This is a genomic window from Streptomyces coacervatus (assembly GCF_029223485.1).
Lineage (GTDB): Bacteria > Actinomycetota > Actinomycetes > Streptomycetales > Streptomycetaceae > Streptomyces > Streptomyces coacervatus.
Window position 1 is genome coordinate 225402 of record NZ_JARHTP010000013.1, and the last position, 55089, is coordinate 280490.

Below are 55089 nucleotides of genomic sequence, written 5' to 3' on the forward strand. Positions count from 1 at the left end.
GGTGCGATCGACTTTGCCGTTCGGGGTCAGGGGGAGGTCGTCGATGACCCGGACGAGGCCGGGTACGGCATAGTCGGGCAGAGTCCTGGCGAGCTGGGTGCGCATGTCCAGCGCGGAGGGCCGGGATGTGCCGTCAGCGGGGACGACGTACGCGATCAGCCGACGGGTGCCGGAGTTGTCGCGCGGGGCCACGACCTCGGCGCGGGCGACCGCGGGCAGGGTCGTCAGCGCGGCCACGACCTCGCCGGTCTCGATGCGGAATCCGCGCACTTTGACCTGGCCGTCGGCGCGACCGAGGAACTCCAGCGTGCCGTCGGCGGTCCGGCGTGCCAAGTCGCCGGTCCGGTACATGCGCTCCCCCGGTGTACCGGAGGGAGCCGCAACGAACCGAGCGGCGGTGAGGCCTGCGTTGTTCAGGTAGCCGTGGGCCAGACCGGTGCCGAGGGCGTAGAGTTCACCGATCTCGCCGTCGGCGACGGGGCGCAGACGCGCGTCCAGGAGCAGGACGCTCGTACCGGAAACAGGTCGTCCGACGGGGACGGTGGCCGCCCGGCCCGGCTCGATCATGGTGTGCACCGTGGTGAACGTGGTGTTCTCCGTGGGTCCGTATCCGTTGGACACGACCACGTGCGGGAGCATTTCGAGGGCCCGGTCGACATGTGCCGCTGAGAGAGTGTCGCCACCGGCGAGCAGATGGCGCAGCGCGGGCAGGTCCTGAAGCCCTCGGTCCACCGCCTGATGGAACAGGCCTGCGGTCAGCCACATGACACTGACCTGCGTCTCCCGTGCGAAGGACAGCAGCCCGTCCAGGGAGAGGTCACCGTCGGGTGCGATGGCCAGCCGGGCGCCGCCCAGCAGGGCGCCCCAGATCTCCAGCGTCGAGGCGTCGAAGGCGAGCGGCGCGAAGTGCAGGAACACGTCGTCCGGCGTGGCGGTGAGAAAGTCCGCGCCCCGCACGAGGCGCAGTACGGCGCGGTGCGGGACACACACGCCCTTGGGGGATCCGGTAGAGCCGGAGGTGTACGCGACGTAGGCGACTCGATCACCACCCGGGACGGGTTGCAGCGGTGTGGGTGCGGTCCCGTCGGCCGCCGTCGGCTCATCCTCGGGCACGATCACCGTGAAGCTGTCGCCGAACTCCTCGGCCACGTCCTTGTCCGCAAGGATCACGCGGACCGCGGAGTCGCGCAGGATCAGGTCCCGGCGAGTGGCGGGCTGGCGACGGTCGAGGCCGAGGTAGGCCGCACCCGCCTTGAGGACGGCGAGCAGGTGGACCGCGGTTGCGGCACCGCGACCGGCAGCAAGGGCGACGACTTCACCGGAGTGGACGCCCTCATCCCGCAGCCTGTGGGCCAACTGGTCGGCACGAGCGTTGAGTTCGGCATAGGTCAGCGTCGCGTCGTCACCGGTGACTGCGGTGCGATTCGGATGCTCGGCTGCCAAGCGGGCGAACAGAGAGTCGATGGTGTCGGTCATCGGCGGTGTCCTTGGGCGGGCGAGGATTCGGTTTCGGTGCGCAGCGGCGCGCCGGGCAGGGCCAACGAGTGCAACAGCCGTGTCAGTTCGGGCGGGGCATTGAGGAACGCGTAGTGGGCGCCCGGCAGTTCGGCGAAGGTGACGTGCTCCGACCACTCCCGCCAACCGGTGAGTTCGCCGGGCTCGATCTCCCGATCCTCACGCCAGGTGAGAGCGGTGATGGCGGAGGACAGTCGAGTCGGTTCGGGCCGGTGATAGAGCCGGTTGGCATCGAGGTCCTGGTGCAGCACGTGCAGGGTCAGCTCGATGAGCATCGGGTGGGCGTCACCGCCACGAGCGACCACGAGCTGCGACAGCTCGGCGCCCAGTGCCTCGTCGGTCATGTCAAGGAACCGGTCCTTGGGGCAGTGCTGCGGCGCGACCTGAGCGGAGACGACGACCTCCCGCGGGACGGGGCCGCCGATCTCGGCGAGGCGCAGCGCGGTCTCGAAGGCGGGTAGAGAGCCCGCGCAGTGCCCGAAGAACACGGCGGGCCGGTCGAGGTAGGGCAGCAGTTCGTCCGCGAGGTTCTGCGCGAGGCCCTGGTAAGTGCCGTAGTGCGCCTCGCGGAAGCGATTCTCGCGGGCCGGCAACTGCACGGGGCAGATCTCGACTTCCCCGATCATCCGCGGCCACTGGTTGAACATCGACGCGCCGACCCCGGAATAGGGGAAGCAGAAGACGCGGGCCGCCGCATCTTCCGACGGCTTGCGCAGCAGGGAGCGGGGAAACTTCACGGGCACGGATGCGGAGACGGTCATGGCTTGCTCTTCTCTGCGGCCTCGGCCCCAGGCACGGCAGCGGGCGCTTCCTCGGTTTCGGTTACGTCGGTCACGGTGCGCACCGAGCGCAGAAGCAGGACGGCCGGTCCCGCGAGCATGATCAGTGCGGCAGCCCCGTACAGTGCGTTCTGCACACCCACGGCGTCGGCCACCGGCCCGGCGCCCGCCATGCCCAGCGGTACCAGGGCGAACGAGCCGAGGGATTCGTAGGACATCACGCGCGACAGAGCGTGCGGCGGCACGTTCTTCTGCAGCGAGGTGTCGAGAACGACCTCGTACACGTCGATGACGACGCCTGCCAGGAAGGTGGCGACGGCGATCGCGGCCAGCGGCGCCTCGGCGGCCATGAGCAGTACCGACAGCGGAAAGCCCATGGTGAGCAGGGCGGCCGCGCGTACCGGACGGCGCGGACGGAACTTGATGGCCAGCGCACTGCCCACGATGAAGCCGAGTGCCTGCGCGATGAGCACCACGCTCCAGGATCCGGCCCCTCCCAGGGACCGGTCGGCCATGACGGGTCCCAGGACGTAGAAGCTGCCGGCCAGCAGCACGTTGACGTAGGCAAGTTGGGAGACCATCACCCACACCCACTGCTTGGCCGTGAACTCCTGCCAGCCCTCACGGATCTGACGGAGCAGCGCGGGGGCGTCGGACGGCGGCGGCTGATGTGCGGCCCTGACGCCGAGGAGCAGCATCGCGGACAGCACGAAGGTCACCGCAGGTACGACCATGGCGGGGCCGGCGCCGATGGTGGAGACCAGCACACCGCCCAGGGCCGCACCGATGATGCCGCCGCCCCGCATCGACAACTTGAGCAGAGAATTGGCGGACTGAAGGTTGTCGCCGGACACGAGCATCGGCATCGCGGAGCGCGAGGCGGGCTCGAAGATCGCGGTGGCCGCTCCGGCCACCGCTGCGAACCCGGCCAGCATCCACGGTGTCGCATGCCCGGTGATGACGAGGGCGGCGGCGAGCCCCTGGGTGAGCCCCGCGGCCAGATCGGCCCCGACCATTACGCGCAGCTTCGGCAGCCGGTCGGCGATCGCCCCGCCGAGCAGGACGAACGTGACCTGGCTGAGCAGACGGGCAGCCAGCACGAGGCCGAGCATCGAGGGTGAGCCGCCGGGCAGGTGCAAGACGGTGAACGCGAGCGCGATGGGGGCGATCGCGTTGCCCAGCAGGGAGGTGGACCTGGCCGCGAACAGGGCGAGGACGGAACGGTCCTTGAGGACCGCGAAGTCGCCGGTCATGCGGATGCGCCTCCCGCGGCAGCGGTGGGCCGCAGGTCGGTCCAGTTCCTCTCCACGTAGGCCAGGCACGCCTCGCGGCTGTCGGTCGGCAGCGCCACCGACCAGCCGGCCGGTACCTCGGCGAACTCGGGCCACAGCGAGTGCTGCCCTTGGTCGTTGATGAGCACCTGGAAGCGGCTGGCCTCGTCGTCGAACGGATTGGTCATCGGGCATTCCCCTGCATCGGGCTGCGCTGGGCAGCGGTGATCTCGGCCAGTGCCTCGGCGAGAACCGGCCCCATCTGGGCCAGAGATTCCGGCTGGTTCATGGCTGTGTGGGTGGTCTTGACGGAGTGCCAGGCGACGCGACCACCGACGTACTGCTCCCAGACGTCCGGCATTGGTGCACCGTCGTTACGGCCCTCGGTGGCCAGGAAGAAGAGCACGTCCCCGAGGAACTTCTCCGGCTCGTGGTCCTTGACGATGTGGCGGTTGTGGGACATCGCTGTCAGCAGCGCGACGAGTTGGTCCTCGGTCAGGCTCGCCAGCGCGCCGGTGTCCTGCTTGAGCACCTCGAGGACGTCGGTGATCTCCTTGGACCCCGCCTGCGGCACCACGCCGGGCCGCTCCGGGTCGAGGAGGGCGGCGACCATGTTCTGCTCGTCGACGCGGTAGTGGTCGGGGACGCCCGGGTAGCAGTCCAGCATCGTGAGCAACGCCGTCGTTTCCCCCTCGGCCTGCAGCTGAGTGGCCATCTCGAAGGCGGCGACGCCACCGAACGACCAGCCGAGGAAGTGGTACGGACCCTCGGGCTGGATGCGCCGCACCTCCTCGATGTACGCGGCTGCCATCTCCCGGACCGTGGCAGGCATGTCGTCGGGGTGCAGCAGGCCGCGGGCCTGGATGCCGTAGACGGGCATGCGCTCCGGTACGTACTTCAAGAAGCTGGAGTAGCTCCAGGCGAGTCCTCCACCGGGGTGGATGCAGAACAGCGGCTTGAGGTCGCCGCCGGTGCGCAGCGGCAGGACCGTCTCCAGAGCGGCCGCGCCGTTGTCGATGCCGGCCCGCTCGGCGAGCCCTGCGACAGTGGGGGCCTCGAAGAAGGACACCATCGACAGTTCGAGTCCCAGCGTTGTGCGCACCCGGGAGATCAATCGCGCGGCCAGCAGCGAATGGCCACCGAGCTGGAAGAAGTCGTCGTCGATGCTGACGTGCGATACGCCCAGGACGTCGGCGAACAGTTCACACATGACCTCTTCGCGAGGGCTGCGCGGTGCGCGGCCGCCGGTGTCGGCACTCGTCTCGGGGCGCGGCAGCAAGTCGCGGTTGAGTTTGCCGTTACCGCGCAGCGGGAGCGTGTCGAGGACGACGTAGGCGGCCGGAACCATGTAGTCGGGCAGCCGGACGGCGACCTGGGCGCGCAACTCGTCGCCCGCCGGCGCCGGGGAGCCGTCCACCGGTACGACGTAGGCGGTCAGGCGCGGGTCGCCCGGCTGGTCCTCGCGCACGATCACCGCCGCGCGCGCCACCGCCGGGTGCTCGGCCAGTACCTCCTCGATCTCGCCGAGTTCGATGCGGAAGCCGCGCAGCTTGACCTGGCCGTCCACCCGGCTGACGAAGTCCAGCGTGCCGTCCCCTCGCCAGCGGGCGAGGTCGCCGCTGCGGTACATGCGCTCGCCCGGATCGCCGAACGGGTCGGCGACGAAGCGGGCGGCGGTCAGACCGGCACGGCCCAGGTAGCCGCGGCCGATGCCGATGCCGGCCAGGTACACCTCTCCGGTGACGCCGACGGGCACTGGGTTGAGATGCGCGTCGAGCACGTGGACGCGAGTGTGGCTCAGCGGGGCGCCGACGGGGATGCGCCCGTCGAGATCCGTCGCGGTGACCGGGTGTACGCACGACATCATCGTGTTCTCGGTGGGACCGTACTGGTTGATCACCTCACAACCCCAGTCGTTCAGGAGCGTGCCCGCCTGCGGTGCGCGCAGTACTTCTCCCCCGGTGCCGACCACCCGCAGCGCTGCAACATCGGCGGGCTCGATGTCGTACGAGAGCACGGCTTCGAGCAGGGAGGGGACGATGAAGAGGACCGCCGTGGGGCGTACGGCGCGCAGTTCGTCGACCACGACACGCGGGTCGCGGGCCCCGTCGGCGGGCAGCAGCGCCACCGAGGCGCCCACCGTGAGGGGCGCGAACAGCTCGCGCACCGATGGGTCGAAGCCGAGCGCGGTGATTTGCAGGGTGGTGTCCTCGGAGGTGAGCCGGAAGCGCTCGATCACGTCCGTGAGTCGGGTGGCGACACCGCGGTGCTCGATCAGCACACTCTTGGGCCGGCCGGTGGAGCCGGAGGTGTAGATGATGTACGCCAGGTCGCCTGCGTCCGCAGTGGGGACGGGACGTTGCACCGGGGCAGCGTCGAGGTCGGCGTCTTGGTCTGCCCGTAGCAGCCGTGTCGACTCCGGCACTGTGAGATCGTCGCTCAGGCCGGTCTCGGTCAGCAGGACGGTGGCACCGGAGTCGGCGAGCATGAAGTCACGCCGCTCCGCCGGGTGTTCGGGGTCCAGCGGCACGTAGCCGCCGCCGGCCTTCCATATGCCGAGGATCGCTGCGACGGCCTCAGGGCCGCGCCGCAGGCACAGGGCCACCCTGCTGTCCGGGACGACGCCGAGGGCACGCAGCCGGTGCGCGTACTGGTTGGCTCGCTCGTCGAGTGCGCGGTAGGTCCATGCGGTGCCGGACTGGATCAGGGCGACGGCGTCAGGGGTGCGGGCCGCCTGCCGCTCGACACGCTCGGCGGTCAGTTCGGTGGTGGCGGGCCGTGTGGCGGTGTCGTTCCACCGCACAAGGGCCTCCCGCTCGGCCGGCATCAGTATGTCGAACTCGCTGAGCCGCGTGGCCGGGGCCGCAGCTACGGTGCGCAGCAGCAGGGCCAGCCGGCCTGCGATGGCCTCCGCGGTGTCGCGGTCGAACAGCGCGGTGCTGTACTCCAGGGCGGACCTGATGCCGAGGGCCTGCCCATCGGCGCCGCGGCGCTCCTCGAACTTGAAGGACAGATCGAACTTGGCGGTTCCGCTGAGCACCGGGTGGGCGGTGCCGGTCACGCCGGGCAGCCCGAAGTCGTCGGGCATGCTGTTCTGTGCGGCGACCATCACCTGGAACAGCGGGTGGCGGGCGGCTGAGCGCGCCGGGTTGAGCGCTTCGACCAGCCGCTCGAATGGCAGGTCCTCGTGGTCGAAAGCGGACAGGTTGACGGCGCGCAGGCGGCCGAGGAGTTCGACGAAGCTGGGGTCGCCGGACGTGTCGGCGCGCAGGACCAGGCTGTTGACGAAGAAGCCCACGAGCGGGGTGAGCGCATCGTCGGTGCGGCCCGCCACGGCGTTGCCGAGGGGGATGTCCGTGCCCGCGCCGAGTCGGGTGAGCAGGGCGGCGACCGCGGCTTGCAGGACCATGTTCACGGTGGTGCCGGTCGTGCGGGCCAGCCCCGCCAAGGCTGTGTGCAGTTCCTCGTCCAGGGCACCGACGACCATGTCGCCGACGAAGTCGGCGCCCGTCGGGCGGGGCCGGTCGGTGGGCAGATCGAGCTCCTCGGGGAGCTCCGCGAGCGTCTGTGTCCAATAGTCCAGCTGGCGTGCCACGAGGCTGTCGGGGTCGCCCGCGTCCGTGAGCAGTTCCTGCTGCCAGGCGGCGTAGTCGGCGTATTGGACCGCCAGCGGTTCCCAGTCGGGGGCTCTTCCCGCCAGCCGCGCGGCATAGGCCCTGGCCAGGTCGCGGATGAGGGGTTCCAACGACCAGCCGTCGCCCGCGATGTGGTGGAGGACGAGGAGCAGCACCCACTGGTCGTCCGCGGTGCGGAACAACTCGGTGCGCAGCGGCAGGTCGCACGTCAGGTCGAAGGAGGCTCGGGCGGCGGCCGTCACCTGGGCGTCCACCTTCTCGGGCGTCGTCGCGGTCAGCCTCAGCTCCGGCCGGGCTTCGGCGGTGGACAGGATGCGCTGGCGCGCGACGCCATCCCTCTGCGGGTAGACGGTGCGCAGCACTTGGTGGCGGGCGACCACGTCGCGCACGGCGGCTTCGAGCGCGGGCACGTCGAGCGTGCCGGTCAGGTTCAGAGCGTGCGGTATGTGGTAGGCGGCGGTGCCCTCGTGGACCTGTTGGAGGAACCAGAGCCGCTGCTGGGCGTAGGAGAGCGATACCTCGTCGCCGTGGGTGCGGGCCGCGATGGCCGGGCGGGTGCGTCCGGTACGAGCCCGTGCGACGAGCTGCGCGGGGGTGCGTGCGTCAAAGAGGTCCTTTACGGCCACCTCCAGGCTCAGGACCGCACGGATGCGGTTGACGAGGCGGATCGCCATAAGGGAGTGGCCGCCCAGGGCGAAGAAGTCGTCGTCGGGCGCGACCGCGGGACGGCCGAGGACTTGGGCGAACAGCTCGCACAGCAGTTCCTCGCGCAGCGAGCGGGCCGATGCGGACGCGTGGGTTGTGGCGACGGTCACCGGCGCCGGAAGCGCGTCGCGGTCCAGCTTGCCGTTGACCGTCAAGGGGAATCCGCCCAGCACCTGAAAGGTGACGGGCACCATGTACGAGGGCAGCAGCACGGACAGATGAGCGCGCAGTTCTGCCGTGTCCAGGGCCGCGCCATCGGCGGTGACGACGTAGCCGGCGAGCTCGCGCTCCCCGTCGAACTCCTTGACAGCGACGGCCGCCTGGCGCACGCGGGGGTGCGTGGCGAGGGCCGACTCGATGTCGCCGAGTTCGATGCGGAAACCGCGGAGCTTTACCTGGGCGTCTCGGCGGCCGCGGTATTCCAGGTCACCGCCGGGCAGTCTGCGGGCGAGGTCGCCGGAGCGGTAGCCGCGCACCGGTGAGCCATCCGCGCCGGTGAAGGTGATGAACCGCTCGGCGGTCAGGTCGGGGCGGCCCAGGTAGCCGTGGGCGACACCAGGGCCGGTAACGACTATCTCGCCGGTCTCCCCGTCGGGCACCGGGGTGAGGTCCTCGGTCAGGAGATCGATCCCGAGGTCCGGCAGCGGGCGGCCGATGAGGCTGCGGTCCTGCTCCAGATCGGCGGCGGTCACCCGGCGGTGGGTGGCGTGCACCGTGATCTCGGTGATGCCGTACATGTTGACGAGCTCGGGCTCGGTATCGCCGTACTTGTCGATCCACGGGGCCAGGTCGGAAAACTTCAAGGCCTCGCCGCCGAACACCACGCAGCGCACGGACAGCCGGTCCTCGTGCTCACGCTCCTCGGCGATCAACTGACCGAAGGCGGTGGGGGTCTGGCTGAGCATGGTGACCCGTTCGTCGCGCAGCAAGGCGCGGAAACGGGCAGGGTCTTTGGCAACGTCACCAGGGACGATGACCACGGTGCCGCCGTACAGGACGGCACCCCAGATCTCCCACACCGAGAAGTCGAAGGCGAAGGAGTGGAACATCGACCAGACGTCGTCGGGGCCGAAGCCGAAGAGCTGTTCCGTCTCGCCGAACAGTCTCACCACATTGCTGTGGGTGACCTCGACACCCTTGGGCCGACCGGTGGTTCCCGAGGTGAAGATGATGTACGCCCGCGTGTCCGGAGCGGGCGTCACGGGACGCGGTGGGGCCTCTGTCGCAGTCAGGGCCGACGACCGCGGGGCTTGTTCGTCGAGCGGGGCTTGTTCGTCGAGGAGAAGGACGCTCTGGCCGGCCGGCAGGGCGGACGCCAGCGTGGCGGTGGTCAGGACGAGTGCTGGGGCCGCGTCGTTGACAATGATGGCCAGGCGGGCGGCCGGGGCTCCCGGGTCGAGCGGCACGTAGGACGAGCCGGTCTTCAGGACGGCGAGGGCGGCCACGACCATTTCGCAGGAACGCTCGAGCAGGATGGCGATCGGCCGCTCGGGCTGATCCGTCCGTTCCTGGATCTGTGCCGCCAAAGCGCTGGAGGCGGCATCGAGTTGCGCGTAAGTCAGCATGTCCGCACCACATTTGACGGCCGGGCGATCCGGATACCGTCTGGCGGACTCCGCGAAAACGCTTACCAGAGTCGCATCGGCCGGATGGTTGGCAGCGCTGTTCGGCATGCCCTGATCCCCCACTCTCATTGGTGCGACGTACGTCCATACTCGACCGGCAGGCAGCCGAGGAGACCGTACTGACCAGCAAAAGCTAAGATCAATTGCCAGCTATTGTCAATCACTTGCCAACGTCGCAGTGCCTCGCTAGCTTCAGACGTCGCCCCCGGTCACATGGGGGGACGGACCATCGATCGACCCCCGCCGCAGTCAGACTCCAAGCACCGCCGCGGCTCAGCAAAGAGAAAGAGAAATCCCTAATGAAGCTCGCCAGTCGCATACTCCTGACCGGCCTCGCCGCCTGCACCGCCCTCATGTTGGGAGTCGGCACCGCAACCGCTGCGCAAGGTGGTCCGGACGACCGTGCCACGATGCAGCCAGGGTCCATCGAGTGGCCGTGAGACCACCTGGGCAACCATGAGTTTCCCCGCTGTTTGACCTTTCGCGGGGTTAGTTGACAATATGCCGACCGGACGGGGACACGGAACGAGCCTGGGATGGAACCATGCTGACGCAGCCCTCATTCGGTCGGCGACTGAAGCAGCTTCGACAGCAGCAGGACAAGACACAGTCGGACCTCACCAGCCCCGGCATGTCCTCCACCTACCTGTCGCGGCTCGAATCGGGTGCACGGCCGCCGACCGAGCGTGCCGTAGCCATCCTCGCGGAGCGACTCGGCGTCCCGGTCAGCGCATTCGACACGACGGACCCCTCAGACCTCGTCGACGTGCTCGCGGCGGTACAGGCGACGGGCGACGAATCGGATCATGCTCGCCGGATGCTCGAATCGGCGTTGTCCCGTTCAGAGCACGCGGACACCGGTCTCCGGTGGCAGGCATACGCCCATCTCGCCCAGATCCTCACGGCCTCAGGCGAACGGACCGAGGCTCGCGGCACCCTCACCACGCTGGTGACGCTCTCGGACGAGCTGGGCCACGCCGTCTTGCAGGTCCATTCCCGTCTGCAACTCGCACGCTGCCAGCGCGACCTCGGCGAGGCCGACCCCGCCAGACTCACGGCGCTTGCGGCGTTGCGGATCGGCCATGAAGCGGCCCTCGACAGTCAGGACATGTTGCGATGTCGTCTTCTGCTCGCATCCGTCACGGCCGAACTCGGAGACCTGGCCGAGGCTTTCCGGCTCAGCGAGGAGGCCTGCGCCAAACTCGGCTCCGAGACCGGGGTGCTGGCCGCCCAGGCCCTGTGGACCGCGGCAACCGTCTCGACCCGGCAGGGGAACCACGACCTCTCCACCTCATTCCTGGATCGCGCGATGGCCGCGCTCTCCAGCCATGATGACCCGGTCCTGTGGATGCGGCTGCGCCATGCCGCAGCCGCACTCGCCCTCCAGGCTCTGCCGCCGGACCTGGACAAGACACAGCGCTATCTCGACGAGGCGCGGCCTGCCCTGAATCTCGTCGGCACTGCACAGCACCATCAGGAGCACGCCTTCCTTCAGGCTCAACTCGCCTATGCCCAGGGCGAGTACACAGAGGCATCGAGCCTGTGCGAGCAAGCCGCCGCAAGCAGGGACCTACTGAACTTCCGCGATCAGATTCGCCTGCAGATGCTTCAGGAACAGGTTCGTGCCAAGCAGTCTGACCCCGCAGCGCTCGACCGCCTGCGCGCGCTCGCCGCTCAGGCCCAGGCACACGGCATGCTCGACCTCACCGCAGAGTTGTGGCGCGCCGTGGCAGAGACACAGACTTGACCGACCTGCACTGAATCCAGAGGACTGCGACGACGCGTGCCCTAGCGGCTCAGCGGCGTCGTCCCGAGCCTTGGCCGCTTCGATCAGAGCCCCGATCGTGACCCGCACCGCTGGGCGCACGGCGCAGCCACCATGCCTGATCGCATAGAGGCGGTGGGTCACGCAATGCTTGATCACCACCGTGCCCACACCGGACGAAAGCCGACCAAGACGAGCTCCTGTCCGGCGCTGACGTCACGGTCGGTGAATCTGTACGCCCGGGAAGCGCCACCCGTGCCACGTCCGTCATCAGAAGGTGCCCGTGCATCCCCGAGCTCCACCTGACACATCGCCGACTCGAGATCCGTCTCCCCATCCGTCAGCGTCGGCTGCTGGCTCTCTCCCCGCCGAGCCGCTCCCGCCCGACCCGCACCGCCGACCTGGCGAGGACACCGGGATCGACGCCTCCGACTGGCTGTCGAAGGACCCGCGGCCGGCACAGCTCCACAGCATCCGCAGCAGCAGGTCAAGGCCCAGCCGCCGCTCCGCCGTGGGGCAGATCCATCAAGCATCCCTGGCAGGAGCCGTCGTCACCAGCGACGCGATGCACACCTTGCGCGAGCACGCCGACTACCTCCTCGGCCGGGGCGCCCCGTGCCGTCGGTGTCTACCGCCTGTGGCTCGACGGAGGCTTCGTCGTCTGCGCCCTCCTGGCCGGGGGCCTCGACGCCCCCTACGGCCTCAGCACCGCGGTCTGGGTCGTCGCCGCGCTCACGACTGTCTTCGGCATGATCGTCGCGGTTCGCATGCACGGGACACTCGCCCGCTCCTGACGGGCTGCGCCCCGAGGCCCTCCCAGTCCGCCGCCCGCGCCAGCGGACAGCGGTCGGGTGCCGCCACTGTCCATGGGCCGAGCCTCGCACTGAACGTGGTCCCCGCCGAGGTCAGGGCGGTCACCAGTCGGTTTCGGTGAGCCACCTCGGGTCAGGGGCTTTACGTCTCGAAGGCCCGGCGCCGCGCGCGTACGGTGGACGTATGGCCGGATGGGTACGCCGGTGCAGGCGCTGCCGGCAGGTAGCCGCGGGGGGTGATCGCCCGCCCTGATGCGGTGTTCTGCTCCCACACAGGAGGGAAAGGCAATGCCCGAGCACAAGGTCGCTACGCAGGAGGAATTCCAGGCAGCCCGAGAGGAGTTGCTCGCGGAGGAGAAGGCACTCACCCGACGCGGCGACGAGCTCGCGCGGAAGCGGCGGGAGCTTCCCTGGGTGCCGGTCGAGAAAGACTACGGTTTCGAGACCGAGGCCGGGACCAAGTCGCTCGCGGACCTCTTCGACGGGCGTTCACAGCTGCTCATCTACCACTTCATGTTCGGCCCGCCGTACGAGGCCGGATGCCCGGTCTGCTCCTCGATCGCGGACACCCTCGACCCCCAAGTGGTCCACCTCAAGGCCCGCGACGTGACACTGATCTGCTCCTCGCGGGCGCCGATCGACAAGCTGCTTGCCTACCGGGAGCGGATGGGCTGGAGCTTCGGCTGGGTCTCCACCGTGGGCAGCGACTTCCACCGCGACCTCGGCTTTCTGTACAGCGAGGAAGAGCTGAGGCCGTTCCTCGATGGCGAGATCCCGCCGACGGTGAGCCAGATGGCGGAGGCATCCGGCACGAATGTGCTCGGGTACGTCACCGAGGGGCCGGGGCTGAGTGCCTACGCCCTCTCGGACGGCACCGTCTATCGGACATACGTCACCACCGCGCGCGGCCTTGAGCCTGCCATGGCCTACTACGGCCTCCTCGACCGGACACCGCTGGGCCGCCACGAGGAGGGCGAGCAGACCCACTGGCTGCGTCGTCACGACGAGTACGGGAAGACCTGAGTGGGGGTTCTGTGAGTCGTCGATGTCGTTGTCCGGATTGAGGACTTGCGGACGGCCGGGCGTGCATGGCCGTTGGCTGCGTGCCTGTCCGGGCATTCCGGGCGGGTGTCAGTGGGGCCTGGGATCGTGTGCGTCGTGGATGAACTCGTGGAACGTGTTGACGCTCAGGACCGTGTGCTGGGGGTAGTCAGTCGGCGGGACGCCGTTCGGGAGGGCTGGCTGCACCGGGTTGGCGTGGTGGTGTGCCGCGATAGGCAAAGCCGTTTTCTCGTCCATCGGCGGGCCGAGCACCTGTCCCGTTTCCCAGGGCACTACGAACTCGGGGTCGGGGGTGCTGCGGGAGTCGGCGAGTCCTATCAGCAGGCAGCCGCCCGCGAACTCAGCGAGGAGCTGGGAGTGCGGGCGACAGCGCGCCTTCGGTTCAAGTTCCTCAACCGGGGCGGGCTCAGCCCTCACTGGCTTGCGGTTTGTGACGCCGTGCTTCCGGAGATCGTCGCCCCCGATCCGGAAGAGGTGAGCTGGCACGGGTGGCTGACTGAGTCCGAGCTGCGGCGGGCTCTGCGGCAGTGGACCTTCACCCCTGATAGTCAGGCGGTTTTCGATCGATATCTCGCTTGTCGTGCTGCCCCGGCTTCTGCGCAGGAACGGTGCTCATGAGCTGGTGCAGTGGGACGAAGGATCCGGTCGTTCCGAGGTCTCTGGGAGTGGGGCCGGCGGGAGTGTGGGTGTCCGCGAGACGTTCGGCAAGGGCGGTGACGGCTTCGCGGTCGCCTTCGAGGGCTTCGCGTTCGTCGTCAGTGCAGCCAGAGACGTCCCAGCCGATGACCCCCGGGCTGAAGCAGACGCTCTTGATGGTCTCGGTCCCGATGGCGGCCAGCCACTCGTCCATCACGTCGGAACGTAAGAACGGCCTCCCGTCCCAGTAACGCAAGACCCGCGTGGTCCAGCGCTCCCAGCGGGACGTAAAAGTCCAGCCAGTCACTGCTTTCGTCACCGCCGCGGATCGCCACGCAACCGCACACGACCCGCCTGCCCGTCGGCCCGTCGGCCCGTCGGCCCGTCGGCAGAGAAGCCTGGCCGTGAAGGTGGCCGAACTCGGTCAGGGAGTCAACCGTGCACGGCACGGGATCCTGGACCTCAGGTTCACGGTTGCTGTGCGGCCTGAAGCTGGTCGTCATCACTCGATCCAACCTCAATGGCCAACTCGTAGTAGCCACCGCACCAGTTGGCCTGGTCCCGGAAGGCAGCAGGACTCGTCATGACGTAATCATGCGGCGGACCGGCGGTGTAAGCCGGTCTGCATCCTGGGAAAACTGATCTCGGTCGCGGAGCGTGGATGGGTACGGATCGCTCGTCTTCGCCGACCAGTTGGGGAACGCGTTCGGTGAACGGGGGGACTGTGGACGGGCGAATACGGAGACCGGGCCGTCAGGCGGGTCTGGCCGCATTGCTTCTGCTGGGCTCCGGGGCGGTGTGCCTGGGCATCGAGGTCGGTGCCGGCATTCTGCTGCACGTGACGCAGAGCATCTGGGTGGCGCTCGTGGTGTACCCAGTGCTCTATTTCCTGGCGTTCTATCTCCTGGGCGTGATGGTGCCCAGCATGGAGGAGCCCGAGGGATGGGCCATCCTGGCGCTGCTCGTGCTGCCCATCAGCGCACTGGTCGTGATGCACCTGACCTATTCGGGCCTGGACCAGCGGGCGATGCACGCCCGTGGCCAGGAGGTGCGGGCGACCGTGACCGACACCTACTGGGTCGACCAGGGGGCGGATCCCCCACTGTTCGTCGCGGAACTGAAGGACCCGTCGGGGCGGCCGGTACCCGGCAGGGTCTACGGAGAGAAGGTGAAGGTCGGCCAGACGATCACCGTCACCGTGGACCCCGAGGGGAAGGTCCCGCTGTCGACGGGCGGGCGGCCGGCGGGTTCCGGGAAATTCCTGGGGGCAGGCATCGCGGCGGGCGTCGAGATCCTGTTGCTGGCGTGGGCGGCCGTCCGCGGCACCGCGGATCGACTGGCCGAGAAGGCGACGGCCGAGGCCGAGCGAGCGCAGGAGCCGGAGGACTCTCCGGCCTGACGTGTCTGCTGCGCGACCGACCGCGAGTCATGCGATTGCCATGGGTCATGGCAGCGACGGTTGGCAGTGCTGTCGGACGAGTTGCCAGACGTCTTCGGGAGTCTGCAGGGCGAGGGCGGCAGCTGCCGTGGAAGCGCAGGTGTCGTGGCGGAGCCGGCGGACACGGGCACGGACTTCGTCCAGCGCGGCGGGTGCTACGGAGAGGCTGTCGCAGCCGAGGCCGATGAGGAGGGGAGTGACGAGAGGGTGAGCGGCGGCGTCACCGCAGACGGAGACCTGGCGGTGGTGGCGGTGTGCGGCGGTGACCACCTGGGAGATGGCGTCGAGCACGGCGGGGTGTGCGGCCATGGCAGGGGTGGCGGCGGGGTCGCGCCGGTCCAGGCCCAGGATCTGGCAGGTCAGGTCGTTGCTGCCGATGGAGAGGAAGGAAGCTTCGCGGGCAAGGTCATCTGCCACTGCCACGGCTTCGGGGAGCTCGACCATGATGCCGAGCGGGGGTGCGGGGACCGCGAGTTCCGCGGCTGCGGACTGCAGAAGCTCGCGGCAGGCATGGAGTTCGTCGACGCTCGCCACCATGGGGATCATGATGCGCAGGTCGGTTTCCGCTCCGGCGGTGAGCAGGCTGCGGAACTGTTCTGCGAAGGCATCCGGTTGGGCCAGCATGAGAGGCAGTCCGCGGCCAATCCGCCCGTCTTCACGGCCTGTTGAGAGGAACGGCGGCAGTTTGTCGTCGGCGAAGTCCAGAGTGCGTACCGTGACGACCTGCCCGGTCAGGGCGCGCAGGACGGGAACGAGAGCAGCCGCGTGCTGGTCGCGGGTGGGCCAGGCGCGATGGTTGAGGAAGGGCAGCTCGGTGCGGAGCAGGCCGACGCCGTCGGCGCCCGCGGTCAGCGTTGCGCGGGCGTCGGCCGGGGTGGCGACATTGGCCCGCAGAACGACTGGGCGGTGGTCGAGCGTCTCGGCGGGCAGATGGCGTTCCTCGGCGAGCGCGAGGCGGCGGGTGCGGGCGGCTTCCATGGCGTGGAGCGCGGTGCTGCGTTCGTCGTCGTCGGGATGGAGGACCGCGGATGCCCGATCGGCGTCGAGGAGGATCTCCTGCCCGTCCGGTTCGTCGAGCAGGGTGGAGTCGACGGCGAGCAGGAGAGGTATGCCCTGGGAGCGGGCGACGATGGCGGCATGGGAGTTGGGTCCGCCGGTGACGGAGAGGGCGGCGGTCACTGTGCGGCCGGGTTCGAGCAGGTCTGCCGCGCCGATTTCATGGGCGACCAGGACCAGGGGGCGGTCTGGTGCGGGGCCCGTGTCGCCGTGTATCCAGGCCAGGACTCTGCGGCCGACCTGCCGGACGTCGGCGGCGCGTTCGGCCAGGGTCGGGTCGTCCAGGGCGGCGATGACTCCGGCATACGTGTCGACGGCCTGCCGGACGGCGACGGGCACCGGCTGCCCTTGGCGCGTGCGCTTGATCGCCTGTTCGCGCAGATCGTGGTCCTGCGCGATGTAGCCGTTGACCTCCATGATGTCGGCCTGTTCGTCCTTGCCCTGCTCACGCAGCGAGGCGGACAGGTCGAGCAGGCTGGTGGCGACGGCATCGAAGGCGTCGGTGATCTGCCGGGCGGGATCGCCGCCGACGCGATGGGGAAGCAGGGTGGGGGTCGGTGTGCGGTCGGTGCGATGGAGGAAGCCCAGTGCCGTACCGAATGCGGCCGTACGACCGGTGTAGGCCCGGCGGCTCATCGGGCCTCCAGCGTCTGCGCTAGGGCACGGAAGATCAGGGCGGTGGAGGTGGCGCCGGGGTCCTGATGGCCGATGCTGCGGGCACCGAGGTAGGAGGCCCGGCCCTTGCGTGCCTGCATGGGGGTGGTCGCGCGCATGCCCTCCTCGGCAGCGTCCGCCGCGGCCCCGGCCGCGGCGGCGAAGTCCCCGCCGGAGTCGACCCGCAGCTGGAAGGCGGCCACCGCGGGGGCATAGGCATCGACCATGGTCTTGTCACCGGGCTCTGCCGCGCCGAGCTTCTGGACGCTCTCAAGGCCGGCGGCAAGGGCGGCGGCGAACTGCTGTGAGTCGGCGGTCGGCACCTCCAGCGCCTTGCCGATGGCCCGGAAGGCGCTGCCGTAGAGCGGACCGGACGCGCCTCCGACGCTGGAGATGAGGGTTGTGCCCGCCTTGACCAGGACCGCCCCGACGGTGTCCGGCTCCGATCCGGCAAGGACCTTGGCCGCGGCGGAGAAGCCGCGATGCATGTTGATGCCGTGGTCGGCGTCGCCGATGGCCGAGTCGAGTTGGGTGAGGTGGTCCTTGTGCTGGTCCACGGCGGCGGCGATGGCCTGCACCCATGTGCGGGCGAGGTCGGTGTCCACGGTGTCTCCGTTCATGGTGGGTGCGTGGGTCTACGGTTGGGTGAGCCGGGGGCGGGGGCGGATCCGGGAGTGCGCTCTCGTCCAGTTGGAGGGGGCGGCCCTCGGGGTTACGCGGCCCCGCCCCCGGCTCGGTTCAGACGCCCCAGCGCAGTGCGGGGGTGTTCACGGGTGCATCCCACAGGGACAGCATGTCGGCGTCGGCCTTGCACACGGTGATGGAAACGCCCGCCATGTCCAGGCTGGTCACATAGTTCCCGACGAGGTTGCGGGCGACAACCACGCCTTGGTCCGCGAGTACGGCGGCGACCTCCTTGAAGACCACGTACAGCTCGATGAGGGGTGTGCCACCCAGGCCGTTGACCATGACGATGGTCTCGTCCCCGCCGGCCAGCGGCTGGTCGGCCAGGATCGCCTCCAGGGCAGTGGCCACGATCTCCTTGGCCGGGCGGAGCTTCTCCCTACGGCGGCCGGGCTCGCCGTGAATGCCGACGCCGACCTCCATCTCGTCCTCGGGCAGGTCGAAGCCCGGCTTGCCGGAGGCAGGGGTGGTGCAGGCGGTCAGTGCCACGGCGAAGGAACGGGAGGCGGCGTTGACCCGCTTGCCCATCTCGGCGACGGTGGCGAGGTCGGCTCCCTGCTCGGCGAGGGCGCCGGCGATCTTCTCGACGAAGACAGTCGCTCCGGTGCCGCGCCGGCCGGCGGTGTAGGTGGAGTCCTGGACGGCGACATCGTCGTCGACCAGAACGGTCTCCACGGTGCGGCCCTCCTCGCCCGCGAGTTCGGCAGCCATCTGGAAGTTGAGTACGTCGCCGGTGTAGTTCTTCACAATGAACAACACGCCCGCTCCGCCGTCGACGGCCTGAGCGGCAGCCAGCATCTGGCCCGGTACGGGAGAAGTGAACACCTCGCCCGGACAGGCGGCGTCCAGCATGCCGAGCCCCACGAAACCGCCGTGCAGGGGCTCGTGCCCGGAACCGCCGCCGGAGATGAGGGCGACCTTGCCCGGCCTGGTGCCGCCCGCGCGGGCGATCACCTTGTTCTCCGCGTCGACCGTCAATTCCTGGTGGGCGACGGCGATCCCGGCCAGGGCGTCGTCCAGCACCGTCTCGGGCGCATTGATGAGCTTCTTCACGACAGGGCTCCTTGGGCGGTGGCGGGCTCAACATCCCGGTTCTCGGCCGGGGTTGTGGTGGCCGTCCTGCGGTGGGTGTTGAGAGCGACGTAGAGCACGCCGCCGGCAATGGCTCCGATCACCTCGGCGGCCAGATAGACGGGCAGTTGATCCCAGTGGACCGTGCCGCCGAACAGCTCTCCAGTGATCATCGGGCCGAGCGTCCTGGCCGGATTGATGGACGCCGAGGTGGCGGGCGCCACCGGAATGATGATGGCGAACACGCCCAGTCCGATGGCCAGGCCCGCGAAACCGCCGGCCGCGCGCCGTTCGACGGCCCCGAAGACGACGAAGGCGAGGATGAACGTGCCGACCGCCTCGGCAAAGAAGGCCTGACCGGCACCGACACCGGTGCCGTAGGCGGCGATGCCGAGGCCGACGTCGACGGCCTTCTTGCCCAGCACCCCGACGATCGCAAGAGCCCCCAGCACCGCCCCGGCCACCTGGGCGGCGACATAGCCGGGAACATCCCGCCAGGGCATTTTCTTCGTGACCGCCAGCGCCAGTGTGATGGCCGGGTTGATCTGGCAGCCGGAGACATGGCCGATCGCGTAGACCATGGCGATCACCGCGGTGGCGAAAGCCAGCGAGATCATGCCCAGCTGCGCCATGGTGAACGGCGCGTCGCCGCCGACGATGAGTGTTGCGGGGACCGAACCGACGCCGATGAACACCAGCACCGCGGTGCCCAGCATTTCGGCGAGGAGTTTCTGTGGGTAGGTGTTTTCTTCCATGGACGGCGCGCCCAGTGCCGAGCTGCGGCTTGGGGCGCTCACCTCCTCCGCGTTGAGCAGGCAATGAGTGTTCATCATTGATGAACGTTGTTCCGGAAATTAAGCCCGCGTTTCACGCCTGTCAAGAGCTTCGGCGACTACTGGGTCCCGGATACGCGAAAGGCCCCCCGGCAGCGCGCCGAGGGGCCGGGACACCGGAAGGCGGCGGCCGCTGCAGGTCAGGCGCCGGTGGCGCGGGCACCCCCGCGGGGGGCACCCAAGTCCCGGGAGAGGTTGCGGGCCGTCTCGCGGACCACGACAGCAAGCTCCTGACGTGCCGGTTCGGCCAGCAGGCGCTCGACGGGGCCGACGATGCCGATGGCGCCGACCACCTCGCCGGACCGGTCGAAGACCGGGGATGCGATGCCTGCGTCCCCGATGGCGGACTCCTGGTCCTCGACCGCGTAGCCCGTCCGGAGAATCTCCTTCAGCTGCCCGGCGAGCTCTTGCGGGTCGGTGATGCTGGCGCCGGTGAGCACGGCCGGCTCACCCGCGAGCAGCCGCTCGCGCTCGGACGTCGGGATGCACGCCACGATGGCCTTGCCCAGGGCGCAGGTGCTCCACGGGATACTGGCACCCACCTCAAGGATCTGTACGGCGCCCTCCGGCCGGAAGGCGTGGTGCACCACCAGGATGTGGTCGCCGGTGAGCACCGCCACCCACACCGCCTCGTTCGCCCGGCTGGCGAGCTGGTCCGCCCAGGTCAGCGAGCGGGTCCGCAGCTCCTGGGTGTCCAGGTAGGCGTTGCCCAGCTGCACCAGGTCCGGGCCCAGCTGGTACTTCGAGCTGTCACGGTCCTGCACCACCAGCCCCTCGGCCTCCAGCGTGCGCAGCAGCGCATGCACGGTGGGCTTGGCCACGCCCAGGCGGTCGGCCAGCTCGGTCACACCCAGCCGAGGACCGGTGGACGCGAGCTCCCGCAAGATCTGCACCGCACGCTGCACCGCCTGCACCATCGAAAATTTCTCCTCGATTCAGTATTGATGAACAGCGTTCCGAGATTTAACGTACCTGTTCATGACCAACCCTGTCGGCATCGTACTCGTGTCCCACAGCGCCGAGCTCGCCGCGGGCCTACGCCTGCTGGTGGAGCAGATCGGCTCCGACACAGTCCCCCTCGCCGTCGCCGGAGGAACCGACGACGGCCGGATCGGCACCAGCTACGACCTCGTCCTGACCGCGATCCGGCACGCCGACCGCGGAGCCGGCGTCGTCGTCCTCCCCGACCTCGGCAGCTCCGTCCTGACCGCCCGCACCGTCCTGGAAGACCATCCCCGCCCCGACGTCACCATCGTCGACGCTCCCTTCGTCGAAGGAGCCGTCGCAGCCGTCGTCACCGCCGCTTCCGGCGCCGACCTGAAGACCGTCGCCGACGCCGCCAAGGAGGCCCGCAATGTGTCCAAGCTCTGACGCCGCCACCACGAACCCGGCGATTCACGAGAGGGTCGTCATCCTGCCCGCCAACCTGCACGCCCGCCCCGCGGGCCAACTCGCCCGAGCCGCCTCAGGATTCGCCAGTGCCATACGGCTGGAGCACAGCGGCCGCACGGTCAATCCGACCGGTGTCCTCGCCGTGATGGGGCTGGGTGCCACGGTCGGCACCACGGTGACCGTCCGCGCCGAAGGCCCCGACGCCGAGCAGGCCGTCACGGCGTTGGCCGACATCCTCGCCAACGCCGAGTAGCCCGGCCACTGCCACCGAGCGAACGAGCGGCCGCCGCTTCCCCTACGTGGCAGTGTTCCCCGTCAGGCTCCGAGCATGACGGGAGTGCCGCGCCCGCCGGACTCGCGCAGGGCCTCGATGACTCGTGCCTGGTCGATGGCGCCCGCCTGCCCGAAGGACGGTTCCGCACCGTCGATCAACGCCCGGAGTGTCATCTACGGATGGTGCTTGCCGGCCCGGGCCGCCGCGGCGATCTGTTCGGCGTGGTGGACGGCCGGGGAGCTGATGACGACCGCGTCGACGTCCTCGCGCGCCAACAGGTCGCGGTAGTCGGAGAGGAAGGGCACCACCGACCCCGCCCCGGGGTGGCACAAGCGGCCAAGGAACTGGAGGCAGTTCGGCCGAATGGTTCGAGGACCCGAGCAGTCAGGTGGCCGGGACCGAGCCGGCCTGCCAGGTCCCCTTGAGCCGGAAGGTCTGGCCGCCGAGCCGGATGGCGGCTCCCTCGGGCTCCAACATCGGCATCAGGTGCTCGATGTGTTCGGGAAACCTGGCCGTCGCCTCTCGGGCCAGGGCCGGATCGGCGCGCAAGGCGAAGACCGTGCCCGGATCACCGCCGGGCGCCCGGCCGAGGCCGAGATCGATCCGGCCCGGAAAGGCCGCCTCCAGCAGCGCGCACTGCTCCGCCACCACGAACGGGGCATGGTTCGGCAGCATTACACCGCCGGAGCCGACCCTTGCGTTCGGTCCGGGACGCGATCATGCCGACGACCACCGGCGGGTTGGTGGAGGCGAAGGGCGAGGAGTGGTGTTCGGCCACCCGGTACCGCTCGTAGCCCGGCTCGTCGGCGACCCTCGCCAGTTTCAGGGAGGCCGCCACGGCGTCCGCGGTCGTCCGGTCGGACCGGATCGGAATGAAATCGAGGACGGACAGGGCAAGGGCCATGATCAGGCGGCCACGGCATCGGTGTGCTGCCAGTCGGTGATCACCGTGCGGTCGTCGAGCCGCCATTCGCCGTCCTGACGGCTGTAGTTGTCCTGGTAGCGGATGACGGTCACCAGCACCTGACCGTCCTTGAGGTGATGGGCGAGGCAGTACACCTCGCCCGTCGCCGTGTCGCCGCCGTCGGCGATGTCGTCGCTACCGGCGGCGTAGCGGGCTGCGACGGTCTGGAGGGCGAGTTCGATGGAGGCCATCGCTGGTCCCGACGACATCGCGCTCCGCGCGGGAGTCGGCAACGCCACCCTCTACCGGTACTTCCCCACCCGCGACGCCCTACTGGACGCGGTGTACTCCGCCGACATCGAGGCTCTTACGGGCGCCGCCCGCGAGCTGCTGGAGACCACGGAGAACGGTCAGGCGCTCAGGGCCTGGCTTCGCCTGGTGATCGAGCACCTCACCGCCCGCAGGGGCCTGACCTCGGCCTCGCTCAACACCGCCGGCGACAGCCAGAACCTCAACTGCCACTGGCACGACCCGATGGAAGCGACGGTCACCGAGCTGCTCGCCGACGCCCGCGAGGACGTAGGAGCGACCGAGCTGCTCATGGTGGCCAACACCATTGCGACCGCCGCCGAGTTCTCCCCCGGCGCCGCCGAACGCCTCCTCGACCTCACCCTCGACGGCATCACACCCCGCTGACGCCCGGCCGACCTATCGAGCTTCACCATGGCCGCATCCGGGGAGCGCGCATCCGTCGGTCGAATGTGGCGGTACGGTGTGCGGCAGTCGATCACCCGTTCTGTGATCGCTGACCAACAAGGGGGTTCCATGAAACACCGCCGCCCGCGCCACCGTCGCAGAACGATCGCCAGAGCGGTCGGTTCGGCCTCTGCGCTGGCCGTCGCCCTGGGTGCGGGGATGACGCCGGCGATGGCCGCCGGGAAGACGTCCAACAAGCCCGCGGCCACCGGGTTCTCGCCCGACGAGCCCGACCGGGCCGACCAGAACACTCCCTGGGCGCCCGAGAACGACGAAGCGCCGCTGCCGCACAAGGCCGTACACCCTGAGGCCTTCGCGTCCGGGCGCACGGCTGCGTCCGCGCTCCAGCTCAAGATGCCCGCGCCGACCGGCAAGTACAGCGTGGGCATGGTCGGCCTGCACCTCGTCGACAAGTCCCGTACGGATCCCTACGTGGGTGGGCACCGTGAGGTCATGGTGTCGCTCTGGTACCCGACCGTCGCCCCGTCCGGGCACTACCAGGCGCCGTGGATGCCGTCGATCTCCGGCTCCCACTTCCTCGCCACGCGCGGACTGAGCCCGCAGCAGGTGACCCTGCCGACGACCGCGGGCCATGTCCTCGCCCCGGTGGACACCGCGCTCGGCAAGCTGCCCGTCCTGCTGTACTCGACCGGGCTGCACTCGGACCGCGCGATGGGCACCGCGCTCGCGCAGGATCTCGCCAGCCGCGGCTACCTCGTCGTCACCGTCGACCACACCCACGACGCGAACGAGGTGCAGTTCCCCGGGAACCGGCTCGAGGTCAACAGCATGGCGCCGGGCACCCACTCCTCCGACACCCTCAAGGTGCGCGCGGCCGACATCCGCTTCGTCATCAACCAGCTCTCCACGATCAGCAGGGGCGGCAACCCGGACCCCGGCCACCCCACGCTCCCCACCGGGCTGTCGGGCGCCGTGGACATGTCCCGCATCGGGATGTTCGGCTGGTCGCTGGGCGGCGCGGCGGTCGACACCGCCATGCAGCTCGACTCCCGGATCAAGGCCGGTGCCAACCTGGACGGCCAGTTCTTCGGGACGGCGCCGAGCAAGGACCTGGACCGGCCGTTCATGCTCTTCAGCTCCGGTGGCCACAACCGCAACAACGACGGGTCGTGGCGGACGCTGTGGTCGCACCTGAAGGGATACCGGGTCGACGTCCAGCTGCATGGCGCGGCGCACCTGTCGTTCAGCGACAACGAGTGGATGGTGCCGCAGGTGGCGGGCCTGCTCGGGATGTCCCAGGCCCAGGTCCAGCAGCAGTACGGCACGATCGACCCGAACCGCGCGGTCCAGGTCCAGCGCGTGTATCTCGCCGCATTCTTCGACCAGGAGCTGCGCCACCAGCACCGCAGCCTGCTCGACGGGCCGGACAGGAATTACCCGGAAATCTCCTTCGTCCGCTGACCGGGCATCCGGAGGGCGGGCCCTGTATGCGGGACCGCTCTCCGGGGCGTCGAATGTGACAGCAGAAAGACGAACGTGTGTTGGTTATGTGATCGCGTGACGCTAAAGTGTTCGCCTGATCGAACGTTCGGGCGCTCGGCGCCAGTTGAGAGAGGGTCCCTCCCCTGCCCACCGCCCCCCGGGCGCCGCGTCGGCATCGCATCCGCCGCCGCGCCGATATGCCCCTGCTCGGCGGGGTGCGCCCGCCGATCGCCTCGCTCGTCGTACTGCTGCTGGTGGTCGCCGCCCTGACCGTGGTCGGCCTCGGCGACGTCCATGCCGAGCGGGTGCCCCAGGCTGTGCTGAACGGTGAGCAGCAGATCGCCGCGGACACCGCGCTGTCGGTGCGCACCATGATCGACGTCGAGGCGAGCACGGTACGCCGTACGGCCGCCGCGTACCCTGCGACGAGCACATCGACCCCGGCGACCACGCTCAAGGCGCTGACCTCTGCCCGGAAGGCGGTCCTCGGCAGTGCCCTGCTCGACTCGCACACCGGCAAGCTGCTGGCAGCCGGCGGCCGGCCGGTGCCCCTGGCCGGAGTGGACGCCGCCGGGCTGACGTCCGGGCACGGTTCGATCCGGCCGCGGCTGGTGACCTCGGGCGGCACGCGGCAACTGCTGTACTTCGCCAAGGTCACGCTGCCCGCGCAGCAGGAGGACGCCAACCAGGACCAGTACCAGGCCCAGAGCCGGACCGAGCGGCAGTGGCTGCTGGTGGCCTCCGAGGCGCTCCCCGCCCTCACGGCCTACGGCGACGGGCGCACCGCCGAAGTGCTGGACGCGAGCGGCACGGCGCTCGCCACCGCGGCCCACGGCACGGCGTCGCCGGCCGCGGCGGACAGCGGTCTGCCCGCGTCGGCGGCCCGCGCGGCGAAGGGATCGGGGCAGGACAGCGACGCCTCGGGCAGTCTGCCGGGCGCCACCACGGGCGGCCGGCGCACGGTGGCCGGCTGGGCCCAGGTCGCCTCGGCCACCGGCCCGGGCGACACCGACGGCCTCGGGCTGGTGGTGCTCACCTCCCGGGCGGTTCCCCTGGCGACCGCCACCGCCGACTACTCGCGCTTCGCGCTGCAGGCCGCAGGGGCGCTGGCCGCGATCGCGCTGCTGCTCGGGCTGTTGCTGCACTACTCCGTGCAGCGGCCGCTGCTGCGGCTGTATCTGTCCGCCGACCGCCTGGCCCGGGGTGCGACCGAGCCCGGGCCGGCCGCATGGGCGGAGCTCGCCCGGCCGGTTCCGGTGCATGGCTTCGGGGAACTGGCCCGGATCGGGCGGGCCCTGGAGTCGCTGCGCCGGCAACTGCTCGGCGAGGGCGGCCCGCAGGAGTTCCCGGCACGGCGGGGACCGGGCTACAGGGCGCTGGCCGCGGTCTGCGCGGTGCTGGTGGCCGGCTGGGCGGTACCGATGATCTTCCTGCTGAACCGGGCGGACACCGCGACCGCGGTTCCGGCTCCGGTCCTCGCCGCCCAGCAGGCACGCACCGAGATCGCGACGAGCCGGATCCGGCAGTCCTTCGACCAGTCGTACACCGACCTGAGCGACGTGGCCGCGAGCCTGCCGGGCCGGAGCCGGGCCGCCCAGACCGAGGCTCTCAAGCGCACTCTCGCCGACCACAAGCGCTTCCGCTCGCTGTATCTGCTGGACCGCTCCGGCGGCATCGCGCTGCGGGTGGGCGACACACCGCTGCGCACCCTCGTCCATGTGCCCTCCGGCAGCGGGATCACCACGGTCAACACCTCGGGCCGTATCCCGGCGATCGCCGCCTACGCCCAGGTCCGCGCCGTGAAGGGCAAGGCGCCGGCGGCCGGCGTGGTCCTTTTCGGCGAGATCGACGTGAACACGCTCAACGCCGGCCTGGCCAGGCCGAAGCTGGGCAGCGTCTGGGTGACGGACGACCATGACCGGGTGCTGGCGGCGAGCGTGGGCTACCGCGCCTTCCAGGCGCTGCCCGACTCCGGCCTGACCCGGCTCGCCCGCGCCACCCAGGGCGCCCCGGGTACCGCGGGCACCGCGACCTCGGCGGTGCTCTCCTCGTCCTCCGGCCCGTCGGTCGACGCCGCCGCGCCGCTGGCGCAGAGCGGCCCGACGGCCCGCCTCCGCTGGCACGTGGTGACCGCGGAGCCCGCGGCGGCGCTCCAACTCCCCGCGGTGCAGGCCGAACAGCGCACCATGCTCGCCGGGATCCTGGCCCTCACGCTGAGCGTGGCCTGCCTGGGCTGGCTGCACGTCGTGGTGGTCCGGCCGCTGCGCAGCGTCGCCCTGCTCGTCGAGCGGCTCGCCGGCGGGGACCGCCGCACCGTGTTGCACCCGGTCAACCATGACGAGGTCGGCTCGGTCACCCGCGGCCTGGAACTGATGCGTCAGGCCCTGGCGGAACGCGGCCGGGCGGGCAGATCCGGCCAAGCCGGATTCGGTCACGCCGGATCCGGGCACGCCGTCGGCACCTCCGGGTTCCGGCGTGAGAACACACTCCAGCGGTAGAAGGACGGAATTGGCGTGCTCTTCCTCTATGTCATAGTCCTGCTCTGCTGCGCCGCGCTGTGGGCCGCCGGAATCCTGGAGCAGAAGCGGCATTTCGACTCGCTGGACCAGATACCGACGCGGGTGCTGGTCAACGGCATCCGCGGCAAGAGTTCGATCACCCGGCTGTGCGCGGGCGCGCTGCGCGGCGGCGGCCTCGTCACGGTGGCCAAGACCACCGGCACCGCGGCCCGGTTCATCCATCCGGATGCCACCGAGGAGCCGATCTACCGCAAGTTCGGAATCTCCAACATCGTCGAGCAGATCGGCATCGTGCGGCGGGCGGCGACCTATCGGCCGGACGCGCTGGTGATCGAGTGCATGGCGGTGATGCCCGCGCTGCAGGAGATCAACCAGGAGAAACTGATCCGCTCCACCATCGGCGTGCTGTGCAACGTCCGCGAGGACCATCTGGAGGAGATGGGCCCGACGCTGGACGACGTCGCCCGCTCGCTCTCCCGCTCGATGCCGGTGGGCGGGGTGTGCGTGACGGCGGAGAAGGACCGGCTGCACATCCTCCAGGAGGAGGCCGACAAGCGGAACTGCCGTCTGATCGCGGTCGATCCGGAGACGGTGACCGACGCCGAACTGCGCGGCTTCAGCTGGTTCACCTTCAAGGAGAACGTGGCGATCGCGCTCGCCGTCGCCGAACTGCTCGGAGTGGAGCGGCAGACCGCGATGCAGGGCATGTGGGACGCGCCGCCCGACCCGGGCGTACTGTCGGTCGAGCGCTACATCACCCCCGAGGGCAAGCGGCTGCGGTTCGCCAACGTCTTCGCGGCCAACGATCCCGAGTCGACGCTGATGAACGTCAAGCAGCTGGAGGATCTGGGCGCGATCAGGCGGCCGCTCAACGTGGTCATCAACTGCCGTCCGGACCGGGTGGAGCGCAACGGCCAGATGGGCGCGATCGTCCCGGACCTCGCCGCCGAGACGGTGTTCCTGATCGGCCATCCGACCAAGAGCGCCCGCGATGCCATTCCGGCCGGCTTCACCGGGCGGGTGGTGGATCTCGGCGGTGACCGCCGGGACCCCGATGAGCTGACCGCGGCGATGCTCGCGGAACTCGGCCCGGCCTCCTCGCTGGTGGCGATCGGCAATATCCACGGCCAGGGCGAGCTGTTCCTGGAGTGCCTCGCCGAGCTGCCGCTGGACGAGTCCGAGGAGGAACTCGACGCCGTCCCCGGCGGCGACGGACTGGACCAGGAGACCATGCAGATCGCGCTGGCCCGGCCGCGGATCGCTACGGCCCGGCCGCCCGAGCCGGAGCCGTATCGCTGGGTGGCGCCGCTGGAGACACCGGCGCACGGCTTCCACGTCCCGGGACAGCGCGAGCTCGCCCGCCGTATCGCCGCCCAGCCCGGCCCGCCCGCCGGCGAGAGAACCGTGGACGACCCGCGCCAGCCCTACGATCCGTACCAGCCCACGAGGAACCGCAAGTGATCCCCGCCACCCTCACCCCACAGACCGCCGCGCTCGGGATCGCCCTCGGGCTGGTCTTCTCGCTCGTCTGCTATCTGACGACCAACCTCTCTCCCGGGGGAATGATCACCCCGGGCTGGATCGCCCTCACACTCGTCACCGACGTGCAGATGGCGGGGCTGATGGTCGGCGTCGCGGCGCTCACGTACTTCGCGACGAAGCTGCTCCAGCGCACGGTGATCCTCTACGGCAAGCGGCTGTTCGCCGCCGTGGTGCTGTGCGCGGTGCTGATGCAGACCACCGTGATGCTCGCCCTCAGCCATGAGTTTCCGCTGCTGTACACGTCACAGACGCTGGGCTTCATCGTCCCCGGTCTGGTCTCCTACCAGCTGACCCGGCAGCCGCTGGCGGCCACGGTCATCTCGACCACGGCGGTGACGCTGGTCACGTATGTGGTGCTGGTCTCCGGACTGTTGCTCGGGGCCCTGCCCACCGGCTGACCTGCCCACCAAGCTCTCCACCCCGGACTTCCAGGAGGATCGGCCATGCACTCCACACACGGCGGCAGACCCAGACAAAATGGCCCGACTCGCCGCACCGTGCTCGGGACGATCGCGGGCGTGGCGGCCGCCGGGGCGGTGGGCGGGTACGCCTGGGAACACCGCGGGCACGGCAGCGACGACCGCACCGGTACGGCCGCCGACAGTACGGGCACCGGCCCCAGCGCCCGGCCCACCGGGGCCCACTCCTTCGAGCGGCTGTCCGCCCCCGGCCGCACCGTGGCCCGCACCGCCGACGGCGGCACACTCGCCACCTTCACCGACGGCGCCCGTACCGCCGTACTCGCCGGGCCCACCCGTAGCTTCAGCGAGCCGCGGACCACCACCGCCAAGGTGACCACGGACGCCTGGGTACGGGTGCTGCCGCACGAGTGGCAGCGGGGCATGGAGAAGTCCGCCTGGTTCAAGGGCTGGTTCGCCAAGGCGCTCGGCGACAGCAGCCCGGACGTCTTCGCGGTGGCGTTCCAGTACAGCAGCGCCGGGGCGCCCGACAAGCACAACGCCGCCGGCGTGCGCTACGCGGGCACCGCGCATTTCGGCCCGCGCAATGCCGGGGTCAAAAACCCCCTGGACTTCGCCTATTACGACGAGAAATCCGACTTCTACGACTATCTGGGCATCCCCTGGACCTTCCCGGACGGGACGCGCATGCAGCCGGAGAAGGAGCGCTACGGCGACGTCGACTGCTCGGGCTTCCAGCGTCTGGTGTGGGGCTACCGGATGGGCATCCCCCTGCACAACACCAACACCCGGGGCTCCGGCCTGCCGCGCCGCGCCTTCGCCATCGCCGCCTACGGTCCCGGCCGCCTGCTGATCCCCAGCACCGGCGAACTGCCCACCGACCTCAGCATCCTGCAACCCGGCGATCTGGTCTTCTTCGCCATCATCAAGGACCAGCCGAACCTGATCGACCACGTCGGCATCTATATGGGTATCGACGACCAAGGCCGCCATCGCTTCTACTCCAGCCGCTCCGCCGCCAACGGTCCGACCATGGGCGACCTGTCGGGCCACGCGCTGCTGGACGGCACCGACTTCTACGCCCGCGGCTTCCGGGCAGCCCGCCGCCTGTGACCCGGCGGCCTGTGCACCGCCGCCCCACCTGACCTGCTGATCCGAGGACCACCACCATGACCGCCATCCCCGCCGCCCGCCCCACCGGCGCGCACCGAGGCCGCCGGGCGGCGAGCCGCTTCTCCGGCCGGCCGGAAGACGCCCCACGCTGGGAGCGCCCGGCACTTGCCGCGGTGCTGGCCGTCGCCGCGGTGCTGTACTCCTGGGGCATCGGGCATGCCGCGATCCACCCCTTCTACGGCGCGGCGATACGGTCGATGGCCTCCAGTTGGCGCGCCTTCTTCTTCGGGGGGCTCGACGCCGGCGGTGCGATCAGCATCGACAAGCTGCCCGGCGCCTTCTGGCCCGATGCCATATCCGTCTGGCTCTTCGGCCCGCACACCTGGGCGGCCGCGCTTCCGCAGGTCGTCGAGGGCGTGGTCACCGTATGGCTGCTGCACCGGATCGTACGGGCCTGGGCCGGGCCGTTCGCCGCGCTGATCGCCGCGTTGACGCTCACTCTCACCCCGGTCACCGTGGTCCTCACCCGGGCGACCATCCCGGACACCGCGCTCACTCTCCTCCTGGTGGCGGCAGCCGGAGCGCTGCAGAAGGCGGTGCGCACCGAGCGACTGCTGCCGCTGATCACCTGCGGGGTCTGGGTCGGGCTCGCCTTCCAGGCGAAGATGCTGCAGGCGTGGCTGGTGCTGCCGGTCTTCGCCGCGGTGTACCAACTCGCCGCTCCCGGCACGCCGTTGAAGCGGGCTCTGCGCTTCCTCGCGGGCAGTGCGGTCGCGCTGGCGGTCTCCTGCTTCTGGGTCTTCCTCGCCTGGGCGACACCGGCCGCCGACCGCCCGTATCTCGACGGAACGTCCCACAACAATCCGTTCGCCCTGGTCTTCGGCTACAACGGCCTGAGCCGCTTCAGCAGCGACTCCACCGCGTTCGGCGCCGTCGCGGGCACCGCCGCCAGCCGCACCACGGGCAACACCGGCTGGGGGATGCTGATCAACCACACGGTCGGCCCGCAGATCGCCTGGTTCCTGCCGCTCGCCGTGCTCGCCGCGGTACTGGGCTTCGTCTGGCGCGCCGGTCAACCGCGAACCGACCTGCTGCGCGCGGGATTTCTGCTCTGGGGCGGCTGGCTGGCCGTGCACGCCGTGGTGTTCAGCGCCTCCAACGGCAACCACGCCTACTACACCGCCGTCATCGCCCCGGCGCTCGCCGCGCTGGCCGGCGGCGGGCTCGCGCTCTTCCGGTCCGAGTACGAGGCCGAGTCCGCGGCGGGCGATCGGCGGCGCATGGCGCTGCCGGCGGCGATCGCGCTGACGGCGGCGTGGGCGCTGGTGCTCGACTGGCCGACCCGATTCGTCTCCTGGCTGCTGCCGATCACCGTGATGCTGGCGCTGTGCGCCGTGGTGGGCCTGTGGACCCGCGGGCCGCGCACCTCCCCACGGATGGTCCACGGCGCCCTCGCCGCCGGGATCGCGGCCACCCTGGTCGTGCCGGCCGGCTGGGCCGTCTCCAGTCTCGACCCGCTCTACGCGGGCGCCTCCACCTCGCCGATGACCGGTCCGGTCGGCAAGGCGTACTACGAGGGCATCCATCACCGCAGCGCTCTTCGGAGGGTCGGGCTCGACCGGCCCAGCGCCCGTGACACCGCCCTGCTCGACTACCTCACCACGCACCGCCACGGCGAGAAGTACCTGCTCGCCACCCAGGCCGCCTACACCGCCGAGCCCCTGCTGCGCGCGAAGTCCGAGCCCATCCTCGTCATGGGCGGCTTCACCGGTAGCACCCCCTTCCCCACGACCGGGCAGCTCGACACCCTCGTCGCCACCCACCAGCTGCGCTATGCGCTGCTCACCACCCGGCGCCCCACCACTTCCGCCACGACCTGGGTGAAGTCCCACTGCACCCGCATCCTGCCCACTGCCTACGGCCGCCGCACCGACGGCAGCTTCGCCCTCTACGACTGCAACCCCCGGGGGTGAGGCGGCGCCCCCAAAAGAGGGCGTTCGGTGCGGTGGTCATGCCGCCCAACCACTCCCCCTTGCGCACCCCGGAAAAAAATCTCTCCGATTTCGCGTAATCGCTCCCACCCCGCCGACCTCTCCTTGGACGAGCCCCCGACCGGGCCGTAAACCCCAAGGAGAGACACGTCCATGCACACCGACTTCCTCGTCGTCGGCAGCCGCGACCGGCGGGACGAGAGACGCACCCTCGTCGGGAACGGCATCCGCAGCGCCCCGCACAGCAGCGACATCGACATCGCCGAGCGCGTAGGTATCCCGGCTGGGAGGCGCACCTCGTGAGCACCCACCGCCTGGACGTCCCCCAACTCCACCGCCGTCTCGACACCCGACGCCGCGAACTCGGCCTCACCTGGCGGGGTGTCGCCCAGCAGACACGGCTTGCTCCGGCCACGTTCAGCCGGATCACCAACGGCCATTCACTCGAAGCCGACGCGCTCGTCACCCTCTTGGTCTGGCTCGACCTCGACAGCGACATCGCGGCCTTGATCGAACCCGGCGACAAACCGCTCCCCTGCCCAGACTGCGGACGGGTCTTCCAGCCCAAGCGCGACGGCAGCATGCGCGCCCACCCCTGCCGGAAAGCCGCCGAGTAACCGCAGTTCGCCTCCTGCTCGCCACAGGCGCCACTGCCCCGCTCGCCCGTCCCCATCCGCCGCGAACATCACCGGAGCAACGCCATGACCCCGTTCCTGCTCATCGTCAGCCTGCTGTGCCTGTCCACCGGCTACTCCATCGTTTACCGCATGAGCCCCCGCGACCACGCCACCGTGACCGGCACCCCCGCTCAGGACGAGGCCGCGATGCTCGCCGCCGAACGCGACCGGTTCGACGAGCTTGTCGCAGATCTCGACTTCCAAACTTCCAGACGCCACCAGGACCACCCCGCCTTGGCCCACCGCCACAGCGTCAACACGATCACCAGCGATGCCCTCGACGCCCTGTACGCCGAACGTGACCGGCTGCGCGAGCAACTCGACCAGGCGCCCCAGCAGGCCACCGATCCTGCCGACGACCTGGTGGCCGCGCTTGTGGAGCAAGCCGTCGGGCAGGCCGCCGAACTCCATGTCCAACTCGCAGACGTCGAGACCAAGCGGGTCGGCGTGTACCGCGAACGCGCCCATCTCCTCGGCTGGCTCGCCTCCCTTCACCACCACAACGCCTTCCTGACCGCGGCAACCGACGTCGATGAACCCGGCTGGAAGCTGCTGCACCTCAACATTGCGGGACATAAGCTCTCCTGGCACATCGCACCACCTGATGTCGAGCTGTTGGATCACGTGATGACGGTGCCGTTCGCCGACCCACGCTGGGAGTGGGACGGCAGCACCACCGACGAGAAGTACCAGCACATCCGCTCGCTGGCCTTCAGTCAGAAGAGCATGGCCGTCCACACCCCGGCCCCGCCCGCCCATGCTCGAAGCACGAAAGCGGCCTCGGCCCCCGCGACCGGCCACAGCAGCACCCGCACGACGGCCACCCAGCCGAACGTCGACGCCCTCCTCGACGCCTACGCCGACCGGGGCACGGTCATCCAGCAGGCCATCCGCCTGGTCGACAGCGTCCTCGACGCCCCGTCCGTCGACGCCGCCGAACAACGACCCATGCAGGACTTCGCCCACAAGATCCGAAACGCTCTCCTGTCCGCCGCTCCGAAGACCGACACCTGAGCAGGCGAACTGGCCATACCGATCCTGCGGAGAGGCCCGAGCGGGTCGTCAGCCGTCACGTCGTCCAGGGCGCGTCCGGCCCGGGGCTGTCCGGTTAGTCGGAGAAGTCCTGGGTCATCCAGACGGTCCCGTTCGCGTCTCGGCACACCGAGATGCCGACGTGGGTGAAGGCGGAGCTGAGGATGTTGCGCCGGTGGCCGTCGTCGGGCGCCTTCTCGGCGAGCATCTGCCGGGTGAGGTCCACCGCGGCCGCGGCGATGGCCGCGGAGTCGTTGCCGACGCCCTCGGACTCGCCGATGTTCTCGCCGGCCGTGGTCCACTTCACGCCCGCGGCGGTTTCCCGGGCCCCCAACGCGTCCTCCCCCGGGCACTGGTGGGACAGGCCGCATCCGCCGGCCATCACGGTGGTGTGCGCCGCGGCGCTGCGGTTCAGCCCGTCGGTGACGGTGTAGTCCGCCAGTCCGGCCGCTTCCCGGGCCTTGTTGATCGTGGCGAGCACCTGCTGCGCCGGGTCGACACCGTCGGTGGAGGTGGGGGTGGGGCTGAGTGACGCCGTGCCGGTGCCGGCCACGGCCACCAGTTTCCACTGCTGGTTGTCGGCTCCGTTGTCGTGGAACTGGATGATCGCCGCGCCGTCCGTCGTGGCAGCGGACCTGACGTCCAGCATCTTGCCGCTGTTGCGGGACACGATCTTGACGGCGCCGCCGGTCACGTCGTCGATCCGCCACTGCTGGCTCGTGGCTCCGGCATCGGTCGCCTGCTGGACGTCGGCGAAGTCCTCTGTCGAGGAGCCCTTGACCGTCAGCACCTTGCCGCTGTTGCGGTTGACCAGCTCGTAGTAGTCGTCGCCGGTGGACTTCAGCTGCCATTCCTGGTTGTTGCCGCCGCTGTCCTGGTACTGGATGACCGCGGCGCCGTCCGCGGTGGAACTCCCGTTCACATCCAGCACCTTGCCGCTGTGCACGGACACCAGGTGGTAGTAGGCGGTGGCGTGGATCGTCGCAGCCTCGGATTCCGGCTGGGAGAGCAGGAGGGCAGGCCCCAGGACTGCGGGTATGCCGATCAGCACTCCGGTCGCGGTCCACCGGCGCCGGTGGCGCCCGCGGACTCGCGGGGCCGCTTCGGCGGGCTGCCGGCTCGAACTGTCGCCACTCACGTCGTTCACGCGGTAGATCTCCTCGATCAGGTCGATCAGAACTTCTTCGACGCGGCGGCCGACGGCTTCTCCGCAGTCGTCCTGTTTGCGGGACTGCATGGCGTACCGGCCGGATCCAGGCGACTCAGGGAGCGACCGCTGGATCTCCCCTCAGTGGTCGCGGAACCGAAAGAGGTTGCCGCGTGGCGCGGGGATCCGGTCGCCTTCAAGCCACTTGCGCAAAGGACGACTTGGGTGGTGGGGCGAGAGGCCGTGTCACAGAGTTTCCACAAGGTCCACCGACACCGTCGCGACATGACACGAAGAGACGACTCCCGTGCCTTCTGGCGGCAGTTGGGCCGGCGGGCGCGCGCCGGGGCGGGGGCCGCGATCTGCACGGTGCTGCTCACGGCCGGCTGCACGGCCCGCTCCGGGGCACACGGATCCGCCGCGGCCACCGCATCTGCGTCGGCGGTGGCGACCGGGTCGTCGGTCAGCCGCCTGCACGTGGGTGGTCTGGAGCGCACCTACCGTCTCCATCTCCCGCCCGGCCTGCCCACCGGAACGCGAGTGCCGCTGGTGGTGATGCTGCACGGTGGGTTCGGCACCGCCGCCCAGGCGGAGCAGACCTACGGCTGGGACGCCGAGGCCGATCGGCACGCCTTCGCCGTCGCCTACCCGGACGGCCTCGACCGCGCCTGGGCGGCGGGCGGCGGCTGCTGCGGGCGGCCCGCCGCGCGGGGCGTGGACGATGTGGCGTTCATCAGCGCGGTGGTGTCGGACATCGAGCACCGCCACCCCGTCGATACGCGGCGGATATACGCCACGGGCATCTCCAACGGCGGCCTCATGGCCTACCGACTGGCCTGCGACACCCGTCTGTTCGCCGCGATCGGTACGGACTCCGCGACCCAGCTCGGCCCGTGCTCCGCCCCAGCACCGATCTCGGTACTGCACATCCACGGCACGGCCGATCACAACATCCCCTACCAGGGCGGCCGTGGGGAGGGTCCCGCGCACATCGACGGGCCAGCCGTACCCGCTGTCCTCGCCGGGTGGCGCACCGTCGACCACTGCACCCCGCCGACCAGCGGCACGAGCGGGACGGTCACCCGTCTCACCGCCGCCTGCCCGTACGGCCGCGCGGTCGAACTGATCACCGTCTCCGGAGCGGGCCACCAGTGGCCGGGCAGCGCGCCCCGGACGGCCGTCGAGCGCCTGTTGGGTCTGGACGCGCCGTCCAACGCCTTGAACGCCACTGACACGTTCTGGTCCTTCTTCGCCGCCCACCCGGCGTGCCCCTCACCGTGAACAACGCACAACGGACTGCGCGCGATCATCCACGCGTATGGAAGACGGCGCCCCGCGAAGAACCGCGCCGCGTGACAATCTCTCCCACGAACCGTATTCGGGCGAAAGGCGCACCCGATGGCCATAGCCACCGCACACCGGACGGTTTCCCGGCTGAACAGGTTCCGCCTGAACTCGTGCGACGGCTGCGGGATCAACTCGCCTCCATGGCGGACGAGGTGGAGAACGAGGTCCGAAGGCAGGTACCCGAGTACGCCAGCTTCCAGCAGCCTCTTCCGACGCCGCTCCAACTCGTCGGAGTCACGCAGCCGCGCCTGCGCGTACCCGGCCGCGGCGGCCTCCGTGACCTCGTGGACGGTACGGAGAGCGATCTCGCCCAGCACCGACATGCCCCCCGGCCCCAGACCCAGTTCGTCCACCTGCCGGCCCAACCGCCGCCAGGCGTGACCCGAGTTCGTAGTACGCGCCCGCGATCGAGTCGTCTTGACCGCTCGGGCCGGATCGATGGACCTGCCGCACGCTTGTGGAATTCAGTGCTGTCGGCTGGCGATTGACGCACTGTCAAATATCGTTGTTAGAAAGGATGTTGATGGCGGATTTGTAGCAACGAAAGGGCGCACGCGCTCCTTTCCTGCCCTGTAGCTTCTACCCGTCAGCAGGGGCTTGAACAAGGGTGGACGTGTGGTTGCCTCTCCGCATACCGAAAAGTTGGCGGCTCACCTTCGGATGCTGAAGGACCGAAGTGGCCGGGGCTACGACCGCCTCGGCAAGGAGGCGGGCGTCAGCGGTTCCAGTCTGCATCGGTACTGCTCCGGCCTCGGCGTCCCGACGGACTACCGGGTGGTGCACGCCTTCGCCAAGGTGTGCGGCGCCAGTGCGGAGGAACTCCGCGAACTGCACCGGCTGTGGGCGCTGGCGGACACCGACCGGGATGTCCCGGCGGTGACCGCCAAGGAGAACCCGGAACCGGATGTGCCCGAGCCTGCCGTACCCGCACAGGCGAATCCCGGGCCGGACGACATCACCCCGCTGGAGATCACCCCGGAGGCGACCGGCGAGCCGCGACGGGCCCGGCTGCCCGAGAAGCTTTCCTCGCGGGCCGCGATACTGGCCGCCGTGGTCACGGTGCTGCTGGTGGCCGGCTTCGTGTGGCTGCCCTCCGAGGGCCCCGCCGGTGGGTCTGCGGCGGTCGGCGACAAGCTGCTGTACTCCCCGGCGTGCGCGACGGTGAGCATGGGAGAGCACGACGAGTGTGTGCGTGAGGTCCAGCGCCTGTTGGTGCGGGCCAAGGGCAAACTCGCCGTCGACAGTGACTTCGGGCCGGAGACCCTGCGCAGGGTGACCGCGTTCCAGGTGCTGGCGGGTGTGACGGCCCGAGGTGTGGTCGACGAGGACACCAAGAAGGCGCTCTACGCGCAGAAGGCGAGCATGACGACCTGGTCGCCGGCCAAGGTGGCGAAGCGGATCCGCGAGGTGTTCGTCGAGGACCCCGACACGGCCGTGGCCATCGCCCGCTGTGCGTCGTTCCTCGACCCGCTGTACGTGCTGCCGAACACCAACGGCAGCCGCAATTGGGGGGTGTTCCAGATCTCCGACGCCCGTCTGCGGGACCTCGACGGCACACCGCTGCGGGCGTTCGACCCGGACTGGAACATCAAGGCGGCCCACCGTCTGTGGAGCGTCCGGCACGACTTCCACGACTGGCCCTCCTGCCAGGCGGCGCTCAAGGGCACGCCGAAGAGCTGAAGCCGGGGCCCTCGGGTACTACCCCGCGGTATCCGAGGGCCCCGGCTCCTGGCGACGGCGTCAGATCGTGCCGTCCTCCCACCACCAGTCACGGCCGAGGTCAGCCCTGCTGTCGACGTGCTGGTGGTCGGTGTTGTATGTCTCCAGTCCGGAGAACCCGCAGGTCTCCGCCTTCTGGTAGACGGTCTTGTTGGCCACGCCGGGCACATCGAGGTCGGCGGCGGTGCCGTACAGGTGCATGCTGTCGGTGGCGCCGCCGATGTCGGCGTTGTGCGCGATGCTGCGGAAACCGGAGTTGACCGTGATCGGCTTGTCGCCCAGCTTCTTGCGCAGCGCCTCCAGCTTGTACATGCAGCGGCGGACGTTCTCCTTCACCTGCGACGCGCTCAGCTTGCCGCCGTTGAAGGTGCCGTCCGTCTGGTTCACGAACTCGCTCCAGTTGAAGTGGAGCGTGGAGCCGTCCGACTGCTCCAGCGCGTTGAGCTTCGCCTGGGTGTTGGGTCCGACGCTGGCGTCTGCGGTGAGGCCGTACGCCGTCTGGAACCGGCGTACGGCCGCCGCCGTACCAGGGCCGAAGTCACCGTCGATGCCGACCCGGCTGTGGCCGGCGCTGTCCGCCGCCCAGCCCGCGATTCTGATCTGCAGCTCGGTCACGTCGGCGCCGTTGTCGCCCTGTTTCAGGGTGCGTGACCACGAATAGGCCTGTGCGGTGCCCGAGAACAGCAGCCCACCGAAGGTGATGCCGGCACCGGCGGCCAGCGTGCCCCGCAGCATGGCTCGGCGGTCGAGGGGGCGGAAGGAGGAACTCATGGTTGCCCTTTCGAGGAACGATGTTGCGTGAAGAGGTCAGTAGGCGATCTGGAAGGTGACGTTCTGCGCGTCGATGTCGTAGGCGTGCACACGCAGGACGAAGTGGGTGCCGTCCTTGACGTCCGTGGCGACAGTTCCCCACTCGGTGCCGTGTGTGGTGTACGCGTCGTCGTTGTTGCACTTGGTGGTGTGGTCGACGAACACCACGCAGGCGTCCAGGTACACCCCCGGCTCATCCGTGATGAGCCGCATGTTGATGTCGTTGCACCGCGAGGACGTGGTGTAGGTGCCGTACTCCTTGGCGGCCGCCTGGTAGTGGTACGTCAGGGTCCTGGCGCCGCCGTAGCAGCTGAGGGCGGCGGCCGAGGACTGTGCCGAGGCGGGCGCGACGCCCGCTCCCAGGAGTGCGGCCGCGGCGAACAGGGCCGAGGCGATCGTTCTGCTGCGGATCATGGTGGTCTCCCTACGGTGAGGGGGCGGGATGGTCACGCGGGGTCCCCTGCTTGTGGGCGGGATCAGCGGTTGGCCAGACGGTCCAGGTCGGCCTGGGTGCCGTTGAACACGTCCGCGGTCGCCGGTGCCTTGATGCCCGGGAACAGGGCGGCGTCGGTGTACTGCCACATCGCCCAGGTCGTCGAGCCGTTCGGCAGCGGCGGCTGGGTGATCGACCGGCGGTAGTCCGCGAGTTGCAGCGGATAGCGGGCGAAGGCGGTGGTCGAACCCAGGCAGTCGTCCAGGAAGGACTTCTGGGTGTAGATGATCGGAGTGCGGCCGAAGGCCGCCTCCACCCGGTCGAGCCAGGCCTTGGTGTCGGCCACCGTGCCGTAGGTGGGGCAGCGGCCGGTGCCGTCGTCCATGCGTTCCAGGTCGAAGATCGGCGGCAGGTCGCCCGCCCGCTGCCCGGTGTAGCCGGTCGCCCGCACGGCGGCGATGAACCGGTCGGCCTGCGCGGCACCCGTGTCGGGTGAGCTGCCGGTGTAGAAGTGGTAGGGCGCGACGGCCAGCCCCGCCGCCCTGGCCGCCGGGAGGTCGGTGGCGAGGTACTCGTCGGTGACGTTCGTACCTCGGGTCGCCTTGACCGTCGCGAACTCGACGCCCGAGGCCCGTACGGCCTTCCAGTCGATCGGCGCGCCGCCGGGGTGCTGGTACTTGGCCGTGTCCAGCCCGTCGATCGGGTAGCCGGCGGGGCGCGGCGGCGTGCAGTACGTGTTACGGCTGGACCAGTCCCCAAGCTTCGCCCAGGTGTTCGGTCCCACGACGCCGTCGGAACCGAGGCCGGCGCAGCTCTGGAGCTCGATGACCCGGGACTCGGTCCCGCCCCCGAAGTCGCCGTCGATCGTCAACGGCGCATAGTGGAACGGCTCCATGGCCAGGTTCAGGCGGCACTGCAGTTCCTTGACCTCAGTGCCGTTCGCACCCCTTCGCAGCGTCGGTCGCGTGTCGGTGTGGCCGCAGACGGTCGACTGCGCCGTACTCGACGCCCCCTGGGTGGCACAGGTGTGCGGTTGCGCGGCCCAGGTGTTCAGTGCGGCCCAGGTCCGCGGACCGAGCACACCGTCCACATCCAGCCCGGCGCACCGCTGGAACTCCTTGACCCGCGTCTCCGTCGCCGGCCCGAACGAGCCGTCCGCAGCAATCGGCGTGTACCGGCTCGGTTTTGTCGCCAGATCGAGTTCGCACTGCGCCTCGATCGCCGAGTCCCCCGTCGATCCCCGTTGCAGGGTGGGCTGTGCGTTCGTGTGCCCGCAGACCGCCACCGCAGTCGCCACGGACTGCGCCGCCTGCACCGCGGTGGGCCCGCTCAGGGGCAGGACCGCTGCTGCGACGAGGGTCAGTCCCCGCAGAAGCGCCGTCCTCTGTCCCATCTGGTGTTCCCCCTCTTGTGAGTGACCGGGAGCTCCCGGCGCAGGTCATGCTGGCAGCGTTGCCGTGCGGGGTGGATCGCCTTGTCCCGGATTGGGATGCTGGGACAGTCACACGGCTGTGACCTGCGAGGACGGACTACCGCTGGGATGATCTTGGGATTGGGCGGCGGGGGGAGAGCACGATGGGCGGCGCGGCGAGGCCCACTCGACCTGGCCGACTTGGCAAGGTCTCCGCGTGCAGCGAGAGGGCAACAACCACTCACTGCATCATGTCGCCGTTCCGGCTCGCGCGTATCAGCCTCACCAGTTGCCTCGACCGTTCGGTTCCGATGTGCAATTCCTTGCGCAGCGACTCGGCCGAGACCGGGCGCTGATGCAACTCACGGTGTTGGGCGTCCACTTGGCACGCCTGATCCAGCAGAGCATCGCCGGCGACCGCCTCGTCGACCTCTGGGCGGCTACCGGGTGCGGTTTCCACACGCGCGCTCGGACCGTGGGCCAAGAGTTCCACGGCAAGCAGCAGCGCCACCGGTGGCCAGCCTGCGACCAGCATCGGCTTCCAGGCCAGGGCTGGCGCGGCGGCGATGTTGGCGGCTAGTGAGACCGCGATTCCCAACAAGAACACCGGCCACACGGTCCAGCGGAAGCGCCGATTGGTCCGGTCCGGCAGTTTGAGCAGGCCTGCGGTCGCAAGGAGGAGCAAGCCGTCCACGGACAGCGGTCAGAGGGCGGCACTCGCCGGGTCCGCACCGCCTTGCAGGGCGAACTCAATCTACTAAGCCGGCACTAAAGATCTCCACATCAGCGGAATCCCCTGGGTTGCGACCGTGGCGGTGCGCCAAGATCCCATTCTTGGTTCTTTCTTGTTGGTGTCCTGGCTGCCTGAAGGCATCACTTCTTCGGCTGGTGAAGAAGGCCCGTCTCGAATCCGGCCGCCGCTACGGCCAGGACAAGGGCCGCCTGCCCGACCCGCACGCCGACGCCGCAACGGAGGACGCCTACGACCTCTCGGCTCAACTCGCCCGCGGGGAAGACAAGTTGTATCGCGTCGGCCTCTACCTCACCGTCCACACCGACGGCGACGAAGAGCTGGCGGACGAGACGGCTGCCGTACGGGCGTTCGCGGCCCCTGGAGACTGGCACTGCAGCTGAGCCCGAACTTCCAGCCGTTCCACCTCAATCTCGGCGCTGCGCCTACGGCGTTCACGTTCGTCTCGCCGGACGCCAAGCGGGGCTGGTTGCTCGTACAAGACACCTGACCGACGTCAGGGAGCTGTGGGCCGCGCGGGCGGACCCGGGGCCTGTCCGCAGGGTTGCCGATGATGCGGGATTGCCGGAGACGGGGCCTGTGGCGTCGGCTGCGTCCGGCCCGTTGATCTGAGTGACCCGGGTTCGGTCGGAGTAGACCATTTGATCATTGAAGTTCGGGTCCAGTTTTGCCCGTTCAGTACGGCCGGGCGGCCGGCCGGTGAGCGGGGGCGAGGCGGGCCGCCTCGGACCTGGGGAAGCTGATTTTCTTCGGGTCTCCGTCCGAGGTGTAACGCTTGACCGTCCCGTCGCGGAGCTTGTCCAGCCAGGCTGTCGAGGTGAACTGGGCTTCGGGGCCGGTCGCCCCCTGGGAGCGAATTCGCGGGATGGCACCCGGGTCGAAAGCGGTCGAGAAGGGGGAAGGGGCGGGGTCGGCTCCCACCAGGTAGACGCCCTGATGCTGGTAGCGCACACCGTCGGCGGTTCCCTGCAGCACCAGTTGCCGGGATTTGGGCATCGAACCGTTGGGAAGTGCCATCGACACCACCGACAAGCCGGGCACGGCCTGGGTGATCGCCCTCTGGTTGTCGGCGATGGCCTTCTGGGCGGTGTCGTCGTCCACCGTCCCCAGCGCGGTGTGCCGCAGGGTGTGGTTGCCGACCTCGAATTCGTGTTTGACGAGCCAGTCCAACGACTTTCGGCCGCCTGGCTCGCTGAACGGGTCGGCGTTGACGAAGAAGGTGGCCACGGGGCGGAATCCGGGGTGCTTCCGGGCGGTGTCCAGCAGGATGCCCACCGCGGTGTCGGACGCGGGCCGGCCATCCGCGTCCAGACGGAACTGGGTGACGGTCGAGTCGTCGAAGGTCAGCACCACAGGGTGGGTACCGGCGGGTATGTCGATCTTCCCACTGCTGAACTCCCGCGCGGTGACAGGTACGTATCTCTCCCGTGCCAGCCGTTCCAGCTCGGCGCGGAAGTCCTGCGGCGTGCGGTCGTACGCACTCCTGGGCTCGGCCACCAGTTGGTGGTACATCAGCACCGGGACCGCACCCAGCTCGTCGGCCTGCACTGTCGCCGGGTGGGCAACCGCGGCCTGCCCGCCGACCTTGCGCGCCCGTACTGACGGCCCGTCCTGGCCCCCTTGCGGCGGGGATTGGGCTGCCGAGCAGGCGGTGACCAGCAGGATGACCGATGCGACGACGACCGCGCCGCCGCTTCGGTGGGTTTGACGCATGATGCCTCCGGATGCGAACGAGATACTTCCCGTCGCCTCCAAGCCTCGGGCAACAGCGTGACGCACACCCCGGCACGATAGGCCGAATGCATGATTACTCGCTCGAAACCACTCGGGTGGACGGCGTGGCGGCTATGTCATATCGCAAGGAACCCTCTTTCGAGAACGGCAGAGTGAACATGCGCGGAAAAAGACTCGGAACGCGATTCACCGTCATGGCCATTTCCGTGCTGGTCCCGGTCTGTGCGGCGGTCGGGGCCTTCGCGATACAGTCCTCCTCCGGTCGGCTCCAGGTCGAAGGGCTCAGCAACAAGGGTGTGTTGGGCCGAGCCGACGTCAGCAACCCGCGCCTTGCAATCACCGCCGAGGAAGGGGCCGACCTGGCCGAGCTGGAGGTGCGGCTCGACGGTAATCCGGTGCACACCCACCAAACCGACGACCGCCTCATACTCGACACCCCCTCGCTCGCCGAGGGCAAGCACGAACTGACGGCCACATCCCACAGTGGCCTGCCCTTCCTGGACGACATATCCCGGACATTCACCGTGGACACCACCGCCCCGAAACTGCGGCTGTCCCCAGCCCGAGCCACTGGGCCAGGAGCACCGGTGACGGTACGCGGCCGGGTCGAGGACGCCGGCCAGGTGAAGGTCTCCATAGCCGGTGCGCCCGTGCCCGTCGGCGACGACGGCACCTTTTCCCGCCGGCTCGAAAAGCCCCCCGCCCGCATCGAGGTGGCGGCCACGGACGCGGCCGGCAACGTCACCCGCGAGCACGTGAACGCGGTCGCGCCCTTTCCCCTCACCCGGGCCGCACACCTGACCGCCATCGGCTGGTCCTCACCTGAGGTCCGCGACCCGGTTCTCCAGCTCGTCAAAGGCAAGAAGCTCAACGCCGTCGAGCTCGACATCAAGGACGAAAACGGCGAGGTCGGCTACGACTCCTCCGTGCCGCTGGCCCGCGAGATCGGCGCCGTGAAGAACCGCTACGACGCACACAAGGCGATCGACACCCTGCACGGCATGGGAGCCCGCGTCATCGGCCGCATCGTCGCCTTCCGCGACCCCATCCTGGCCCAGGCATCCCACCACCAGGGCAAGGACCACCGCCTGGTCCAGGCCCCTGACGGCAGCCCGTACGACGGCGGCCACTACGGCACGCTCTCGTTCACCAACTTCGCCGATCCCGAGGTCCGCCAGTACAACATCGCCCTGGCCGCCGAAGCGGCGAAGCTGGGCTTCGACGACATCCTGTACGACTACGTGCGCCGCCCCGACGGGAAGCTCTCCACAATGCGCTTCCCCGGCCTGGGCGACCAGACCCCCGAAAAGTCCATCGCCGAGTTCGTCGCCGACACCCAGCGCCGCATCCAGCCGGAAGGCAAACACCTCGGGGTCTCGGTATTTGGCATCGCAGCCACCCGGCCCACCGAAATCGCCCAGGACATCCCCGCCATAGCCCAACACGCCGACTACATCGCTCCCATGGTCTATCCCTCGCACTGGGCCGTCGGTGAGTACGGGGTCGCCAGTCCGAATGCCAGCCCGTACGAGATCGTCAACCGGTCGCTGGCCGACTTCGCCAAACAGGTCAAGGGCACCAGGGCCACGATCGTCCCCTGGCTCCAGGACTTCTCCCTGGGCATCCACTACGGCCCCACCGAAGTCGCCGCCCAGATCAGAGCTGCGGCCGGGGACGGCATGAACTCCTTCCTGCTCTGGAACGCCGGAGCCATGTACCAAGGGGCGGCACTGACCACCCTGCGATGACAAGAGCCTGGATCTCCAGCCGGTGACTGTACTCAGAGGTCCTGACGAAGGCGTCGTAGGTGTCTGTGGGTGATGAGGCAGGTGGCGAGGCCGAGGAAAGCCTGATGGATGTCGTCCCGTCGCTCCCGGCGGATGCGCAGGCGGCGGAAGCCGTGCAGCCAGGCGATCGTTCTTTCTACGACGTACCGGAGGATGCCCAGTCCGGAGTCGTGGGGCTGACCTCGTTCTGCGATGACCGGGCGAATGTCCCGGGCCCGCGGCGGGCGCCGGTACTTGTCGTGGTCGTAGCCACGGTCGGCGAGCAGCGCGTCGGGGCGGTGTCGGGGCCGGCCGACGCTCCCCGCGACGGACGGGATCTTGTCCGGCGGGGGCAGGAGTTGCGTGATGTCGTTGCGGTTGCCGCCGGTCAGCGACACTGCGAGCGGGGTGCCCTGGGCGTCGGTGATGACGTGGTGTCTGCTGCCCGGCCGAGCGCGGTCGACCGGGCTGGGACCGCTTTGGGGTCCCTGCGAGCGGCCCGGAGGTGGGAGGAGTCGATCACCGCCCGGGACCAGTCCAGCTTCTTCGCCGACCGCAGCTTCTTCCACAGCAGCACGTGCAGCTGTTCCCGCACTCCGGCCTCCTGGATCCCGGTGTGCAGCACGAACAGGATTCCGCAGCCAACAGTCACATGATCAACCACTTCTGTTAGGGCCTCTTAGTGCCGCGGAGGGAGGCATCAGTTCACGGACGGGATTTGCGTGCAGTCTCGCACGATGATCTTGCCGGTGTTCTGGCCGCGCAGCATTCCCAGGAAAGCGTCCACGATGTGCTCGAACCCGTCGGTGACCGTCTCGTCCAGAGCAAGCCGGCCGCTCTGCAAATGCGGTATCGCGAACTCGTGCAACTCCTCTTGCAGGTCACGGTAGTTACTCACCAAAAAGCCCTCTATGCGGATGCTCTTTTCCACGATGTCCGCGTAGTTGAAGCGCGGTGGCGACGCGTCGGGATTGTTGTACTGGCTGATCGTGCCGACGCGGACGATGCGCCCGAACTCGCGCAACGCTCCCACCGCCGCGGCCAGTTGCTCGCCGCCGACATTGTCGACGAACACGTCGATGCCGTCCGGCGCGACCTTGCCGAGCAGTTCGGCGGCGGGCCCCTCGTGGTAGTCGAAGACGGCGTCGTAGCCGACCTCTCGCGTGAGATGGCCGGCCTTCGCCGCCGATCCCGCGCTGCCCACGAGCCGTCCGGCGCCGAGCAGCCGGGCGAAGCGCCCGGTCGCCGTGCCGACCCCGCCCGCGGCGGCCGACACGAACAGATCCTCGCCCTCCTGGAGCCGGGCGATCCGGGTCAGGCCCACATAGGCGGTCAGACCGGTGCCACCGAGGATGCTCAAGTACGCGGTCAGAGGCACCCCGTCGAAGCGGGGCAGCCGCCGGATCTCCTCGGGCATGACCACTGCATGCGTGCGCCAGCCCCGTCGATGGAACACGATCTCGCCCTCGGCCAGCCCAGGCGTACGCGAGGCGATGACCCGCCCGATGGTGCGCCCCTCCAGCGGTGCGCCGAGCGCGAAGCCACCGGGCACGTCGTCCATCATCTCGCGGTGATACGGGTCGACGGACCAGTACAGGTTTTCCACGACCGCGCTGCCGGCCGCGGGGTCGGGAAGCGCATGCTCGACGAAGGCGAAGTGCTCGGCTGTGGGGAAGCCGTGGGGGCGGGCGGTCTGGTGCACGGTGAGCGCGGTCTCGTTCATGCCCGGACCGTAGGGCGGGAATGTGCCTGGTGGGCAGCCGGTTGGGCTCATGCGAGGCCCCGTTCCATGAGCAGTTCTCATACGTTGAGGTGAGCACCCCGTGCCCCGTACGACCGACTCCGATCTCGCCCCGCACGAACTGCGCGTCCTGGTGGCGGCCGCGGACACCGGCGGTTTCTCGACCGCGGCCGAGACACTCGGTCTGACGCAGTCCGCGGTCTCCCACTCGGTTCGCGGCAGCGAGCGCAAGATCGGTGCCGTTCTCTTCGAACGCGGCCGCACCGGCGCCCGCCCCACCCCTGCCGGAGAGAAGGCCGTCGCGCACGCCCGCCACATCCTGCGCCTGCTGGACGTCCTGACCACTGAGGCGCGCGGTGCGGCCCGGTCCGACGCGGCTGAGGGGCCGCTACGGATCGCTGCCTTCCGCAGCGCGGCTCTCCACCTGCTGCCGCCCGTTCTGCAGCGGCTGCGCGCCCGGCATCCCGGGATCGAGCCGCGGGTGCGGATCGTACGCGAGGTGGGGCGCGGCACGGCCGGCGAAGTGGCCGACGGGAAAGCCGACATAGCCATCGCCACGCTGGGTGGCTCCGCGCCGCTGCCACCCGGACTGGTCGCGAGCGGACTCTTCGAGGAGCCGTATACCCTGGTGCATGCGCCGGGTCACACCGCCCCGCGCTCGCTGCCGCTGGTCGACTGGGCCGAAAACTGCGGCTCGTACACCCGCGACTGGTGGGCCGCACAGGACTGGATCCCCAAGGCCACCGTCGAGGCCGAGGACGACGGAGCGGTGCTCGCCCTGGTCAGCGGAGGCCACGGAATGGCGATCATGCCCGCGCTCTCCCTGGCCGGAGCACCGAACTCGATCCGCATCACTGATCTCGGCCCCAACCGCCCGACGCGCCAGGTTGGCTATGTCACCACCTCCGAACTGGCCAGATCCACCGTCGTACGCGCCTTGGTGAGGGAGCTGCGGGCCGCCGTCCCCCAGGGCGTGGGCCTTCCCAGCGGCGAGGCCTGATCAGGTCGAGTGCGTGACCCGGGCGATCGCGATTTGCGGAATGCGGCCACGGCCCTGGTGCTGTCCGGCTAATGGGCGACCCCTCCCTCTTGCTGCCTGACCACAGGTCAGCGTGGGTCCGCCTGGGGAATCAAGCCGAGCAACTCCGAGGCCGCCCGAAGCTGGGGATGGAGAGGTGCAATTGTCTCCGTCAGAGGCGGTCCGCGGCTCGTTCGACCAGGCCCAGGCCGCGATCGAGTGACGGTGTGGAAGGTGCTGGGCAAGCGTCGACTCAGCGTGCTGGCGGTCGCCGTCGTCGACACCACCGCCTACTACAGGGTGAAGATCCCCACCCCGTGCCCTCGCGAGATGCCACGGTCATCCAGGTCTACGGCAAAGGCGACGAATCCTTACCAGCGGGTGGCAGTACGACGTAAGCGTGCGTACCGAGCCGGCGAGTGGGCGGGACGTCCCAACCTTCCGTACTGCCGGGCGGTAGGAGGAAGTAGAGGACCGGCTCGGCGCATGCAGGATCGACAGCAACTGCTCCGGGTTGCGCGATCCGTTCGATGGCTTGTACGCCGAGGTAGCGGCCGACCCGAACTGAGAGTTCGGGTGAACCACGGGTTCGTGTCAGACGAGTTGGAGTCGTTGGGTGAGGTCCGTGACCCGGCGACGGAATGTGGGGCGGACTCGCTTCTGCAGGTCAAGGATCATGCTGCGTGCGAGCGCGCTGCGCGCAAGGTCTTCGGGCGCAATCTCTTCGAGGTCGAGGAGGTGCACGAGCACCGCGGCATCTTCGCGGCGCAGGTCATGGCACCGAGCCAGCTCCAGTCCGAACGTGAACTGCCGCTCCCGGCTGGGTAGTCGGCTGGTGTCGATCTGACCAGCCACGCGGAGTCCTTCGACGGCTTCGCCGACCAGCATCTCGATACTCATTGCGTGCATCTCAACGTTGGTCGGCCCGAAAACCGTCCATGGGACATTGCCCTCGCCAACCTGACGGGCAAGCGGGGCGGCGTGCTGCTCGAGCCGCTGTCGCGCTTCCCACCAGCGATGTCGGCGCGCATCGGATACGACCGCGCCTCGACCGGCACATCCGCTGGGAACTCGGCGCGTACGGCGAGGATGACGACACGCGCGCCGAACTCGTCCGGTCGTCCCTCCAGCGCGCCGGCGCAACCGCCGCGGACTCGGTCCTGATCGGTGACACGCCAGCCGATGTGGAAGGCGCCCACGCCAACGGGGTGCGGGTGATCGCGGTGGCGTCGGGCCGCAGCGATGAAGCAACGCTTCAGGACGAGGGGGCAGAGGCGGTGCTGTCCGATCTGCGCGATACCGAAGTGCTGGTAAAACTCGTGCGTGGCGATGACCGGCGGCCGAAGTGACAGTCGCGACATTCTGCGATGCGCACCTCAATGACCGCGCCTGGCGAGTGCTCTGGCCACTCAGGTTCGCCGCGTCGGGGGTCGTGGCGGTTGGACTGCCGCTGAGCGACCACGCAGCGCGCAGACGTGATCCGAGTTATCGCGTGGCCCCTGTCAGCCCCTGAACTGCGCCCATCACGCTGTCCACCACCTCGGTCACCGGCTTGGATGCATCGATGATCGCCGCGCCACGGCCTTCGTAGATCGCTCGCATCCGAGGATTCCACTTCAGAGCCGCTGCGAGCTCTTCGGGATGTTGACCGAATGCGTTCGTAGTCCGGGTCGCGAGCCGGTGGCGGAGGGTGTCCTCGTCGATCACCAGGCACACGATGAGGTCGAAAAGATCGCGGACGTCTGCCTCGTTCTCCGCCGACCCACACAAGAACGCGATGCGGAAACGAGACTCCTCTGCGAGGGTCTCAACGCGCCCACGGACGATCGCCCACCCGTATCGGTCAAGCCAGCCTCCAGGAACCGGATACGGAGGATCCACCACAACCTCGCCCTTGGCGCGGTCGATCCAGCGACTGAAGCCGTCCTCGTCGGCGTCGAGCGCAAGGTAGCCACGCGCTCGCAACATCCCGCAGACCGTGGACTTACCAGTCCCGGAATTGCCCGTCACCCACACCAATGTCACGCAGCCAGCGTAGACGTGACCACCCCGGGAGAGTGCTGTGACCGCGCAGGTTCGCGGGGTTGCCGTCAGGCTGCGGCTTGGAGAGGGCGTCCACCCCAGCGGATGCCGTTCTCGCTTCGGATGCGGGTGCGTTCCAGCGTTCGGCGGCCAGGACGTCGCGGTGACGTGTGTTGGCGTTGCGCCAGCGCAGTAGGCGTGCAGCGCCCGGGTCTGCACGGTGTGGTTGGGGTGGTTGGAGTTGGCGATGGTGAACTGCCTCAGCGGTCCGAAGTGCGCCTCGATCCGGTCCAGCTTCGCCTCACGGGCCGGGTCGGGGGAATCCTTCCAGATTCGCGCCAGGCTCTCGTGGCCTGGGACGCAATTGCTATGTCGTCCCCAATCTCTGCCGCACCGCCCCTCCGGGGGCGTACTGGCTCGTCAGACCGCAGTACGCGAACCGCCATACCGACCCTGAGTCCTTGCGGCGCTTCCTCGACATGGCCGCGGCGTAACCGATCCTGCCAACTGACCGCCCGGACAAGGAGTTTGCTGTGCGAGATCCGGCGGAGAGCGATGCCCAACGACGCGCCCGGGTCGCGCGCTGGCCTGGTCTGCTTCACCGAAGGACTCAAGGCCGGCACCGCCACAACGATCAGCACCGGCAAGACCATTCCCAAGGCCGTTCCGTCTCCCACCAATGCAGATATGCGTTGCGGATCCTGCGTCGAGAGTGGGTCACGGACATCCTGGAAGTGCTTGTGGCAGGCCCGATCCAGTACGGCGCACTGCTCCAGGCCGTCCGGGACCGAACACCGGATCCTCAACATCCGTCGAAGCAGCGCTACATCCAGGACTCGGTCCTGAACCGGACGCTGAACAAACTGCGGGACGAGGCCCTGGTCTCACGCGACCGGGAGGGGAGTTTTCCGTACCACACGACGTACCGCATCACCGCTGCGGGAGGGCAACTGCTCGATGCGCTCGGACCGTTGGCGAGCTGGTCGGAACAGCATCAACGGCCGTAATCAGGGCGGGAGCTGGGCCTCTCATCGCCCCCGGTGAGGAGCGGGATCAGCTCGCCTGCCGGTAGCGGTCAAGGATCGCTGCGCGCAGTGCCGGGGCTGACGCACCGAGTGCCGACAGGACAGAGGGCACCAAACCGCCGTTCATGGCGATGAGGCCGAGTGCGAGGTGCTCGATGCCGATGGTGTCGTCGTGCCGGGCCTGTGCCTCACGGACGGTGTTCGCCAGACTCTCCTTGGCGCGGGGGGTGAACGGGATGTGCCCGGAGGGGCGGGCGCCGGTGGCCTCATGGAGACCGGCACAAGCGGGGGCGGATGCCGTAAGGACGGCGCCTCGGGCGCGGCGTCGCCGGCGCCAGCGGCGCACGAGGGTCGGGGGCACTCCGCGCCGGGGGTTGAGCCTGGACATGCGGGTGCCTCGGTGGACGGTTCGGCCGGCTCGCGTGAGGGCTTCCGGTCCGAAGGACTCCTCGATCCTGGCGCGCACCGCGTCGAGATCGATCCCGATGGCGGCCAACGCGTCCCGGTTGAGGGTGCCGAACAGGAGGGACCCTGCCCCGAGTCCGACCTGGCGGACGATCTCCTCCTCGACGCGCTCCGGCGTGAGGCCGTGCTCCCGCAGGACGACGCTCGCGGGCTGGTCGGTGGCTACGACGGCGAGCAGGAGGTGCTCGCAGCCGAGGTAGTGGTGTCCCAGGCGTCGGGCGTGTTCCTGGGCGTGGACGATGACCGTACGAGCGTCGGGGGCGAAGCGTTCGAACATCATGGCCTCCCGATCAACCGGCCGTACTTGCGGTGCACGGTCTGCTTGGTGACGCCGAGTCGCTGGGCGATGTCCTGCCAGGACCAGCCCAGCTTCCGTGCGTTCTCGACCTGGAGGATCTCCAGCCGTTCGGTGAGTTCTCGCAGGGCGGCCACCGCGCGGAGCCCGACGTCCGGGTCGTTGCTGGCGGCGCCCTCGGCAATTTCGAGTGTGCTCTGCATGCTCGTCAGCATATGCTGACGGATGCGATGGCGTCAACATATGCTGACGATACGAAGTGGTCGAGCTGCATGGTCCAGCCGCCTTGGCCCGGGTTCTCCTGCCGTCGGGGCGCGCCAGCCGGTGTCTGTCAGCGATCACGGTTGCAGCCTGCTCGGGTGAGCTCATCGAGCCGAGACTGAAGCTTCTGACAGAGCAGACGCGGCCTGCCGCCGGGCTGGGGTCGCAGCCGTGTACTACCTGGCGATTACGGGCGCCACCGCGCATAACCAGGGCGGGGCCGGGGCTAAGGCTGGCTCGATTCCCGTACGGTCAGCCGATGGGGCACCAAGACCGGGGGGCGGGCCCCGGGTGACTCGATCGCGCCAATGAGCGCAGTGACCGCGGCCTCCATGGCGACCCCTGGAGAGAGACTCAGTGTCGTGACCGGCGGATCCGTGTCCGCGTAGGCGGGGTCCTCGCTCATGCACGCGACAAGGAGATCGTCAGGCACCCGCAGACCATGCCGCCGGGCCGCGGTGAGCAGTGAGCGGCCCGACTGGTTGTAGATGCCGTAGACGGCGTCCGGGCGGTCGGCGCGCCCCAGCAGGGTGTGTGCGGCGGCGTCGCAGCCCGCCCCTGGGACGAGGGGCGCCGACAGCGGTTCCTGGCCGTGCTCGGCACACCAATTCTGGTAGGTCTCAATGCAGATGCGGGAGTAGAACTCGGTGCCCGGTCCCGCGATCAGGGCGATCCGGCGGGCTCATACCGCGCTGACCGCCTACGAGACGGCCTTCCGCCACGGCGGCCGGCACCGCGACAACCGGCACACCCTGGCGCACACCGAGCTGATCGCTCCGTCCGACATACGCCGGATGGCCCGCGCCCGCGTCCTGGCCTGCTTCCAACTCCAGTGGGCGGAGTACGACTCGTACACGACCGACTCCCTGCTGCCGTACCTCGGCGCCGAGCGCCAGGCCCGCATCTACCCCGCTCGCTCGATGGAACGGGCCGGGGTCCGCCTGACCGGCGGCACCGACTGGCCGATCGACGCCTTCAACCCCTGGCGCCCGGTCGACCAGGCCATCACCCGCACCGGTCCGGACGGCACCCCTGCCTTCCACCCGGAGGAGGGCATCTCCCGGCTCAGTTCGCTGCGCATGCACACCCTGGGCAGCGCCTACCAGCTGCACCAGGAGCACCGCACCGGCACCCTCGAACCCGGCAAGCAGGCCGACCTCGTCCATACCGACCGCGACCTGCTCAAGGTCAAGGCGAGCGAGATCAGCGAAACCCAGGCCGAACTCACCATGATCGGCGGCGAGATCGTCCACGAGGCCGGTTCGGTCACGGCGGCCACCCGCAAGACGCATGCATCGATCGCCGCGGCGGACACGCTGCGGGCCACCGGCGCGGCGCGCCGTACGAGCCATTCGCACGCGGCCTGCGGACACTGAACGGAGCTGTCCACCGGCAAAAGGCTGGACAGCAAAGGGGCTTGGCCTCTGCTGTCGATGCCTCCCGCCGCGAGCCCCCGGCCCTGCGGTCCCCCAGCCGCGCGGCCGGACGGCGCGACGTCAGCCCGTACTGCCTGTCCGGGGCTTGCCATCGCACCTTGAGTCACGGATGGAACCGCCACCGGCCTTCAGAAATGACATCCACCTTGTCGTCCCGGACGCGAACAGCGGTCTCGTCGTCGATGAAGTAGATCGGGAAGTCCGCCCGCGCGGCGATGCGATCAGCCCAGGCGTCGTCCCGTTCGGGGAAATCCGGTGAGTACAGGTGGGGCTTGAGATACCAGTCGAAGAGGCCGAACGGCGGCTCCACGGTCGTCGCACCGAGCACATGGAGGTCCGCGGCGTCCCCGATCACGTCGGCGGAGTGCCCGGTCAGGTTCCGGCTGAAGATCATCGATCCGGCGCTCACCCCCACATAGACCCGGCTCTCCAGCGCCTCCAGGAAGCCGTCGGCCAGGTCGTTGCCGGTGATGCTGCGCGCGAGGTGGTAGTGGCTGCCGCCCTCCACGTAGATGACGTCGGCGTGGAGCAGCCGGTCGAGCACCGTCTGCCGGGGCAGGCCGTTCAGCTCCAGGACGTCGAACTCCCGCCAGCCGAGGCCGTGCAGCCGGTTCATGTCAGCGATCATCCACCCGTGGTCCCCGGGCTCGGCGACGGACGCCGTGGGAACGAACACGACGCTCGACGACGCGAACGGCTTTCCCAGCATGTTCCGCAGCGCATCCCGCAATGTGTCGTTACGCAGGCCACTCGCCGTCAGCAGAAGCTCCATCGGGCGAGCAAATCACGGCCATGGGACGCGCGCAACGAACCCTCGATCCACCGATACCGTCAGGGCGCAACCGCATCAGAAACAGGCGCTCACAGGCCTTCGCCCACGGTGAGTGCCTGTTCCGCCCAGATGACCTTGCCCTCGCGGTTGTACCGCGTGCCCCAGCGCTCGGTGAGCTGCGCGACCATCATCAGGCCCCGGCCGCCCTCGTCGAAGGTGCGAGCACGGCGCAGATGCGGCGCGGTGCCGCTGGTGTCGGACACCTCGCAAGTCAAGGTCGACTGGAGGATCAACCGCAGTTGGATGGGAGCTGCGCCATAGCGGATCGCGTTCGTCACGAGTTCGCTGACCACAAGCTCCGTGGTGAAGGACAAGTCTTCCAGCCCCCATGCCGTCAGCTCGCAAGTCGTGAATGTACGGGCCGTGGAGACGGCCACCGGATCGGAGGGGACGTCCATCGTGGCGACGTGGTGGGCGTCGAGAGCTCGGGGCCGCACCACGAGAACCGCCACGTCATCGACAGGTCCGGCGGGCAGCAACGCTGACAGCAATCCGTCGCACGTCTCCTCCAGCGAGGCTGGTGCCTGGGCAAGGGCGTTGCGCAGCAAGGCAAGTGCAGCGTCCACATCGCGGGTACGGCTCTCAATCAGGCCGTCGGTGTAGAGCGCCAGGAGGCTGCCTTCCTGCAGTTCGAAGTGGGCCACTTCGAACGGGTACCCGCCCAGGCCCAGCGGCGGGCCGATGGGCAGGTCCGGGAAGACGACTTCACGGGAGGTTCCGGTACCGCCGGCTGCGGACAGGGGTGTCGCCACCGCTGGTGCGACATGTCCGGCGCTGGCCACGGAGCACAGACGGGAGATCGGGTCGTAGACCGCGTAGAGGCAGGTGGCGCTGATCTCGTCCGCGTCCTGTTCCTCGTGCTGGAGGCGGATGACAACGTCGTCCAGGTGGGTCAGGAGTTCGTCGGGGGTCAGGTCGATGTCCGCGAGTGGGCGGACGGCCGTTCGCAGTCGGCCCATGGTGGCGGAGGCATGCAGGCCACGGCCGACCACGTCACCCACGACCAGGGCGACGCGAGCTCCGGAGAGCGGTATCACGTCGTACCAGTCGCCTCCCACTCCCGCCCGAGAACCGCAGGGCAGATAGCGGGACGCCGTCTCGACGGCGAACTGCTCGGGCAGGCGGTGCGGCAGCAGGCTGCGCTGCAGGGTGAGTGCGGTGGAACGCTCCTGGGTGTACTGACGAGCGTTGTCGATGTAGACGGCTGCCCTGGAAGCGATCTCCTGGGCCAGCAGCAGATCGTCGTCGTCGAAGGGAGCTGCGGTTCGATGGC

54 protein-coding genes and 4 pseudogenes (2 of these 58 running past the window's edge) are annotated in these 55089 nt (G+C 69.4%); 25 read left to right on the forward strand and 33 right to left on the reverse strand.

All coding sequences use genetic code 11. The annotated features are described in order from the left end of the window. The 5 genes in view from P2Q00_RS30150 to P2Q00_RS30170 are tightly spaced (each overlapping or abutting the next) and all read right to left on the reverse strand, a layout consistent with a single transcriptional unit that may run on beyond the window. Window positions 1-1476, reverse strand: partial view of a non-ribosomal peptide synthetase gene (locus P2Q00_RS30150; protein ID WP_275776326.1) — the 5' portion only. It extends 294 nt beyond the left edge of the window; the window shows 1476 of its 1770 coding nt (coding positions 1-1476); its start codon is at window positions 1474-1476; its stop codon lies beyond the left edge, outside the window. Next, window positions 1473-2276 carry a thioesterase II family protein gene (locus P2Q00_RS30155; protein WP_275776327.1) on the reverse strand — a complete coding sequence of 268 codons (804 nt, stop codon included), beginning with the start codon at window positions 2274-2276 and terminating at the stop codon, window positions 1473-1475. Before P2Q00_RS30155 ends, P2Q00_RS30150 begins: the two co-directional genes overlap by 4 nt. Next, the gene (locus tag P2Q00_RS30160) at window positions 2273-3547 is read right to left on the reverse strand and encodes an MFS transporter (protein WP_275776328.1); all 1275 of its coding nucleotides are present in this window, start codon (window positions 3545-3547) and stop codon (window positions 2273-2275) included. The genes P2Q00_RS30155 and P2Q00_RS30160 overlap by 4 nt, the downstream gene beginning before the upstream one ends. Continuing rightward, on the reverse strand, window positions 3544-3753 hold the full coding sequence (locus P2Q00_RS30165; protein ID WP_275776329.1) for an MbtH family protein: 210 nt from the start codon (window positions 3751-3753) through the stop codon (window positions 3544-3546). Before P2Q00_RS30165 ends, P2Q00_RS30160 begins: the two co-directional genes overlap by 4 nt. Further along, window positions 3750-9599: a non-ribosomal peptide synthetase gene (locus P2Q00_RS30170; protein WP_338059357.1), complete on the reverse strand. Its 5850-nt coding sequence runs from the start codon at window positions 9597-9599 to the stop codon at window positions 3750-3752. The genes P2Q00_RS30165 and P2Q00_RS30170 overlap by 4 nt, the downstream gene beginning before the upstream one ends. A gap of 475 nt (window positions 9600-10074) precedes the next feature. Between P2Q00_RS30170 and P2Q00_RS30175 the strand changes: the two genes are divergently transcribed. From P2Q00_RS30175 to P2Q00_RS30185, 3 genes are all read left to right on the forward strand, one after another. Then, complete coding sequence (locus P2Q00_RS30175; RefSeq protein ID WP_275776332.1) at window positions 10075-11277, forward strand: helix-turn-helix domain-containing protein; 1203 nt, start codon at window positions 10075-10077, stop codon at window positions 11275-11277. Window positions 11278-12395: 1118 nt separating this feature from the next. Next, the gene (locus P2Q00_RS30180) at window positions 12396-13130 is read left to right on the forward strand and encodes a DUF899 domain-containing protein (RefSeq protein WP_275776333.1); all 735 of its coding nucleotides are present in this window, start codon (window positions 12396-12398) and stop codon (window positions 13128-13130) included. Between the two features lie 147 nt (window positions 13131-13277). Next, window positions 13278-13787, forward strand: coding sequence for an NUDIX domain-containing protein (locus P2Q00_RS30185; protein ID WP_275776501.1), 510 nt, complete (start codon window positions 13278-13280; stop codon window positions 13785-13787). On the opposite strand, the gene P2Q00_RS30190 is transcribed toward P2Q00_RS30185, so the two are convergent. Beyond that, window positions 13705-14019, reverse strand: a complete 315-nt coding sequence (locus P2Q00_RS30190; protein ID WP_275776508.1) for a hypothetical protein — start codon at window positions 14017-14019, stop codon at window positions 13705-13707. The two genes, P2Q00_RS30185 and P2Q00_RS30190, sit on opposite strands and share 83 nt — an antisense overlap. A 495-nt stretch (window positions 14020-14514) precedes the next feature. On the opposite strand from P2Q00_RS30190, the gene P2Q00_RS30195 reads away from it, so the two are divergent. After that, a complete protein-coding gene (locus tag P2Q00_RS30195; protein ID WP_275776334.1) occupies window positions 14515-15204 on the forward strand; it encodes a hypothetical protein in 690 nt (229 codons plus the stop codon). A 45-nt stretch (window positions 15205-15249) separates the two neighbouring features. On the opposite strand, the gene P2Q00_RS30200 is transcribed toward P2Q00_RS30195, so the two are convergent. From P2Q00_RS30200 to P2Q00_RS30220, 5 genes are all read right to left on the reverse strand, one after another. Further along, complete coding sequence (locus tag P2Q00_RS30200) at window positions 15250-16935, reverse strand: phosphoenolpyruvate--protein phosphotransferase (protein WP_275776335.1); 1686 nt, start codon at window positions 16933-16935, stop codon at window positions 15250-15252. Then, window positions 16932-17573: a dihydroxyacetone kinase subunit DhaL gene (dhaL, locus tag P2Q00_RS30205; RefSeq protein ID WP_275776337.1), complete on the reverse strand. Its 642-nt coding sequence runs from the start codon at window positions 17571-17573 to the stop codon at window positions 16932-16934. The genes P2Q00_RS30200 and dhaL overlap by 4 nt, the downstream gene beginning before the upstream one ends. 118 nt (window positions 17574-17691) lie before the next feature. Continuing rightward, window positions 17692-18690 carry a dihydroxyacetone kinase subunit DhaK gene (dhaK, locus tag P2Q00_RS30210; RefSeq protein ID WP_275776339.1) on the reverse strand — a complete coding sequence of 333 codons (999 nt, stop codon included), beginning with the start codon at window positions 18688-18690 and terminating at the stop codon, window positions 17692-17694. Then, window positions 18687-19541: an MIP/aquaporin family protein gene (locus P2Q00_RS30215; protein ID WP_275776340.1), complete on the reverse strand. Its 855-nt coding sequence runs from the start codon at window positions 19539-19541 to the stop codon at window positions 18687-18689. Before P2Q00_RS30215 ends, dhaK begins: the two co-directional genes overlap by 4 nt. 140 nt (window positions 19542-19681) lie before the next feature. Beyond that, window positions 19682-20458, reverse strand: a complete 777-nt coding sequence (locus P2Q00_RS30220; RefSeq protein ID WP_275776341.1) for an IclR family transcriptional regulator — start codon at window positions 20456-20458, stop codon at window positions 19682-19684. Between the two features lie 61 nt (window positions 20459-20519). Between P2Q00_RS30220 and dhaM the strand changes: the two genes are divergently transcribed. Further along, a complete protein-coding gene (gene dhaM / locus P2Q00_RS30225) occupies window positions 20520-20912 on the forward strand; it encodes a dihydroxyacetone kinase phosphoryl donor subunit DhaM (protein ID WP_275776343.1) in 393 nt (130 codons plus the stop codon). Then, window positions 20896-21186 carry an HPr family phosphocarrier protein gene (locus tag P2Q00_RS30230; RefSeq protein ID WP_275776344.1) on the forward strand — a complete coding sequence of 97 codons (291 nt, stop codon included), beginning with the start codon at window positions 20896-20898 and terminating at the stop codon, window positions 21184-21186. Before dhaM ends, P2Q00_RS30230 begins: the two co-directional genes overlap by 17 nt. A 62-nt stretch (window positions 21187-21248) precedes the next feature. On the opposite strand, the gene P2Q00_RS30235 is transcribed toward P2Q00_RS30230, so the two are convergent. The 5 genes from P2Q00_RS30235 to P2Q00_RS30250 all read right to left on the reverse strand — a co-directional run bounded on the left by P2Q00_RS30235 (window position 21249) and on the right by P2Q00_RS30250 (window position 22362). Then, window positions 21249-21380, reverse strand: a complete 132-nt coding sequence (locus P2Q00_RS30235; RefSeq protein ID WP_275776346.1) for a hypothetical protein — start codon at window positions 21378-21380, stop codon at window positions 21249-21251. Further along, on the reverse strand, window positions 21381-21512 hold the full coding sequence (locus tag P2Q00_RS30240; protein WP_275776347.1) for a Gfo/Idh/MocA family oxidoreductase: 132 nt from the start codon (window positions 21510-21512) through the stop codon (window positions 21381-21383). Window positions 21513-21591: 79 nt separating this feature from the next. Then, the gene (locus P2Q00_RS30245) at window positions 21592-21882 is read right to left on the reverse strand and encodes an LLM class flavin-dependent oxidoreductase (protein WP_275776349.1); all 291 of its coding nucleotides are present in this window, start codon (window positions 21880-21882) and stop codon (window positions 21592-21594) included. Next, complete coding sequence (locus P2Q00_RS50990; protein WP_369293693.1) at window positions 21776-22177, reverse strand: LLM class flavin-dependent oxidoreductase; 402 nt, start codon at window positions 22175-22177, stop codon at window positions 21776-21778. The genes P2Q00_RS30245 and P2Q00_RS50990 overlap by 107 nt, the downstream gene beginning before the upstream one ends. Then, the gene (locus P2Q00_RS30250) at window positions 22114-22362 is read right to left on the reverse strand and encodes a nuclear transport factor 2 family protein (RefSeq protein ID WP_275776352.1); all 249 of its coding nucleotides are present in this window, start codon (window positions 22360-22362) and stop codon (window positions 22114-22116) included. The genes P2Q00_RS50990 and P2Q00_RS30250 overlap by 64 nt, the downstream gene beginning before the upstream one ends. Between P2Q00_RS30250 and P2Q00_RS30255 the strand changes: the two genes are divergently transcribed. The 10 genes from P2Q00_RS30255 to P2Q00_RS30300 all read left to right on the forward strand — a co-directional run bounded on the left by P2Q00_RS30255 (window position 22352) and on the right by P2Q00_RS30300 (window position 33585). Then, entirely contained in the window at window positions 22352-22807 is a 456-nt protein-coding gene (locus tag P2Q00_RS30255) for a TetR/AcrR family transcriptional regulator (RefSeq protein ID WP_275776353.1), read from the forward strand. The genes P2Q00_RS30250 and P2Q00_RS30255 overlap by 11 nt on opposite strands. A gap of 129 nt (window positions 22808-22936) precedes the next feature. After that, on the forward strand, window positions 22937-24289 hold the full coding sequence (locus P2Q00_RS30260) for an alpha/beta hydrolase family protein (protein WP_275776355.1): 1353 nt from the start codon (window positions 22937-22939) through the stop codon (window positions 24287-24289). Window positions 24290-24507: 218 nt separating this feature from the next. Then, window positions 24508-26808, forward strand: a complete 2301-nt coding sequence (locus P2Q00_RS30265; protein ID WP_275776357.1) for a HAMP domain-containing protein — start codon at window positions 24508-24510, stop codon at window positions 26806-26808. Window positions 26809-26823: 15 nt separating this feature from the next. Further along, complete coding sequence (pgsB, locus tag P2Q00_RS30270) at window positions 26824-28290, forward strand: poly-gamma-glutamate synthase PgsB (protein ID WP_275776359.1); 1467 nt, start codon at window positions 26824-26826, stop codon at window positions 28288-28290. Next, on the forward strand, window positions 28287-28769 hold the full coding sequence (locus P2Q00_RS30275) for a poly-gamma-glutamate biosynthesis protein PgsC/CapC (protein ID WP_275776361.1): 483 nt from the start codon (window positions 28287-28289) through the stop codon (window positions 28767-28769). Before pgsB ends, P2Q00_RS30275 begins: the two co-directional genes overlap by 4 nt. A gap of 45 nt (window positions 28770-28814) precedes the next feature. Beyond that, window positions 28815-29903: an NlpC/P60 family protein gene (locus P2Q00_RS30280; RefSeq protein ID WP_275776363.1), complete on the forward strand. Its 1089-nt coding sequence runs from the start codon at window positions 28815-28817 to the stop codon at window positions 29901-29903. 56 nt (window positions 29904-29959) lie between these two features. After that, complete coding sequence (locus P2Q00_RS30285) at window positions 29960-31876, forward strand: ArnT family glycosyltransferase (RefSeq protein WP_275776364.1); 1917 nt, start codon at window positions 29960-29962, stop codon at window positions 31874-31876. A gap of 171 nt (window positions 31877-32047) precedes the next feature. After that, the gene (locus tag P2Q00_RS30290; protein WP_275776366.1) at window positions 32048-32197 is read left to right on the forward strand and encodes a hypothetical protein; all 150 of its coding nucleotides are present in this window, start codon (window positions 32048-32050) and stop codon (window positions 32195-32197) included. Then, the gene (locus tag P2Q00_RS30295; protein WP_275776367.1) at window positions 32194-32511 is read left to right on the forward strand and encodes a helix-turn-helix domain-containing protein; all 318 of its coding nucleotides are present in this window, start codon (window positions 32194-32196) and stop codon (window positions 32509-32511) included. The genes P2Q00_RS30290 and P2Q00_RS30295 overlap by 4 nt, the downstream gene beginning before the upstream one ends. A gap of 84 nt (window positions 32512-32595) precedes the next feature. Continuing rightward, complete coding sequence (locus P2Q00_RS30300) at window positions 32596-33585, forward strand: WDGH domain-containing protein (protein WP_275776368.1); 990 nt, start codon at window positions 32596-32598, stop codon at window positions 33583-33585. A 94-nt stretch (window positions 33586-33679) separates the two neighbouring features. Here the strand turns inward: P2Q00_RS30300 and P2Q00_RS30305 are convergent, their stop codons facing one another. Continuing rightward, window positions 33680-34840, reverse strand: coding sequence for an RICIN domain-containing protein (locus P2Q00_RS30305; RefSeq protein ID WP_275776370.1), 1161 nt, complete (start codon window positions 34838-34840; stop codon window positions 33680-33682). A gap of 195 nt (window positions 34841-35035) precedes the next feature. On the opposite strand from P2Q00_RS30305, the gene P2Q00_RS30310 reads away from it, so the two are divergent. Then, entirely contained in the window at window positions 35036-36031 is a 996-nt protein-coding gene (locus P2Q00_RS30310) for an extracellular catalytic domain type 1 short-chain-length polyhydroxyalkanoate depolymerase (RefSeq protein ID WP_275776372.1), read from the forward strand. A gap of 320 nt (window positions 36032-36351) precedes the next feature. On the opposite strand, the pseudogene P2Q00_RS51270 reads toward P2Q00_RS30310, so the two are convergent. Further along, a pseudogene (locus P2Q00_RS51270) lies at window positions 36352-36420 on the reverse strand (hypothetical protein); the annotation flags it as partial. A 292-nt stretch (window positions 36421-36712) separates the two neighbouring features. Between P2Q00_RS51270 and P2Q00_RS30320 the strand changes: the two are divergent. Beyond that, the gene (locus P2Q00_RS30320; RefSeq protein WP_275776374.1) at window positions 36713-37777 is read left to right on the forward strand and encodes a helix-turn-helix domain-containing protein; all 1065 of its coding nucleotides are present in this window, start codon (window positions 36713-36715) and stop codon (window positions 37775-37777) included. Window positions 37778-37837: 60 nt separating this feature from the next. On the opposite strand, the gene P2Q00_RS30325 is transcribed toward P2Q00_RS30320, so the two are convergent. From P2Q00_RS30325 to P2Q00_RS30340, 4 genes are all read right to left on the reverse strand, one after another. Further along, the gene (locus tag P2Q00_RS30325) at window positions 37838-38587 is read right to left on the reverse strand and encodes a D-Ala-D-Ala carboxypeptidase family metallohydrolase (protein ID WP_275776376.1); all 750 of its coding nucleotides are present in this window, start codon (window positions 38585-38587) and stop codon (window positions 37838-37840) included. 36 nt (window positions 38588-38623) lie between these two features. Then, window positions 38624-39040: a hypothetical protein gene (locus P2Q00_RS30330; protein WP_275776377.1), complete on the reverse strand. Its 417-nt coding sequence runs from the start codon at window positions 39038-39040 to the stop codon at window positions 38624-38626. 62 nt (window positions 39041-39102) lie between these two features. After that, window positions 39103-40452: a GH25 family lysozyme gene (locus tag P2Q00_RS30335; protein WP_275776379.1), complete on the reverse strand. Its 1350-nt coding sequence runs from the start codon at window positions 40450-40452 to the stop codon at window positions 39103-39105. 259 nt (window positions 40453-40711) lie between these two features. Further along, complete coding sequence (locus P2Q00_RS30340; protein ID WP_275776380.1) at window positions 40712-41164, reverse strand: hypothetical protein; 453 nt, start codon at window positions 41162-41164, stop codon at window positions 40712-40714. A gap of 194 nt (window positions 41165-41358) precedes the next feature. On the opposite strand from P2Q00_RS30340, the gene P2Q00_RS30345 reads away from it, so the two are divergent. Continuing rightward, window positions 41359-41604 (forward strand): hypothetical protein, encoded by a 246-nt coding sequence (locus P2Q00_RS30345; protein WP_275776381.1) that lies wholly within the window; start codon window positions 41359-41361, stop codon window positions 41602-41604. Window positions 41605-41896: 292 nt separating this feature from the next. Here the strand turns inward: P2Q00_RS30345 and P2Q00_RS30350 are convergent, their stop codons facing one another. Next, window positions 41897-42934: a polysaccharide deacetylase family protein gene (locus P2Q00_RS30350; protein ID WP_275776382.1), complete on the reverse strand. Its 1038-nt coding sequence runs from the start codon at window positions 42932-42934 to the stop codon at window positions 41897-41899. 215 nt (window positions 42935-43149) lie between these two features. Here P2Q00_RS30350 and P2Q00_RS30355 point away from each other — a divergent pair, with 215 nt between their 5' ends. Next, entirely contained in the window at window positions 43150-44703 is a 1554-nt protein-coding gene (locus P2Q00_RS30355) for a putative glycoside hydrolase (protein ID WP_275776383.1), read from the forward strand. 32 nt (window positions 44704-44735) lie between these two features. Here the strand turns inward: P2Q00_RS30355 and P2Q00_RS30360 are convergent. Beyond that, window positions 44736-45358, reverse strand: a pseudogene (locus P2Q00_RS30360) (IS5 family transposase); the annotation flags it as partial. Between the two features lie 63 nt (window positions 45359-45421). Next, window positions 45422-46444: an NADP-dependent oxidoreductase gene (locus P2Q00_RS30365; protein WP_275776385.1), complete on the reverse strand. Its 1023-nt coding sequence runs from the start codon at window positions 46442-46444 to the stop codon at window positions 45422-45424. 100 nt (window positions 46445-46544) lie between these two features. On the opposite strand from P2Q00_RS30365, the gene P2Q00_RS30370 reads away from it, so the two are divergent. Then, window positions 46545-47462: a LysR family transcriptional regulator gene (locus P2Q00_RS30370; protein WP_275776387.1), complete on the forward strand. Its 918-nt coding sequence runs from the start codon at window positions 46545-46547 to the stop codon at window positions 47460-47462. 187 nt (window positions 47463-47649) lie between these two features. Continuing rightward, window positions 47650-47842, forward strand: a pseudogene (locus tag P2Q00_RS30375) (ISKra4 family transposase); the annotation flags it as partial. Between the two features lie 232 nt (window positions 47843-48074). Here P2Q00_RS30375 and P2Q00_RS30380 read toward each other — a convergent pair. Further along, window positions 48075-48380 carry a hypothetical protein gene (locus P2Q00_RS30380; protein ID WP_275776509.1) on the reverse strand — a complete coding sequence of 102 codons (306 nt, stop codon included), beginning with the start codon at window positions 48378-48380 and terminating at the stop codon, window positions 48075-48077. 38 nt (window positions 48381-48418) lie between these two features. Between P2Q00_RS30380 and P2Q00_RS30385 the strand changes: the two genes are divergently transcribed. Continuing rightward, window positions 48419-48829: an HAD family hydrolase gene (locus P2Q00_RS30385; RefSeq protein WP_275776388.1), complete on the forward strand. Its 411-nt coding sequence runs from the start codon at window positions 48419-48421 to the stop codon at window positions 48827-48829. Between the two features lie 136 nt (window positions 48830-48965). On the opposite strand, the gene P2Q00_RS30390 is transcribed toward P2Q00_RS30385, so the two are convergent. Both P2Q00_RS30390 and P2Q00_RS30395 read right to left on the reverse strand, forming a co-directional pair. After that, window positions 48966-49505: a hypothetical protein gene (locus P2Q00_RS30390; protein WP_275776390.1), complete on the reverse strand. Its 540-nt coding sequence runs from the start codon at window positions 49503-49505 to the stop codon at window positions 48966-48968. A 65-nt stretch (window positions 49506-49570) separates the two neighbouring features. Continuing rightward, window positions 49571-49787 (reverse strand): annotated as a pseudogene (locus P2Q00_RS30395) (IS630 family transposase); the annotation flags it as partial. A gap of 455 nt (window positions 49788-50242) precedes the next feature. Here P2Q00_RS30395 and P2Q00_RS30400 point away from each other — a divergent pair. Then, entirely contained in the window at window positions 50243-50509 is a 267-nt protein-coding gene (locus P2Q00_RS30400) for a winged helix-turn-helix transcriptional regulator (RefSeq protein ID WP_275776392.1), read from the forward strand. A 46-nt stretch (window positions 50510-50555) separates the two neighbouring features. Here the strand turns inward: P2Q00_RS30400 and P2Q00_RS30405 are convergent, their stop codons facing one another. From P2Q00_RS30405 to P2Q00_RS50995, 3 genes are all read right to left on the reverse strand, one after another. Further along, the gene (locus P2Q00_RS30405; protein ID WP_275776394.1) at window positions 50556-51272 is read right to left on the reverse strand and encodes a Clp protease N-terminal domain-containing protein; all 717 of its coding nucleotides are present in this window, start codon (window positions 51270-51272) and stop codon (window positions 50556-50558) included. Next, window positions 51269-51490 (reverse strand): helix-turn-helix domain-containing protein, encoded by a 222-nt coding sequence (locus P2Q00_RS30410; protein WP_275776395.1) that lies wholly within the window; start codon window positions 51488-51490, stop codon window positions 51269-51271. Before P2Q00_RS30410 ends, P2Q00_RS30405 begins: the two co-directional genes overlap by 4 nt. Before the next feature lie 284 nt (window positions 51491-51774). Then, on the reverse strand, window positions 51775-52221 hold the full coding sequence (locus tag P2Q00_RS50995) for a substrate-binding domain-containing protein (RefSeq protein ID WP_369293694.1): 447 nt from the start codon (window positions 52219-52221) through the stop codon (window positions 51775-51777). Between P2Q00_RS50995 and P2Q00_RS30415 the strand changes: the two genes are divergently transcribed. After that, window positions 52196-52924 (forward strand): amidohydrolase family protein, encoded by a 729-nt coding sequence (locus P2Q00_RS30415; RefSeq protein WP_275776397.1) that lies wholly within the window; start codon window positions 52196-52198, stop codon window positions 52922-52924. The two genes, P2Q00_RS50995 and P2Q00_RS30415, sit on opposite strands and share 26 nt — an antisense overlap. A 163-nt stretch (window positions 52925-53087) precedes the next feature. Here the strand turns inward: P2Q00_RS30415 and P2Q00_RS30420 are convergent, their stop codons facing one another. Then, entirely contained in the window at window positions 53088-53756 is a 669-nt protein-coding gene (locus P2Q00_RS30420) for a Type 1 glutamine amidotransferase-like domain-containing protein (protein WP_275776399.1), read from the reverse strand. A gap of 89 nt (window positions 53757-53845) precedes the next feature. Beyond that, a protein-coding gene (locus tag P2Q00_RS30425; protein WP_275776400.1) for an ATP-binding SpoIIE family protein phosphatase crosses the window boundary here: on the reverse strand, window positions 53846-55089 show its 3' portion. 967 nt of this gene lie beyond the right edge of the window; the window shows 1244 of its 2211 coding nt (coding positions 968-2211); its start codon lies off the right edge, out of view — the gene reads right to left on this strand; the stop codon is at window positions 53846-53848.

What these genes read in the sequence shown, in the direction of transcription:
- P2Q00_RS30155 (WP_275776327.1), bottom strand. Translation starts at nt 2,276, where the DNA reads ATGACCGTCTCCGCATCCGTGCCCGTGAAGTTTCCCCGCTCCCTGCTG.
- P2Q00_RS30160 (WP_275776328.1), bottom strand. Translation starts at nt 3,547, where the DNA reads ATGACCGGCGACTTCGCGGTCCTCAAGGACCGTTCCGTCCTCGCCCTG.
- P2Q00_RS30165 (WP_275776329.1), bottom strand. Translation starts at nt 3,753, where the DNA reads ATGACCAATCCGTTCGACGACGAGGCCAGCCGCTTCCAGGTGCTCATC.
- P2Q00_RS30170 (WP_338059357.1), bottom strand. Translation starts at nt 9,599, where the DNA reads ATGAGAGTGGGGGATCAGGGCATGCCGAACAGCGCTGCCAACCATCCG.
- P2Q00_RS30175 (WP_275776332.1), top strand. Translation starts at nt 10,075, where the DNA reads ATGCTGACGCAGCCCTCATTCGGTCGGCGACTGAAGCAGCTTCGACAG.
- P2Q00_RS30180 (WP_275776333.1), top strand. Translation starts at nt 12,396, where the DNA reads ATGCCCGAGCACAAGGTCGCTACGCAGGAGGAATTCCAGGCAGCCCGA.
- P2Q00_RS30190 (WP_275776508.1), bottom strand. Translation starts at nt 14,019, where the DNA reads ATGGACGAGTGGCTGGCCGCCATCGGGACCGAGACCATCAAGAGCGTC.
- P2Q00_RS30200 (WP_275776335.1), bottom strand. Translation starts at nt 16,935, where the DNA reads ATGAGCCGCCGGGCCTACACCGGTCGTACGGCCGCATTCGGTACGGCA.
- dhaL (WP_275776337.1), bottom strand. Translation starts at nt 17,573, where the DNA reads ATGAACGGAGACACCGTGGACACCGACCTCGCCCGCACATGGGTGCAG.
- P2Q00_RS30215 (WP_275776340.1), bottom strand. Translation starts at nt 19,541, where the DNA reads ATGATGAACACTCATTGCCTGCTCAACGCGGAGGAGGTGAGCGCCCCA.
- P2Q00_RS30220 (WP_275776341.1), bottom strand. Translation starts at nt 20,458, where the DNA reads ATGGTGCAGGCGGTGCAGCGTGCGGTGCAGATCTTGCGGGAGCTCGCG.
- dhaM (WP_275776343.1), top strand. Translation starts at nt 20,520, where the DNA reads ATGACCAACCCTGTCGGCATCGTACTCGTGTCCCACAGCGCCGAGCTC.
- P2Q00_RS30230 (WP_275776344.1), top strand. Translation starts at nt 20,896, where the DNA reads ATGTGTCCAAGCTCTGACGCCGCCACCACGAACCCGGCGATTCACGAG.
- P2Q00_RS30235 (WP_275776346.1), bottom strand. Translation starts at nt 21,380, where the DNA reads ATGACACTCCGGGCGTTGATCGACGGTGCGGAACCGTCCTTCGGGCAG.
- P2Q00_RS30245 (WP_275776349.1), bottom strand. Translation starts at nt 21,882, where the DNA reads ATGCTGCCGAACCATGCCCCGTTCGTGGTGGCGGAGCAGTGCGCGCTG.
- P2Q00_RS50990 (WP_369293693.1), bottom strand. Translation starts at nt 22,177, where the DNA reads ATGGCGGCTCGACGACCGCACGGTGATCACCGACTGGCAGCACACCGA.
- P2Q00_RS30255 (WP_275776353.1), top strand. Translation starts at nt 22,352, where the DNA reads ATGGAGGCCATCGCTGGTCCCGACGACATCGCGCTCCGCGCGGGAGTC.
- P2Q00_RS30250 (WP_275776352.1), bottom strand. Translation starts at nt 22,362, where the DNA reads ATGGCCTCCATCGAACTCGCCCTCCAGACCGTCGCAGCCCGCTACGCC.
- P2Q00_RS30260 (WP_275776355.1), top strand. Translation starts at nt 22,937, where the DNA reads ATGAAACACCGCCGCCCGCGCCACCGTCGCAGAACGATCGCCAGAGCG.
- P2Q00_RS30265 (WP_275776357.1), top strand. Translation starts at nt 24,508, where the DNA reads ATGCCCCTGCTCGGCGGGGTGCGCCCGCCGATCGCCTCGCTCGTCGTA.
- P2Q00_RS30280 (WP_275776363.1), top strand. Translation starts at nt 28,815, where the DNA reads ATGCACTCCACACACGGCGGCAGACCCAGACAAAATGGCCCGACTCGC.
- P2Q00_RS30285 (WP_275776364.1), top strand. Translation starts at nt 29,960, where the DNA reads ATGACCGCCATCCCCGCCGCCCGCCCCACCGGCGCGCACCGAGGCCGC.
- P2Q00_RS30290 (WP_275776366.1), top strand. Translation starts at nt 32,048, where the DNA reads ATGCACACCGACTTCCTCGTCGTCGGCAGCCGCGACCGGCGGGACGAG.
- P2Q00_RS30300 (WP_275776368.1), top strand. Translation starts at nt 32,596, where the DNA reads ATGACCCCGTTCCTGCTCATCGTCAGCCTGCTGTGCCTGTCCACCGGC.
- P2Q00_RS30305 (WP_275776370.1), bottom strand. Translation starts at nt 34,840, where the DNA reads ATGCAGTCCCGCAAACAGGACGACTGCGGAGAAGCCGTCGGCCGCCGC.
- P2Q00_RS30310 (WP_275776372.1), top strand. Translation starts at nt 35,036, where the DNA reads ATGACACGAAGAGACGACTCCCGTGCCTTCTGGCGGCAGTTGGGCCGG.
- P2Q00_RS30325 (WP_275776376.1), bottom strand. Translation starts at nt 38,587, where the DNA reads ATGAGTTCCTCCTTCCGCCCCCTCGACCGCCGAGCCATGCTGCGGGGC.
- P2Q00_RS30330 (WP_275776377.1), bottom strand. Translation starts at nt 39,040, where the DNA reads ATGATCCGCAGCAGAACGATCGCCTCGGCCCTGTTCGCCGCGGCCGCA.
- P2Q00_RS30335 (WP_275776379.1), bottom strand. Translation starts at nt 40,452, where the DNA reads ATGGGACAGAGGACGGCGCTTCTGCGGGGACTGACCCTCGTCGCAGCA.
- P2Q00_RS30350 (WP_275776382.1), bottom strand. Translation starts at nt 42,934, where the DNA reads ATGCGTCAAACCCACCGAAGCGGCGGCGCGGTCGTCGTCGCATCGGTC.
- P2Q00_RS30355 (WP_275776383.1), top strand. Translation starts at nt 43,150, where the DNA reads ATGGCCATTTCCGTGCTGGTCCCGGTCTGTGCGGCGGTCGGGGCCTTC.
- P2Q00_RS30365 (WP_275776385.1), bottom strand. Translation starts at nt 46,444, where the DNA reads ATGAACGAGACCGCGCTCACCGTGCACCAGACCGCCCGCCCCCACGGC.
- P2Q00_RS30380 (WP_275776509.1), bottom strand. Translation starts at nt 48,380, where the DNA reads ATGAGTATCGAGATGCTGGTCGGCGAAGCCGTCGAAGGACTCCGCGTG.
- P2Q00_RS30385 (WP_275776388.1), top strand. Translation starts at nt 48,419, where the DNA reads ATGGGACATTGCCCTCGCCAACCTGACGGGCAAGCGGGGCGGCGTGCT.
- P2Q00_RS30405 (WP_275776394.1), bottom strand. Translation starts at nt 51,272, where the DNA reads ATGATGTTCGAACGCTTCGCCCCCGACGCTCGTACGGTCATCGTCCAC.
- P2Q00_RS30410 (WP_275776395.1), bottom strand. Translation starts at nt 51,490, where the DNA reads ATGCAGAGCACACTCGAAATTGCCGAGGGCGCCGCCAGCAACGACCCG.
- P2Q00_RS30420 (WP_275776399.1), bottom strand. Translation starts at nt 53,756, where the DNA reads ATGGAGCTTCTGCTGACGGCGAGTGGCCTGCGTAACGACACATTGCGG.